Source organism: Nonomuraea sp. NPDC001699 (genome assembly GCF_053596455.1).
The window spans coordinates 1-56950 of record NZ_JBSFGF010000016.1 but is presented as its reverse complement, the minus strand read 5'-3'; the positions used below and the strand labels follow the sequence as shown (position 1 = coordinate 56950).

Here is a 56950-nt window from a genome sequence, read left to right as displayed (position 1 = left end):
CCCCCAGCGCGGGTAGTCGTAGCCGAGCCGCCGCCTGGCCAGCTTCTCCAGCAGCAGCGCCGAGACGTGCCCGCCGCCGTTGAAGCGCACGTCCACGATGAGGGCGTGCCGGTCGTACTCGGCCAGGAAGCCGCGGTGGAACTCGCCGAACCCCTCGGTGCCCATGTCGGGGACGTGCAGATAGCCGATGCGGCCGCCGGACCGCTCGTGGCACTCGGCGCGGTTGAGGTTGACCCAGTCGCGGTAGCGGGCCGGCTGCTCGTCGGCCAGCGCGCGCACGGTCGCGGTGAAGACCCGCTCCTCGCGCCGCAGGGTCAGCTCGACCTCCTCGCCCGCCTGGTTGACCAGCCGTTCGTTCGGGGTGGCCGCGCGGCCGATGGGCGCGCCGTTGATGGCCAGCACCGCGTCCCCCGGCCGTACGTCGAGCCCCATCCGGTTCAGCGGCGAGGTGGCCTCGGGGTCCCACCGGTCGCCGGTGACGATCGCGTGAATGTGGTAGACGCCGTCGCGGAAGTCCCAGTCGACGCCCAGCTTGCCCTGGCTGTAGTCGGGCCCCGGGCGGTACTCGCCGCCGCTCTCGTAGGCGTGGCTGGTGGCCAGCTCGCCGTGCAGCTCCCACAGCAGGTCGGAGAACTCGCCCCGGGTGGTGACCCGGTCCACCAGCGGCTCGTACCGCCGGAAGACGGCCGGCCAGTCGACGCCGGCCATGTCCTCGGTCCAGAAGTTCTCCCGCTGCAGCCGCCACGCCTCGCGGAACATCTGCCGCCACTCCGACTCCGGCGCCACCGACACCTTGATGCGCGACAGGTCGATCCAGCCGCTCTCGCGTCCCGGCGGGTCGTCGTCGTGCTCGGGCACCTCGCCGGCCTTGACCACGCGCAGTCGGCTCCCGGCCCGGTACAGCAACGTCTTGTGGTCGCGGCCCAGCTCGAACGCGGTGACCCCGTCGGCGAACGTCTCGTTCCTGCCCTTGGCGAAGTCGTACAGGTGCAGGGTGTTCTCGCCCTCCAGCGGGCTGGTCAGCAGCAGCGCCTTGCCCTTGAGACCGGCCACGCCCTCGTAGCGGCCCTCCGGCAGCGGGAAGGCGGTGACGCGGGCGGCCAGCCCGTCCAGGTCCACCCGGACGGCCTCCTCCGGCTCGTCCTCGTCCTCGTCCTTGCCGTTGAGCGGGCGCTGTCCGGGCACGAACGGGTCCGGCGCGTCGGCCCGCAACGCGATCGCGTACGGCCGGGTGCCCAGCGGGAAGCCCAGGTCGAACTGCAACTGGTCGTAGACGGGCGAGAAGACCCGCTGGCCGATGAAGTACAGGTAGCGGCCCTGCGGGTCGAAGGCCGGCATCGAGTCCTTGAGCACCGGCTCGGAGGCGGCCACCGTCCGGCCGGTCTCCGGATGGTGCAGCTTGATCGCGGTGGTCTGGGCGTTGAGCGGCCCGGCGTAGGCCAGCCACTGCCCGTCGTGCGACCAGGCCGGGTCCTCGGGCGGCCCGTGCGGGTTGCGTTCCACCAGGGTGGCCGCGCCCGTGGCCAGGTCCAGCAGGTGCAGCTCGTGGCGGTGGTTGACGACGGCCACGCGGTCGTGCGCGGGGTCGGGGACCAGCTCGTTGATCCGGCCCAGCCTGGCCACCTCGACGCCGCAGCCGCCCTCGCTGCCCTCCAGGATGACCAGCGTCTCCTCGTCGGCCTCGCCGCTGGCCGCGGCGATCAGCCGTACGCCGTCGTTGAGCCAGGTCAGGAAGCGGTAGCGGACGCCGTCCGGCTCGCCGTGCTGGCTGACCGGGCCCTCCCAGTCGGCCATCGCGTACGCCTTGCCGCGCGAGGTGATCGCCAGCGCGCTGCCGTCCGGGCTGAGGGTCGCGCTGTCGAGGAAGTCCTCGGCGTCGACGAACCGGCGGTTGCGCTGCGTCCTGGAGCTGGCCAGCCGCACCTCCAGCCGCCTGGGCTCCTCGTCCGGCTCCAGCAGGTACAGGTCGGCGCCGGCGTGGTAGACCAGCCGGTGGCCGTCGCTCGACAGGTTGCGCGCGTAGTAGTCGTCGTGGTGGGTGTGCTTGCGCAGGTCCCGGCCGTCGGGCAGGCAGGAGTAGACGTTGCCGACGCCCTCGTGGTCGGACAGGAAGCAGACCCGCCGCCCGCTCCAGCAGGGCGAGGCCAGGTTGCCCGGCAGCCGGATCAGCCGCCTGAACTCGCCGTCGCCGTCGGTGTCGATCCACAGGTCGCCGACCGTGCCGCCGCGGTAGCGCTTCCACCGCGCGGGGTCGGCCGTGTTGCGGCCGAGCACGATCATCTCGTCGGGGCCGTAGGCGATCGAGTTCGCCGGTCCGTACGGCAGCCGCTGCGGCACCCCGCCCGGCGTCACCCGGTGCAGCCACTTGCGCCCGGCGAACGGCTGGGACTGGTCGCTGGCGTAGAGGATGCGGCCCTCGTGGTCCCAGCCGGTGACCGTGCAGCGCGCGCCGTGGAAGGTGACCCTGCGGGCGGCGCCGCCGACGACCGGCATCACGTACACCTCCTCCGGACCCTCCTCACGGCCGACGAACGCGATCTGGTCGCCGCGCGGCGAGATGCGCGGATAGCCGGCCTCGGCCGCGCCCGCGGTCAGGCGGAAGGCGCGGCCGCCCTGGGCCGAGACCATCCACAGGTCGTCCTCGGCGGCGAAGACCACCACGTCCTGAAAGACAGTGGGAAAGCGGAGATAGGCCGACATGTGCGCAGCTCCTCCTCCACCGGACAGCCGGGGGCCGCCGGCCCCCGGCTGCGCGATTCACCTCACGGGGTCATCCCTCGTCGGTCCTTCTCGTTTCCTTCTTGGTCTCCTTGGCCTGCCGGTTGGTCTTGATGGCCTGCTTCTTGGCCTTGCCGGACTTGGTGGCAGGTTTCTTCTTCGTGTCAGCCATCGTCTTCCCCCTGTGACGGTTGCGCCCGATTGGCACACTATGGCGGTTAAATACCCATCTATCCCCGAAATCCGACATTCTGCCTATCGTGCGCGAATCGGGCGATCTCCGGACGGTCGCGACCACCACACACCCTCGCCGTGCGACAGGCCCGGCAGCCGCCGCTCGGCCTCGTGCACGGACGCCGCCGGGATCTCGCCTTCGAGCACCCACGTCTCGGCCCGCCTGCTCGTGCCGTCCAGGGCGGCGCCCAGCCCGGCCAGGGCCGCCGACACGGTGGCGAACGCGTCGGCGGGCACCTCCAGCTCGAAGCGGTGGCACGGCTCGTAGACCCTGGTCCCGGCCCTGCGCAGGGCCTCGGTCAGCACGGCCCGCGCCTGCCCGCGGAAGTCGCCCGCCGCCGTGACCGGAGAGGCGTACCCGGTCGCGGTGAGCGTGACCAGCACGTCCGTCACCGGCCATCCCCGCGGCCCCGCGCCCAGCGTGTGCCGTACGCCCTCCTCGATCGCCCGGTGGAAGGCCGGCGGCAGCGAGCCGAGGTCGACCTCCAGCCGGTAGAGCACGCCCGAGCCCGGCGCGGCGGGCTCCACGCGCAGGCCCACGGTCGCCATGAACGCGCCTCCGGCCTGACGCATCTCCTCCCGGGCCGCGCCGGTACCCGACGGGCGCTCGAAGTAGACCGGCCGGCTCGGCTCGAACTCGGCCTCCACGCCGAAGTCCCTGGCCAGGGTCTCGCCGATGACCTCCTTCTGGACCTCGCCGTACAGCAGGACCGCCGTCCCGCCGCCGGGCAGCGTACGGGTGCCGATCAGGGGGTCCTGCTCGGCCAGCGCGACCAGCGCGGCGTGCAGGCGCGGCTCCTGGCCGGGGATCCGGGGGCGTACGACGGTCTCCAGGCTGGGCGGGGCGAAGTGGGCCTGCCCTGCCGGGCCGGGCTCGCCCAGCCGGTCGCCGACCCGGATCTCCGGCACCCCCCGGACCGTGGCGATGTCCCCCGCCACCGCCACCCGCGCCCCTGACCCCACCACGGCCACCCCGCTCGGACGCCCCTCGTAGGCGTGGACGCCCCCACCCGGCTCGCGGCGCAGGAACGTCACCCGCTGCCGCGCCCGCAACTCCCCGCCGCGCAGCCGCAGATAGGCCACCTTCTCCCCGGCCCGCCCCCGCTCCACCGCGAACACCGTAGCCCTCGTGAAACCCCTGCCGGCCGCGTCCGCCGCGCCCGCCGCGCCCGCCGCGCCTGTCATGCGCTTCGTGGAAGTCCTGGTTGTCGCGCCTGTCGTGGCCGTCGCGTCCGTCATGGTCGGCTTGGCCGTCGTGGTGCGGCTGTCGGCTTCGTCCGAGCCGGTCGGCGGCTGGGGAGCCGCGGGCAGCAGCCGGATCGCCCCCAGCAGCTCGGCCACCCCCTGGCCGGTGATCGCCGACCCGAACGACACGGGATGCGCCTCACCCGACGCGCACTGCGCCGCGAGCGCCTCCCGCACCCGCCCCGGCCCGGGAGCCACCCCGTCGACCAGCAACTCCAGCAGCCCGTCATCCCCCTCGGCCAACACCTCGACCGCCTCGACCTCCCGAGCCTCCACGTCACGAGCCTCCACGTCACGGGCCTCTGCGCGACGGTCCTCTGCGCGGCGGGCGTCGGCGCGGACGGCCTCCGCCTCGACGGGCCCACCGGCCCGCACCACCTCCTCCGAGCCCCCGCCCGCCGCCCCCGAAAGGCCGCGAGCCCCCCGGAAGGCCGGGGGAGCGAAGGCGAAGGGACGCGTGGCGGCGCCCGGCCCGCCGATGCCGGAAACCGTGCTCAACGGAACCGCCCGCGGCGACAACCACCGCCGGATCTCCGCGAGCACCCCCGCCTCCCGGGCCCCCACCCGGTCGATCTTGTTCACGAAGATCAGCGTGGGCAGCCGCAACCGCCGCAACGTCTTCATCAGGACCCGCGTGTGCGGCTGCACGCCCTCCACGGCCGACAACACCAGGACGGCGCCGTCGAGCACGTCGAGCGCGCGTTCGACCTCGGCCACGAAGTCGGCGTGGCCGGGGGTGTCCACCAGGTTGACCCGCAGGTCGCCCACGGTGAACGAGGCGACCGCCGAGCGGATGGTGATGCCGCGGCGGCGTTCGATCTCGCCGCTGTCGGTCTGCGTGCTGCCGTCGTCGACGCTGCCGAGGCGCGCGATGGCGCCGCTCTCGAACAGCAGCCGCTCAGTGAGGCTGGTCTTGCCCGCGTCCACGTGCGCGAGGATGCCGATGTTCAGGATGTGCATGAGTGGTGGAGCCCTCGAGAACTCTCGTGCCAATGGGGCGCTGGAAGATCTCTGGGCGGCGCCGCATCCCATGCTCCTGAACGTCGTCCGGCAAGTGCCCGGTCATCCTGTCACCGATGCGGAGGGACCGGCCACCGATTTAAACCGGGTCACAACAGGCGAAGCTGCTCCGGCTCGGCGACGGCGGCGGGGATCGGGCGGGGCGGTACGCGGCGGGCCATGGCCGGGGTGGCCCTGCCGACGCCGTGGCGTTCGGCCAGCTCCCTGACCTGGGCCACGACGCGGTCCTGGTAGGAGGTGGGGGCGTAGGCGCCGCGGCCGTACAGCTCCAGGTAGCGCGGAACCAGACGCGGGTGCTCGCGCCCGAGCCAGCTCAGCCACCACTCGCGCGCGCCGGACCGCAGGTGCAGGACGATCGGGACGACGTGGGTCGCACCGGCCTCGGCGATCTCCTTGACCGTGCGTTCGAGCTGGGCGGGGGAGTCGGTCAGGTACGGCAGGATCGGCGCCATCAGCACCCCGCACGCCACGCCGTTGTCGTTGAGCGTGGCGCACGCCTCCAGCCGCCGGCGCGGGTTGGGCGTGCCGGGCTCGACCCCGCGCCACACGGCCTCGTCGACGAAGCCGACCGACACGCTCGTGCTCACGTCGGTGACCTCGGCGGCCTCGGTGAGCAGGTCGAGGTCGCGCAGGATCAGCGTGCCCTTGGTGAGCACCGAGAACGGGTTCGCCGCGTCGCGCAGGGCGGCCAGGATGCCCCGCATCAGCCGGTAGCGGCCCTCGGCGCGCTGGTAGCAGTCGACGTTGGTGCCCATGGCCACGTGGTGGCCGCCCCAGCGGGCCGCGGCCAGCTCCTTGCGGGCCAGCTCGGCCGCGTTGACCTTGACGACGATCTTCGAGTCGAAGTCGGCCCCGGCGTCGAGGTCGAGGTACTCGTGCGTCTTGCGGGCGAAGCAGTAGACGCAGCGATGCCCGCAGCCCCGGTAGGGGTTGATCGTGTACTCGAACGGCACCCGGCTGGCCCCCGGCACCCGGTTGATGATGGACCGGGCCTGGACCTCGTAGAAGGTCATCCCCCTGAACTCGGGCGTGTCGAACGTACGGGTGACCGCGCCGCGGGCGAACAACGGCACGGCCGGATCGGCCTGACCGGGCCCGGCCAGGCGCAGGTTGTCCCAGCGCATCCCATGATTAGAACAAAAGTTCGAGCGTGATCGCAAACCGAAAAGAGGCGGTAATTAGGGGGTCACGCCAAGGCTAATGATCTTCATGGTTGGGGAGGAACACGCCACAGTGCTTGCGTTCCGGAGGTGCGTCTATGGCCTGGTCGCAGGACGAGGAGCGAATGCTGGCCCAGATCGAGCAGCACCTCGTCGACGACGATCCGCGTCTCGTCGCCCGGCTCGAGTCGTTCAACGAGCGGGCCCGTCGCGGTGAGGCGAGGGCGAAGGGGCAGCCGGGCAGCAGGCGGCCGCGCCGGTCGACGGTCATCATCGTGATCAGCTGGGTGCTCATCGCGACGCTGGTGGCCACCCTGTTGATCATGGTGCTCCAGCACGAGGCCGCCACCGCCGTGGCGCTGGCCGCCTCGCGCTGACCGTTCCCGGACGGCGTCCGGCTCCGGTGACGCTCAGGCCGTGCGGACGGTCGGCTCGTGGCGTACCGGGAAGTTGACCGAGGCGGCGATGAAGCACGCCTTGTGGGCGTCCGCGTGCAGGCGGGCGGCGGTCTCGGCCATCTCCGGCGCGGCCACGGTCACCTCCGGGCGGAGCACGACCTCGGTGAACCGGCCGCCGGCGCCGTTCTCGGCCATGGTGCCCGCCGCGCGGTCGGCGTACGCGGTGACCACGACGCCCGCGTCGGCGCACAGGTGCAGGTACCAGAGCATGTGGCACTGGGAGAGCGAGGCGACCAGCAGCTGCTCGGGGTTCCAGCGGGCGCGGTCGCCGCGGAAGGCGGGGTCGGAGCTGCCCGCGATGACCGGCGGGCCCTCGGCCGACACGTCGTGGTCGCGGCCGTAGGTGCGGTAGTCGTCGGTGCCGGCGCCCTTGTTGCCGGTCCAGGTCACGGTGACGTCGTACGTGTGATGACGGGTCATGTGGGTTCGTCCGTTCTGTGGGTGACGGCACGGGTGTCGAGGACGTGCGCGCGGGCGATGGCCGCCGCGTCCTGCGGCCGGGCCTCGATGATCGCGGCGAGGAGCTGCTCGTGCTGGCCGGAGACGTGCGCCGGACGGGACGGCGGCGCCAGCGAGCGCAGCGTGGACACCTGGATCTGGTCCCAGACGCGCTCCAGGGTGTGCAGCGCGATGGCGTTGGCCGCCAGCTCGGCGATCCGCCGGTGGAAGCGGCGGTTGAGCCCGACGGCCTCGGTGAGGCGGCCCTGCGCGGTGGCGGCCGCCGTGGCGTCGGCGACCTCGCGCAGCGAGACCAGGTCGGCGGGGGCGATGCGGCCCTCGCCCTGCCGGGTGGCGGCCAGCTCGGCGGTCAGCGCCTCCAGGGCCGCCCGCACCTGGAAGGCGTCCTCCAGCGCGGACGCCTCCAGGGCCACGACGACCACCCCGCGCCCCGCCGGGCGCACCAGCCCGTCGGCGGTCAGCGCCCGCAGCGCCTCGCGCACCGGGGTACGGCTCATCTCCAGGGTCGCCGCGACCTCCATCTCGGTCAGCCGGGCCCCCGGCGGGTAGGTCCCGTCGAGGATCAGCTCCCGCAACCGGCGCCAGGCCACATCGCTCTGCACGGGACGTGACTCTAGCGGTTTGCATACATTGCATGCAATGGTGGGGCCCGCGCATGCGAGTCAGCGAGACAGGAGGACTCAGAGGCCCTTGAGGAAGGTCGCCGCCACCGGGGCCGCGACCTTGCCGCCCGTGCCGCCGCCCTCCACGACCACGGCGAAGGCCACGTCACCCTTGAAACCCATGAACCAGGCGTGGGTCTCCAGCTTGTCGCCGGTGCCGAACTCGGCCGTGCCGGTCTTGCCGTGGGTGCCGGCGGGCAGCCCGCTGGCCCTGGCGGTGCCCTTGGAGACCACGGCCGCCATCATGCTGTGCAGCTGCTCCTTGACCCCCTTGGGCAGCGGCTTCTCGCCGGCCTTCTGCTTGAGCGAGGGCACCAGCGTGGGCGGCCGCCAGGTGCCGTCGGCGATGGCGGCGGCCACCGAGGCCATCGACAGGGGGCTCGCGGTGATCCTGGCCTGGCCGAAGGACTCGGCGGCCAGCTCGGCGTCGGACTGGGCCCTCGGGAAGCTGGCCTTCGTGGCGGGCACGCCGATGTTGAGCGGCTGGTTGAAGCCGACCCCTTCGGCCGTCTTGAGCAGCTTGTCGGCGCCGAGCCGCTGTTCGGCCAGCGGCGCGAAGGTGGTGTTGCAGGAGTGGGCGAAGGAGTCGAGGAACGACAGCGAGCCGAACTCCTCCTTCTCGGAGTTGCGGATCTTCAGCCCGCCCACGGTGGCGTACATCGGGCAGGTGACCGTGTCGCCGGGCGACATGCCGGCCGCCAGCAGGCCGATGGCGGTGACCGCCTTGAACGTCGAGCCCGGCGGGTAACGGCCGTCGAGGGCCCGGTTGAAGCCGCCCTGGTTGTTGACCACGGCCAGGATCTCGCCCGTGGAGGGCCGGATGGCGACCATGGAGGTGGGCTTGGGGACGTCTTTGACCGCGGCCACGGCGGCGGCCTGCGCCTGCGGGTCGAGCGAGGTCTCGACGGGCTTGCCGTCGGTGCCCTCGATGGTGGCGAGCGTCTTGCCGCCGAGCTGGATCTGGGTGGTGGGGGTGCCGGCCAGCCGCTTCTGGAACGTCTCCTGCAGGCCGCCGCGCCCGACGGCCTGTCCGGGCTTGTAGGAGGAGCCGAGCTTGGCGACGTCCTTCTTGGTGGCCTTGTCGAGGAAGCCGACGAGCTGCTGCACCGAGCCGCCGGACGTGCCCGCGTCGATGCGGCCGCCGCCGGCGTCGGTGATCCCGGCCCGCTGCGGCCAGTTCGTCTTGATGCCGAACGTCGCCCCGGAGGTCATCTTCGGGTGCAGCGCGGTGGGCCGCCAGTCGACCTTCCACGCGCGGTCGGCCACGACGAGGTCGATCTGCCCGTCGTAGGACCAGGAGCCGATGTTCTTCAGCGCCAGCGTCGCGCTGTAGGGGACGTGCGCCCGGCCGTCGCCCTCGACGACCTGCCCCAGCTTGACCGTGGCCGACTCGACGCCGAGCGCGCTGCGCTGCTGGTCGTAGGCGGTGAGCTGCTGCGGTGTCGCCAGTTCGGCGGTCATGGCGGTCTTGTCGCCCGCCTGCCAGGCGGCGGCGAAGCGCTGCGCCGTCTCGCCCGGTGTGCCCTTGGTGCGCAGCAGGTAGTAGGCGCCGCCGCCGGCGGCCCCCGCCACCAGCACTGCGGACACCGACACGATCGCGATGGTACGGCCCCGCGCCACTGGTCAGCCCCCCGGTCCTCGACGACAGGTGTCAGAAGCCTAGCGGTGATCCGTCATGACGTCCCGTCGGAGGCCTTGTGGCTGGAGGCGTAGGCGGGCACGTACTCCTGGCCGGACAGCTTCTGGACGGCTTCCATGATCTCGTCGGTGACCCGGCGCCGGTCGCGTGCCTTGGTGTGGTCGCCCTCGAAGCGCATCGGCTCTCCGATGGAGATGCCGATCTTGGCGGGCCTGGGGACCTTCGACCCGACCGGCAGCACCTTCTCGGTGCCCTTGAGCGCCACCGGCAGCACGGGCGCGCCCGTCTTGAGCGCCAGCCAGGCCACGCCGACCTTGCCGCGGTAGAGGCGGCCGTCGGGGGAGCGGGTGCCCTCGGGGTGGATGCCGAACAGCTCGCCGCGCTCCAGCAGCTCGGCGGCGGCGTCGAGCATCGCCTGGGCGGCGTGGGCGCTCTCGCGGTCGATCGGCAGGCTGCCGCCGATCCGCATGAAGAAGCCGGAGACGGGGTTGCCGTCGAAGTACTCGTTCTTGGCGGTGAACGTGACGTGCCGGGGCAGCAGCGCGGGCAGCAGGAAGGAGTCGAGCACGGAGAGGTGGTTGGCCGCCAGGATGGCCGGGCCGACCCTCGGCACGTTCGCGGCGCCGGTGATGTGCGGCCGGCACATCGCGTGGGCGAGCGGCGCGGCGGCGAACTTGACCACTTCGTACAGCAACGGGCTCTCCTGGATCATGGGCAGTCGGCCATGCCACCCTAAGGCAGCGGGACGCCCGGAAAGCTTTAAGGCCGATGTGGTGGTCGCCTCCTCGGCGAGATGCACAACACGGTTCCAGCCGAACGGTATTCCGTGAAGGCGGTAATTTGCGGCCCGGGGGACACAGCCACATCGGCATTTCCGAGTTAAGCACAGCCTCCGGCGTTGGAGGTAATCGTGCCCGCCACATGGGGCACGCGTGACCTGCGCGCCGGGGCTCAGCGGCGCGGCGGGCCGCCCGCGAGCTGTGCGAAGGCGTGTTCGGCGGCGCTCACCGCGTCGGCCTCGGCCTCGGGCAGGGGGCGGCCCCCGGCGAGCTGTGCCCAGGTGCGGCGGGCGAGCACCCGCTGCACGGCCAGCACCTGAGCGGCCAGCAGCGCGGCGGTCAGCTCGTCCATGGTCTCGGCCAGGGCCTCGGTCAGCTCGGCCTCGTCCTGGGTCATGTGGTGGGACAGCCGCAGGGCCAGGCTGGGGGTGTCGAACACCATGCGGTGGAAGGCCAGCACCTCGGAGTGGTCGTTGAGCCCGGTGACCGGATCGTGCGCGGCCAGGCCGTCGAGGTAGTGGCGGCGCAGCGCGGCGACCGGGTGCTCGTCCGCCCCCCGTCCGCGCACCACGCGGGCGGCCTCGCCCTTGTGGTCGGCGAACCGGTGCAGGACGAGGTCCTCCTTGGTCGGGAAGTACTTGAACAGTGTCGGCTTGGACACCCCGGCCGCCGCCGCGATCTCGGTCACCGGCACCTCGTCGAAGCCGCGTTCCAGGAAGAGCGCGATCGCCGCCGTCGAGATGGCCTCGTGGGTCTGCCGTCGTTGCAGCTCCCGCAGTCCTGTCATGTCGCCAGCCTAGCAAAGTGTTAACCTGGTTAATGACTTAACCGAGTTAACGCTTTTGGGGGTGTGCATGGGAACGCTCGACGACGAACGGCGTCACGTCGAACGCTGCAGGGCGGGGCTGCGCAGGATGCTGGAGGGCGCGCGCGAGAACGTGATCGTCGGGGAGACCGTGGCCGGCGACCGCTACAGCGCCGAACGGCTCGGCCGCCACCTCAAGAGCCTGGCCAAGGAGCTGGGCGAGGAGCCCGACGGGCCGCCGTTCTTCGGCCGGCTGGACTTCGGCCAGGAGTCGGCCGAGCATCGCGGGCGGTCGTACCACATCGGCCGGCGGCACATCACCGGCGAGCACGGCGGGCCGCCCGTGGTGATCGACTGGCGCGCGCCCGTGGCGCGCGCGTTCTACCGCGCCGGCGCCCGCGACCCCCAGGGCGTCGAGGTGCGCCGCCGTTTCGGCTGGTCGGGCAGCACGCTGACCGGCTTCGAGGACGAACGCCTGGGCGCGGGGGAGGAGGGCGGCGGCGCGCTCCTGGCCGCCGAGATCGAACGTCCCCGCGTCGGCCCGATGCGCGACATCGTCGCCACCATCCAGCCCGAGCAGGACGATCTCGTCCGCGCCGACCTGGACACCACCATCTGCGTGCAGGGCGCCCCCGGCACCGGCAAGACCGCCGTCGGCCTGCACCGGGCCGCCTACCTGCTGTACGCGCACCGCCGCCGCCTCGAACGCTCCGGCGTCCTGGTGCTCGGCCCGAACCGGGCCTTCCTCGGCTACATCGCGGCCGTGCTGCCCGCGCTCGGCGAGGTGGACGTCGAGCAGACCACCCTCGAAGGGCTGCTCGGCGCCCACCCCGTACGGGCCGTCGACACGGCGCGGGCCGCGGCGGTCAAGCACGACGTCCGCATGGCCGAGGTGCTGCGCCGCGCCCTGTACGGCCGCATCCGCAGGCCCGCCGAGCCGGTCGTGGTGGCCGACGGCTCCTACCGCTGGCGCGTCGGCGAGGACGAGCTGCGCCGCATCGTGGAGGACACCCGGCGGGCCGCGCTCCCGTACGGGGTCGGCCGCGACCGGGTCAGGGCCAGGATGGTTGCGGCGATGCGCCGGCAGGCCGAGGCCCGCGGCCTGACCTGCAACGCCGCCTGGGAACGCAGGACCGGCCGCGCGGTGGCCCCGGCGCTCGACGCGACCTGGCCCGCCGTCCGCCCCGAGGACGTGCTGCACGAGGTGCTCAGCGCCCCGCCCGAGGGCCTGCTGACCGACGACGAACGCGCCGCCCTCGCCTGGTCCCGCCCGCCGCGCGGCGTCAAGAGCGCCAGATGGACCGAGGCCGACCTGGTGCTCCTGGACGAGCTGGCCGGCCTGCTCGAACGTCCCCGCGGCTACGGCCACGTCATCGTGGACGAGGCGCAGGACCTGTCGCCCATGCAGTGCCGCGCCGTCGCCAGGCGCAGCGAGCACGGCTCCCTGACCGTGCTCGGCGACCTGGCCCAGGGCACCACGCCGTGGGCGGCGGCGTCGTGGCCGGAGCACCTGGAGCTGCTCGGCAGGCCCGACGGCCGGATCGTCGAGCTGACCACCGGCTTCCGGGTGCCCGGCGTGGTCGTGGAGCTGGCCAACACGCTGCTGGCCGCGCTCGACGCCGACGTGCCGCTCACCCGCTCCTACCGCTCCGACGGCAGGCTGCGCGTCATCGCGACCGCGGGGCTGGAGAAGGGGGTCGTGGAGGCCGTACGGGAGGCGCGCGGGTTCGAGGGGTCGATCGGGGTGATCGCGGCCGACGCCCACGTCGAGGCGATCACCTGCGCGCTCTGGGACGAAGGGCTGGACCTCGGCGAGCGGCTGAGCGTCCTGCCCGCCTCGATGTGCAAGGGGCTGGAGTACGACCACGTGGTCCTGGCCGAGCCGGCCGCCGTCGTCGCCGCCGAGCCGCGCGGCCTCAACCGCCTGTACGTCGCCCTCACCCGCGCGGTCTCCCGGCTCGACGTGGTCCACGCCGAAGCCCTTCCCCCGCAGCTTTCCCGCCCGTCATAAGCCTTCTGAAATGGGCAGATGTCTGGACTCGGCGGCTCGACAGGCCCACGGCTCTGGTGTGTGATGTGATTCACTTCACGAGGGAGCCGGAGATGACCGCTTCGCAAGACCCGCCGCCAGGCGACGACGAGCACACGCGTGAGGGGCGCCGGCCGCAACCGCCGCCCTACGGCCGGCCGCCGCAGCCGCGGCAGGGCGCCCAGGTCCTGTCGATCATCGGGTTCGTCAGCGCCGCGGTGGCCGTCCTGTTCATACCGATCCTGTTCGGCCTGGCCGGCATCGTGCTGGGCATCGTCGGCCACACCCGTGGCGAGCCCCTCGGCAAGTGGGCCGCCATCGCCGCCGCGGCCTGCATGATCGTCGGCATGGTCCTCGGCGCGCTGGCCACGCGCGCGCTGGGCTCCTGACCCGCTGTGCCCGCGTGAATCCGCCGTCGCGCGGGCACAGGGACGCCTCCGGAATGAAGCGCGCCTCCCCGGTGCTGTCAGGGACGCAGTCGCTCATGAAAGAAGGCGTTACCCATGTCTCCGCAGGCGGACGCGGCCCATCTGATCGTGCGAGCCCTGGAGGCGGAAGGCGTCGAGTACGTCTTCGGCATCCCCGGCGAGGAGAACATCCACTTCGTCGACGCGCTCAACGACTCCTCCATCCGCTACATCCTCGTCCGGCACGAGCAGGGCGCGGCGTTCATGGCCGAGATCTACGGCAGGCTGACCGGCAAGGCGGGGGTGGCCTCGGCTACGCTCGGCCCCGGCGCGATCAACCTGCAGCTCGGCGTGGCCGACGCCACCACCAACAGCACCCCCGTCGTGGCGATCACCGCCCAGGTCGGGCTCGACCGCATCTACAAGGAGTCGCACCAGGTGGTCGACCTGGTGTCGCTGTTCCGGCCGATCACCAAATGGGCGGACATGGCGCCGACGGCCCTGGCGCTGCCCGAGATGATCCGCAAGGCGTTCAAGACCGCCCAGACCGAGCGGCCCGGCGCGGTCTACCTGGCCATCCCCGAGGACGTCGAATCGGCCCCCGTGCCGGCCGACCTCGGCCCGCTGCCCGTCAACGTCGTACGCCCCCAGGACCCCTCGGCCGCCCAGATCGCCCGCGCGGCCGACGTACTGGCCGGCGCGCGCAGGCCGATCGTGCTCGCCGGGCACGGCGCCGGCCGGGCCGGGGCCTCCGCCGCGCTGGTGCGCTTCTCCGAGCGGCTCGGGCTGCCGGTGGCCACCACGTTCAACGGCAAGGGCGTCTTCCCCGACGACCACCCGCACGCGCTGGGCGCGGTCGGCTTCATGCGGCACGACTACGTCAACTTCGGCTTCGACGAGGCCGACGTGCTGATCAGCGTCGGGTACGAGCTGCAGGAGTTCGACCCCGTCAAGATCAACCCGAACCGGGACAAGAAGATCATCCACCTGCACCGGTTCCCCGCCGAGGTCGACGACCACTACCCGGTGGACGTGGGCGTCCACGGCGACATCTCCCGCTCCCTGGACGCGCTCGCCGACGCCGTCCCCCGCCGCTTCGAGGTCAACGGCACCGGTGAGAAGATCCGCCGGCTGATGCGCGAGGAACTGGAGCAGGGGCGCTCGGAGGACGGCTTCCCGCTCTCGCCGCGACGCGTGGTCGCCGACATCCGCGAGGCCATGGGCCGCGAGGACATCGTCCTGGCCGACACCGGGGCGGTGAAGATGTGGATGGCCCGCATGTACCCGACGTACGAGCCGAACACGATGCTGGTCTCCAACGGGCTGTCCTCGATGGGATTCGCCGTGCCGGGGGCGCTGGCCGCCAAGCTGGCCTTCCCACGGCGCAAGGTGCTGGCCGCCACCGGCGACGGGGCGTTCCTGATGAACTCCCAGGAGCTGGAGACGGCCGTACGGGAGCGCATCCCGATCACGGTTCTGGTGTGGGTGGACGACGCGTACGGGCTGATCGAGTGGAAGATGGACCTGGAGCTCGGCCGCCACTCGGGCATCCGCTTCGGCAACCCCGACTTCGTCGCCTACGCCGAGAGCTTCGGCGCGCGCGGTTACCGGGTCACCAGTGCCGGGGAACTGCTTCCCACGCTGCGCAAGGCGCTGGCCGACGAGACGGTGTCGGTGATCGCGGTGCCCGTCGACTACGCGGCCAACCTGGAGCTGACCGGCAAACTCGGCGAACTGACCGGCCCCTTCTGAGCCGCCCGGGTTCCGGGCGTGGTCCGGTGGGAGGGTCAGGTTCTCGTCCAGTGGGGCTGGGCGACGTCGAACACCCGCTGTTCGCGTCCGCGCAGCGCCACTTCGGCGAACTGCCACAGGATCGCCCCGGTCGGCGCGTGGATCACGATGCCCGGCCCGAGCGGCATCTGCAGCATCTCGCCCTGCCAGCGGGGCACCCCGGGCGCCAGGAAGCGCTCCAGCGGGACCGCGTGCACCGAGGCCACCTCGTGGGCGTCCCCCACCGGCTCCTGCCGGCCGCCGAACGCCACCACCGGGGTGATCACGAACCCGGAGTCGGCGACGAAGTCGTCGAGCAGCCCGGCCACCTGCACGCCGGTCACCCCGACCTCCTCGGCCAGCTCCCGCAGCGCAGCCTCCACCGGCAGCTCGCCCTCGTCGAGCCGCCCGCCCGGCAGCGCCCACTGCCCGGGGTTGCGCCCGCGCGCCGCCCTGCGGATCAGGACCGTGTACGGGACGCGCCCGGCGTCCTCCAGCACGCACACCGTCACGGCCGCCCGGCGCACCCCCGAGGCCGGCGGCACCTCCCGGCGGTCGAAGGCGGCGAGATGAGCGGTGACCTGCTCGCGCAGCACGTCGATCGGGGGCAACATCCCCTCAGGATCCCACGCCCCCCACCTCCGGACCCGCCCCGTCCCCCGCTCCGGGACGCCCCCCGCGTTCCTATCCCCCCATGCCCCCACGGCCCGCACAACGCCCGTCACCCCCATGACCTTCGCATCGCCCGCTCCGCCTGCGCGCCCCCGCGCCTCCCGACGAGTCAGGCATGCACCAGTCGAACGCCGATATGCGAGCTAGCGATGGGTTTCGTGGTGGGACTGGAGGGGCTGATGCATTGCGGCAGCGAACCTCTTGTGTTGGCACGTTCGCGTTGGTATAACGTTTTAGCGTAAGTGCGCAAACGTTATACCAAGGAAGGTGACCTCGTGCAGGTGACCGAACGGCGCTTCGAGGACCACGAGATCGGCGAGCGGCGGCAGAGCATGGGCCGTACCATCACCGAGTCGGACATCGTGCTGCACGCCGGCCAGACCGGTGACTGGTTCCCCCACCACATCGACGCCGAGTGGTGCGCGACCCAGCCGTTCGGCGCCCGGATCGCGCACGGGACGCTGATCATCTCGATCGCCGTCGGAATGATGGCCGGTGACATCAACCCGGCGTCGATGAGTTACGGCTACGACCGCATCCGGTTCGTCAAACCGGTCTTCATCGGGGACACGATCACGGTCACCGCGGAGATCACGGAGATGCGGCCGAACCCCCGGCGAGAAGACGCCGGTTTCCTCGACGAGAAGCTGACCGTGACCAACCAGCGCGGCGAGGTCGTGCTTACACTGGTCCACCTGTATCTGGTGGCGCGCCGGTGAAGCGGCGTCCCGGACTGTCCGCGGTCGCCGAGCGGGCGGGCGTGTCGGTGTCGCTGGTGTCACGCATTCTCACCGGGGACGCGAACCTCCGTGTCCGTGAGGAGACCAGGCAGCGGGTGCTCAGGGCGGCGGCCGAGCTGAAGTACGTGCCGCAGGTGTCCGGCCGCGCCCTCCGGCTGGCCAGGTCGGGCGCGATCGGGCTGGTCGTGCAGGACGTGAGCAATCCGATCCACGCGGAGATCATCCGCGGGGCGCAGGTGGCCACCGCCGCGCATGGTCAGGTGCTGCTGCTGGCCGACTCGACCGAGCTGTCCTCGCGGCCCGAGGCGTTCGACCGGCTGATCGGCGAGGGCCGGGTCGACGGGCTCCTCTGGCAGAGCAGTGGATTCGTCTCCGAGGAGGAGCTGTCGAGCCGGGCCGCGAAGCTCCTGCCGACGATCCTGGTCAACAACCGGCCGCGGGCAGGGGTCCAGGGGATCAGGCTGGCCGACGAGGAGGCGGCCGCGCTCGCCGTACGGCATCTGATCGAGCTGGGGCATCGTGACATCGGATTCGTCGGCGGTTCCGGTGCCACCGACATCTCGATACGCCGCTTCGACGGCTTCACCAGGACCATGCGCGCGCACGACCTTCCAGTCAGGCCCGAGTGGACGGTCTTCAAGGAGTGGGACGCGGCCGCCGGGCACGCCGCGATGTCCGAGCTGCTCGCCGTACCGGAGCGGCCAACGGCGGTGTTCGTGGCCAACGTCGTCGTCTGCGTCGGCGCACTGGCCGCCGCCAGGGAGAACGGGCTCGCCGTGCCCGGCGACCTGTCGCTCGTCGCGCTGCACGACACCTGGTTCGTCGAGCACGGCGCGCCGCCGCTGACCACGGTACGGCTGCCGCTGCGCGACCTCGGCAGGAAGGCGGCGGAGCTCATCATCGCCGGCGACCTCGGCGGACCCGACGACGGCTTCCTCCTCACAGAACCGCCCCCCGAGCTGGTCGTACGCGCCTCGACCGGACGACCGTAACCTCGATTGGACAGCTGGATGCCACATCTACGCGGGATGACCTGGAACCACACCCGTGGAGTCGACTCGATCGAGGCGGCCACCGCGGCCTTCCTCAAGGATCGCGACGATCTGACGGTCGAGTGGGAGGCGAGGTCGCTCCAGGAGTTCGAGGACACCTCGATCACGGAGCTGGCCGCCCGGTACGACCTGGTGGCGATCGACCATCCGCACGTCGGGGTGGCGGCGGCCACGGGAGCGCTGGTCGATCTCCACACCCTGCTGCCCGCCGGCGTGATCGACGAGCAGCGGGCCAACAGCGTGGGTCCGAGTCTGCGCAGCTACGAGCTGGACGGCGCGCTGTGGGCGCTGCCGATGGACGCGGCGGCGCAGGTCGCCGCCCACCGCCCTGATCTGTTGCCGATCGAGCCGCCCCGCGACCTCGACGCGGCGATCTCGTTGATGGGTGAGGTCAGGGCACAGGTGCCGGCGAATCCGACGCATCTGTGGTCGACGTTGCTCTCGCTGTGCCAGCACGTCGCCGGCGACGTCTCCTCCGGTGCGAGCGGCAGGCCGGCCTGGTGGCCCGACAGCGGGATCGATGCCGGTGTCGCCGCCGGCGCGCTCGCCCTGCTGCGCACGCTCCTGGCCGTCGCCGATCCGGTCTCGCTCGCCCGGGATCCGATCCAGACGCTCGACGCGATGGCCGGCGGCGAGCCGATCGCGTACGTGCCGTTCATCTTCGGCTACTCCAACTATGCCCGCACCGGTTACCGGCCGCACCTGATCAGGTTCACGGACTCGCCGGTACGGCACGGCACCATGCTCGGCGGCGTAGGGCTGGCCGTCTCCGCCCGCTGCGCGGCCCCGGCGGCGGCCGCGGAACTGGTCGGCTGGGTCGTGTCCAGGCAGTGCCAGACCGGAGTGTTCACCACAGCGGGCGGGCAGCCGGGCCACCGGGCCGCCTGGACCGACGACGAGCTCAACCGTCTGACGCACGGCTTCTTCGCCGACACGCTCACCACGCTCGACCGGGCCTTCGTCCGCGGCCGAACCCCCGGATACCCGCTCTTTCAGCAGCGCGCCGGCGAGACGCTGCACCGGCTGATCACCTCAGGAGCCGGGGACAAGGAGATCCTCTCCGCGATCGAGGATCTGTGGAGGGCGTCGTGAACACGCTCGCCGCGCTGACCAGGAACGCGCACGAACGGTACGCCGGCCACCGGGCGGTGCATGACGGCTCGGCCTGGCTGACCTTCGCCGCCCTCGGCGCGCGGGCCACGGCGGTCGCGGCCAGGCTGCGTCGACGGGGCCTGAACCCGGGCGACCGGGTCGTCATCGCGCTGCGCAACCGCGCGGAGATCCTGCAGATCGAGCATGCGCTGTTCCTGTCCGGACTGGTCAGGGTGGCGGTGAGCAACCGGCTGCACGGCAGGGAGATCGCCGGGATCGCGCGGGACTGTGCGGCGGCCCTGGTGCTCTGCGAGCCGGAGCACGTTGTCGCGCTGGACCGGCCGCACATCTCCGCCGCGGAGCTCGGCGAGCTGACTGCGCCGGGACCGGAGCTGCCCGAGGTGCCCGAGCCCGATCCCGGCGATGTCGCCGCGCTCATGTACACGTCGGGAACGACCGGCGAGCCCAAGGGGGCGATCGTCACCCACCGGCAGTGGCTGGCGATGGTCGGGGCGATCAGGGCGCGGCTGCCGGTGCGCGGGCCTGGCGACGTCGTGGTGCATGTGGCGCCGATGAGCCATTTCGGCGGTTCGATCGGTTCCGCGTACACCTTCTCGGGCGCTGCCGCGGTTCCGCTGCCGACGTACGGGACCGACGCGGTGCTCGGCGCGGTCGAGGAGTTCGGCGCCACGGTGCTGCCGCTCGTACCGACCATGCTCAAGGAGCTGACCACCGCGGTCGAGCTGGGCAGATACCGGCTCGGCAGCCTGAGCGCCGTGCCGTACGGCGGGGCGGCGATCTCGGCGCCCTCGGCGGTACGGGCGGCCGGAGCGTTCGGCGAGGTCCTCTACCAGTGCTACGGCCTGAGCGAGGCGCTCGCCCCGCTGACCGTGCTGCCACCTGAGGCCCACATGAGGGCCGGTGACCCGCGGCTGACCTCGGCGGGCCGGCCGGTGCCCGGCGTCGAGATCAAGATCATCGACGCGGTGGGCGGGATCGGCGAGGTCGCGGTCCGGGGCGCGTCCGTCATGCCCGGGTACTGGAACCGGCCGGAACAGTCGGCCGAGGTGCTCGACCAGGAGAGGTGGTTCCGCACCGGCGACATCGGCCGGCTCGACGAGGACGGCTACCTCCACCTGGTCGACCGGCGCCGCGACGTGATCGTCTCCGGCGGGTTCAACGTCTATCCGGGCGAGGTCGAGCGGGCCATCTCCGAGCTTCCCGACGTGAGAGAGGTTGTCGTGTTCGGCATCCCGCACGAGCGCTGGGGCGAGGCCGTGGCCGCCGCCGTGGTTGTCGCGCCGGGCAGCCGGCTCACCGGCGACGACGTCGTCCAGGCCTGCCGCGATCGGCTGGCCGGTTACAAGAAACCCCTGAAGGTCGACCTGGTCGCCGAACTGCCCATGTCGAGCACAGGAAAGATCAACAGGCGCGAGGTACGCGACCGCTACTGGTCGGTGAGGAGCAGGAATGTCGGCGACTGACGTGAGGACGAAGGAGGGGCTGCGCTACCGCTGGTACGTGCTGACCACGAACTTCCTCGTTCTCGGGCTCAACTACGCGGACCGGGCGGCGATCGGCGTGGCCGCGCCGCTGATCATCGCGGAGTTCGGCTTCTCGAAGGCGACCTGGGGCTGGATCTCGGCGATCTTCTTCGTCGGGTACGCGCCGTTCTGTTTCGTCGGCGGTTTCACCGCGGACAAGTTCGGCCCGCGCAAGGTCATGGCCTGGGCGATCGGCTGGTGGTCGCTGTTCACGGCGCTGACCGCGGCCGGGTTCAGCACGGCCAGTTTCATGGTCATCCGCTTTCTGTTCGGCTTCGGTGAGGGGCCGCAGGCCTCCGTCACCGCGAAGACCATGTCGAACTGGTTCCCGCAGCGCCGGCTCGGCACCGCGCTCGGCCTGTCCCAGGCATCGACCCCGCTCGGCGGCGCCGTCGGCACCCCGCTCGTCGTGGCGCTCATGGAGGCGTTCGGCGGAAGCTGGCGGGCGCCGTTCATCATCTTGGGCGCGCTCGGTGTCTGCTTCCTGATCGGCTGGTGGACGGTCGTCCGCGACCGTCCCGCGGAACACCCCAGGGTCTCTGCGGCCGAGGTCGAGGAGATGGCCGTGGACGAGCGCGAACTCGCCGCCGCCCAGGACTTCGCCGCCGGCCGGAACGGGGGAACGGGCGGCGAGAACGCCTCCCTGCTCAGCTATCTCCGCAAGCCGCTCGTGCTCACCACCGCGCTGAGCTACTTTGGCTACTCGTGGGTGCTGTACACCTTCCTCACCTGGTTCCCGATCTTCCTGACGGAGGCGCACGGCGTCGACCTCAAGGGCCTGGCCGTGGCCGGCGCGCTGCCTTGGGTGGCCGGCTTCGTCGGACTGGCGCTGGGCGGGATCTTCACCGACGCGCTCGGCCGTAGGGTCGGCCTGTTCGCCGCGCGCAAGTGGACCGTGGTCATCGGGCTGATCGTGGTGGCGCTCGCGTTCACCCCGGTGGGCATCGTCACCTCCACCGGCGCGGCGGTCGCCCTGATGGGCCTGGTGGTGTTCGTCCTCTACATCGTCGGCGCGCAGTTCTTTGCACTGATCGGGCCGGTCATCCCCAAGGCGCGGTACGGATCCGTCTCCGGCTTCGTGCACTTCATCGCCAATCTTTCCGGCATCTTCGCGCCGATCCTCGTGGGCTACCTCGTGGAGGACACCCAGTCGTGGATCCTCGCCTTCGGCGTATCAGCGCTGATCGCCGCCGTCCCCGCCGTCCTTCTCGCGGTCTTCGGCCGTTCCCAGACCTCCGTCAACCCGGCATAACTCAGCACTAGGGGGCAACCATGCCAGGAGCACTCGAAGGAATCCGCATCCTCGACTTCACCCAGATGATGCTCGGCCCGTACGGCACGCAACTGCTGGCCGATCTCGGCGCCGACGTCATCAAAATCGAACGGCTCGACGGGGAGTGGGAACGCGGCCTGGAGATGATGGGCGACCTGGTCGTCGGGGAGTCGGCCGCTTTCCTCGCGATGAACCGCAACAAACGGTCCGTCGCGGTGGACCTCAAGGCGTCCGCCGTGCGGGACGCGCTCTTGAAACTGGCGGCCACCTGCGACGTCGTCGTCGAGAACTTCCGTCCCGGGATCCTCGACAAGCTGGGGCTCGGCTACGACGACCTCAAGGCGGTCAAGCCCGACATCATCTACTGCTCGGGGTCCGGCTGGGGGCAGGACACGGTCTTCGCCAAGGAGAAACGACCAGGCCAGGACCTGCTGATCCAGGCCATGTCGGGGCTCGCCGCGGCCGGCGGGCGGGCGGATGACCCGCCCACCCCCGCGGGCACCTCCATCGTGGACGCCTCCACCGCGCTCTGCCTGGCCAACGGCATCCTCGCCGCGCTGCTCGCCAAAGCCAGGCACGGCCTCGGCCAGCGGGTCGAGGTGGACCTCTACTCCACCGCGATCGCCCTGCAGTGCCAGGAGATCTCCGCCATGGTCAACCAGGGCCAGAACTGGGAACGCTCGCGGGCCGGGATCGGGCAGGCGTGGCTGTCCGCGCCGTTCGGCGTCTACCGGGCCGCGGATGGCTGGATCGCCATCGCCATGGCTCCGGTCGCCGAGGTCGCCGCGACGCTGGGCGTCAGCGCACTGGACGAGCTCGACGCCTGGACCGACCGGGACGAGATCAAGGACCGGCTGGAGGCGGTCACGGCGGGCCGGACCGCCGGCGAGCTGGTCGAGGCGCTGCTCGGCGCGGGGCTGTGGTGCGCCCGGGTACGCAGCACCCGCGAGGCCGTGGACGAGCTCAGGGAGCAGGGCCACGACCTGATCGTGGAGGTCGAGCACCCGCGCGCGGGTAAGCTCGAACTGATCGGCTGCCCGATCCGGTTGTCGGAGACGCCGTGGCAGCTCCGCCAGGCGCCGCCGCTGGTGGGTGAGCACACCGACGAGGTGCTGGGCGAGGTCCTGTCCGCCGCCGAGATCGCGGCGCTCCGCGAGGCGGCGGCGGCCAGGTGAGAATCCACGAGAACCTGGTCGAGACCGCGGAGGGCGGCGTCGCCACCCTCCGCGTCGACCGTGAGGACGCGCTCGGCGCACTGTCCAAGTCGATGGTCGCCGCCCTCGGCGACTACCTGCGCGACCTGCGCGGCCGCCGGGACGTACGCGTGCTCGTGCTGACCGGCACCGGGCGCGGCTTCATCGCGGGCGCCGACATCGGCGAGTACCACGGCGCCACGCAGGCCGAGTTCGACGCCTACCAGCGCATGTCCCGGGCGGTGTTCGACGAGCTGGAACAGCTGCCCCAGCCGACGATCGCCGCGGTCAACGGGTACGCGCTGGGCGGCGGCTTCGAGGTGGCCCTGTGCTGTGATCTGATCGTCGCCTCCGAGTCCGCCCGGTTCGGCCTGCCCGAGGTCAAGCTCGGCCTGCTGCCCGGTGGCGGCGGAACGCAGCGGCTGTCCAGGGCCATCGGCATCCGCGCGACCAAGGAACTCGTGATGACGGGCCGGATCATGCGCGCCGACGAAGCCGACCGGCACCGGCTGCTGCACCAGGTCACCTCCGCGGACGAGCTCCTGCCCGCCGCGACGGAACTCGCCGGACGGCTGGCCTCTGCCGCGCCGATCGCCGTCCGGGAGGCCAAACGGCTCATCGACGACGGCGTCCAGCAGGCGCTCGGCGCGGCGCTGACCACCGAGCAAGCTGTGCTCTCCCGTCTCTTTGCCACCGCTGACGCCACGGAGGGCATCGAGGCGTTCGTCGCCAAGCGGGAACCGCGCTTCACGGGAGATCTGAAAGGCTGACCGGTTCGCCGTTTCTCCGGGGCCGGCCGCGCACGCGTCATGGCGCGCCCAGGTGGCCGCCCTGGTCGAGGCCGGGACAGCCGAGGACGTCGCCCGCAAGCAGACAAAGGTAGCCGTTCCGCGCAAGCCGGAGGTGCAGACGGCGTGGATCGCGAGCTGCGGGGACTCCCGCGCCGGCCAGGACGGGGCGTGTCCGTGGTTTCACGAGGTCAGCACCTATTGCTTCCCATCCGCCTTCAAGGACGGGCCGGTCCAGGGACTCCTTCCGCATCCCATCACGACGTGAACCGGCCGGGCATCCGGCTGGCCACGCACCGCCGGCTGCGCATCCCGCGGCTGGGCGAGGTGCGCCTGCACGATTCGGCCAAGCGGCCGGCCCGCCTGCTCGCCCGTGGTGAGGCGGTGGTGCAGTCGGTGACGGTCTCCCGGGGCGGGGACCGCTGGTACGCCGGCGTGCTGTGCACGGTCGGCGCGGACCTGCCCCAAAGCCCACGGCGTGCCGTACCTGGCCTCCCTGGTCGACCGGCCGCTCTTCCCCGAGATCTACGCCGCCCGCACCGTTCTCGACCCCTGACCGACCCGACAGCCACGCCACCCAGAAGGACCCGCGCCACCAGCGTGGCCTGGAGCTGATGAACGAGATCGACCCTGCCGACGGCGGGCGCATGCTCGACGAGTTCGCCACCATCGCCCCCGATCTCGGACGGTTCCTGGTCGAGTTCGCCTTCGCCGGCATCTACGACAGATCCGTGCTGTCGCTGTGTGAACAGCAGTTCGTCCGGCTCGCCGCCCTGGCCGCAATGGGCATCGGCGACGCGCCGATGAGAGCGAACATCAACTCCGCCCTGAACGTCGGCCTCCCGGTCTCCGACATCGCCGAGACGTTCGTCCAGTGCCTGCCCTACGCGGGCTTCCCCCGGGTCATCACCGCGACGGAACAGCTCAAGGCCATCGTGGAGGAGCGGCCGGACCAGGACTGACCCGACCGGCACCCCGGCGCACGGAACGACACCGCACGAGGACGGCCGCCGCGGGCGCAGCGACCTGCGGCTTGTCCCCTGCATGTGCCGGCGCGATGTCGCGGATCTCCGTTCCGCGATTCTGACCTGCGCCTTATCCGGTCCTGACGTCCGGCCTACGTCGAGTTCGGCCGGCGTTCGCGGCATGGGGCGACGGGTAGGAGGCGGCGCCTGCCGGAAGGAACCTTCCGGCGCGGCGTCCCGCACGTCGACTCCATGACCAAGGAGTTCCCATGAAGCTGGAGCGAGCCTCCGCGGCGGAGGCCGCCGCGATCCTGCCGTGGTTCGAGGACTATCTCACCCGTTCACACCCGCAACTGGGTCGGGACAACGCGGTGTGTCCCTTCGTGCGCTCGGCCCTGGACGCGGGGACCGTCACGATCGAGGTGGCCGGGCTGGCGGAGGACGAGGGACTGGCCGAGCTGTGCGACGCGATGCGAGCCCAGGCCAGCCGGTTCGCCCGGCGGCGGTGGCCCGCGGGCAAGGAGGGCCTGGCCACGCTGGTCACCTTGGTACGGGGCCTGCCCGAGCACCGTACGCCGCTGCTGGACGAAGCACATCGGCGGGTCAAGGGGGACGTGGTGGCGGACGGGCTCATGATCGGCCAGTTCCATCCGGACTGCCCGGAACCGGCCGCCCGCAACCCCGGCTTCCCGGTGTCCCGCGCGCCGCGCCCGCTGTTCGCGATCCGCCACATGGCCCTGCACGACATCCTGTTCCTGCACACCGATCCGGCGAACTTCGCCGGGTCCAGAGCGGGAGCCCCGGCCACCCACCGCGCGACGTCGTCCGCGGACACCTCCCGCGCCCGGATCTCCCGCACGTCCACGTCCGGCTGCCAGGGTTCGCCGACAAGCTGGCGCAGCCCGTGCTCGCCGGCGTGGAAGCGGGTGCGGAGGATCTCGTGCCGCCCGGTCAGCTCGGCCGCGGCGCGGCGCAGCGCGCCTTCGTCCAGCCGCCCGGCCGCCCGCCAGGCGACGGTTTCCTGGTAGGAGCCGGGCAGCAGGCGGTCGGCCAGGTGGATCTGCCGCTGGGTGGCCGAGGCCGGGGCCTCGTCCGCGCCCGTCTTGCGCAGGTCGGCGGCGTTCTCGGCGAGCGCCTCGACGTCGAGCTTGCCGTTGACGGTCAGGGGCAGGCCGGGCACGGTGGCGTAGGCGTGCGGGATCATGTACGGCGGCAGCCGTTCGGCCAGGTGGCCGCTCAGCTCGTCGGGCGTCGGCGGCGCGCCCGAGAGCACCAGGTAGGCCACGATCCTGCCCTCGGAGCCGCCCTCCAGCAGCACGGCCGCGTCGCCGACGCCGGGGTGCTCGCGGAGCCGGGCGGCGATCTCACCCGGTTCGATCCGGTAGCCGTGCCACTGGAACTGGTCGTCCATGCGGCGCACGTAGAGCAGGCCGCCGTCGGGGCCGCGGCGGGCCAGGTCGCCGGTCCGCAGGAGCACGTCCGCGCCGAACGCGTCCCGCACGAACCGTTCCCGGTCGAGCTCCGGCCGGCGCAGGTACCCCGCGGCGACGCCCGCTCCGCCGAGCCACATCTCGCCGGTCGCGCCCTCCGGGACGAGCCGCCGTCCGGTACGCGGGTCCACCAGGTGCACGCTGGTGTGCGGGAGGGGGTGGCCGATCGGGCTGACGTCCCGTTCGCAGTCCTCGGCGGTCACCTCGTGGGCCGTGGCGTGGATGGTGGCCTCGGTGATCCCGTACAGGTTGACCAGCCGGACGCCCTGATGGCGGCGGCGCCACTCGCGCAACCGGGGTGGGTCCAGCCGCTCGCCGCCGAACAGCACGTACCTCAGGTCCGGCACCGGCACGGGGTCGGCGTCGTCCACGGCGACGAGCCGGGCGAAGGCCGACGGCGTCTGGTTGAGGACGGTGACGCGCTCGCGCAGCAGCGTCTCGCGCAGCGCCCAGGGGTTCTGGACGTCCCTGTCCGGCAGGACGACCAGCCGGCCGCCGGTGGCCAGGCAGCAGAAGATCTCCCAGACGGACAGGTCGAAGGCGCAGGAGTGGAACTGCGCCCACACGTCGCGCGGTGAGAAGTCGAAGGGGAAGTGCGGGCCCGAGATCCGGGACACCACGTTGGCATGGGTGACCAGGACGCCCTTAGGCTGCCCCGTCGTGCCCGAGGTGTACAGGCAGTAGGCGGGCGACGATCCCGGCAGCTCCGGAAGCGGGCCGTTCCCGCCGCCGGACGGCCCGGCCGCCGCACGGAGGGCGTCGAGCGTGACGGCGCTGTTCCCCCCGGACGGGGTCTCCTCGACCAGGAGCCGGCTACGGCTGTCCTGGAGGATGAACGAGGCCCGGGATCCGGGGTGGCGGGGATCGATCGGGACGTACCAGGCGCCCGCCAGGAGCGTGCCGAGGATGGCCTCCACGGTGGCGGGGGCGGGCGGCAGTCTGAGGGCGACGGGATCCCCCGGCCGGACCCCCATCGCGGCCAGACCGCCCGCGATCCGGGTGGCCCGTCGCCACAGCTCGCCGTACGTGACGCGCTCGCTGTCCCCGACGAGCGCCACCGCGTCCGGCCGCGCCTCGGCCTGTGCCCGGACGAGGCCGTGGACGGTCGCGCCGGACGCCGCCCGCGCCGCCGGAGCCGGATCCGGGCGCGTCACGAGGTCGAGGTCGCCCAGCCGCCGGTCCGGCGATCCGGCCACCGTGTCCAGCAGCGCGCCCAGGCGGCCGGTCAGCTGTCCGACGCGTTCCGTGGCCGGGCGGGGGCCGGACACGCCCAGCCAGGCCCGTGGCCGTCCGTCCTCCAGGGCCAGGCGCACGTGCAGCGGGCCCGGCGCCTTCCGGCCGGGGCCGGCCGTCCGTACCTTGAGGGTGCCCGGCGGCGGGGAGAGCGCGGGGCACTCCGACACCTCCCGGCACAGCCGGGAGAACGGGACGTCCACCCCGACCCGCACCTCGACCGTCCGGGGCGGGCCGTCGCCGGGGCGGTGCAGGGCGAGCCGCACGCCGCCGTCCGCGCCGTACAGGGACAGCAGGGCGGCCAGGCCCGCCACGAGGAGGACCGCCGGCTCCCGCGCCGCGTCCGGCGGAACGGGGATCGGCCGTTCCACGGTCGTCTCATGCAGTCCCGGGGAGGCGTCGCCGCCCACTTCTGCCAGGAACGCCTCGATCCCTTCCTGTGGTCGTCGTGTCACTGGAGCTCCCGTTCGACTGGTCAGGTGGTCGCGTGAGCGTCTGCTCACGTGATGGTGCCGGTTTGCTCGACCGATCGCCTGCTCGCGGGAATCCGCGGGCCGGGCGCCGCCCCTACCCGGCCCTCCATGGGGGCACACGGCGACCGCCGCGCACGTCAGAGCCTTGTCACGGCACGGTCAGCCGCACGTCAGGCCGGGTTGGCAGAAGGGGGCCGACGCACGTCCCATCGACGACGGGAGAACCATGTACACCGACTTCGAGCCGACCCCCCTGGCCGGCCAGGCCGTACGACGGCTGCGGCAGATGCGCGACGAGAACCCCGTACGCAACCGGTTCCTCGAACGCATGGACGCCGGGACGCTCACGATGGACCACGTCAGGCAGCTCGTGGGCGTGACGCACAAGTGCCACCCCGCCGAGATCACGGCGTTCGCCACGCTGATCGCCCGCGACCCCCACCCGCTCGCGGTCGAGTTCTTCGACGACATGCTCGGCCTGATCCACCGTGCCCGGCCCAAACTGCGCAGGGTGATGGCCGCTCTGAATCTCGACGAGCAACGCCTGCGCCGCTGGCCGACCGACCCCGCCGCCTACCAGGTGGCCGGGACGTGGGGCTGGCTCGGCTTCCTCGGCAGCCAGGCCGACGCCGCGCTCGCCCTGTACTGGGACATGGTCCGCTACTTCCCCGACAGCGACGAGATGCTCGCCCGCCTGCCCAAGACGGGGCTCGACGTGCCGGAGGAGTTCGTCGCCTACTACGGCGGCGGGCAGTCCGACGAGCTCGAACGGCAGGCGCTGGCGGTCGCCGAGCACGGCCTGCGGCGCGGGGAGAGCATGGACGACGCCGTGTTCGCCGCCCGCCTGATGGAGGAGAGCATCGGCCAGTACTGGGCCGCCGCGGCCGCCGACCCGCGCGGGTCCCGGCCCTGACCCCGGCGATCCCTTCTCGAAGGCGCGGCTCCCCGCCCAAGCGACCTGGGTCTTCGTGCGCGACGCCCGGCGGCGCGCACGGCCCGTGCCGGCGCACGGCGTCACCGTCTTGTGCGGCGAGGGCGAATGAGGTGGACTCGCTTGTTCATGACAAAGCGCGGGTGTGTGCCGGCGCCGGCTCCATCAGGACCAGCGCCAGCGGGCGGTTGACGGCCAGGGTGTTGACCTCGTCCTCGACCTGCGAGCCGGACAGCTCCGCCGGATGCACGCCCGCTGCGAACGTAAGGGCGATAGAGGCTCGTCTCGGTACGCCGCCGGCGGCCGATCAGGTTCGAGGCGATGCCGTACAGCCACGGCCGGGCATCGGGACGACTCCGGTCGTAGCCGCTTCGGTGCTGGAAGGCGGCCAGAAAGGTGTTGGCCACGACGTCCTCGGCCTCGCTGGGCCCAGGCGTCTGGTCACGTAGCGGTGCAGGAGCGGCGCATGCCGGTCGAACAACGTGGCGAAGATCTCGGGTTCGTCCAGCGATCTCTCGATGAGGAGCCCTCTTTCCCCGTCCGCTGCTTCTCGGACCGGTCGAGACCGCGGGCGAGCCAGTTCACCTCCGTCTGGGCGCACGGCCACGTGCCCCGCCATGGCTCGGGCAGCGGCCACAATCCGCGAACCGACCTCGCTGCCGTACTTCAGGCGAGCGAGGCATGAATGACGTGCACGCACTCCTAGCTAGCGGACCGTGAGCTTGGCGCGGTCGGTGTCGGGCAGCCAGTCCCGCTGCGGCGTGTAGTCCAGCCAGCGGCGGGTGCGGCCCGTCTCGGCGAAGCCGCGCAGCAAAGCGTCCAGCAGCGGGTGGCGGTGCGCGGTGCGCCAGGCCAGCGACCACGCGTACAACGGGGTCGGCTCCATCAGCGGGATGGAGCGCAGGCCCGTGCGGTCGGGAAGCGGCGCGTCGGCCGGGAACAGCGTGAAGCACGAGGCGTCGGCGCGGATGTGCTGGACGAGGTGGTCCAAGCCGAGGTTGGGGCCGTCCTGCCGCCGCGTGATCTTGAACTCGTCGGCGAAGCGGCGCAGGAAGTCCAGGCGGGTCAGCTCAGCCGGGCACCACAGGGTGCTGTCGCGCAGGTCGGCCGGCCGCACCGCGGCGGCCTGGGCCAGCGGGTGGGACGTGCTCAGGACCGCGTCGACCGGTTCCAGCCGCGCCAGCCGCGCGGTGAGGCCGGCGTCGAGGCCGCCCGCAAGCGCGTGCACCCGGCCGAAGCCCAGGTCGGTGTCGCCGCGCAGCAGCGCCGCCGCGACCGAGGGCCAGTCGCGCCCCGGGCCTGGTTCCAGCCGGACCATGTCGAGCACCCGCACCGCTTCGGCGACGGTGCGCATCGGCGCGTACAGATGACCCCAGGTGTCGATGCGGGCGACCGGCCCGCCGCCCGCCACCACCGCGACCGCGCCTTCGCCCGCCGCCAGCGCCTCGTGCGCGGCCGGCAGGAACCGCTCGCCCGCCTCGGTCAGCCGGGTACCGCCCTCGCGTTCGAACAGCCGGGCCGCCAGCACCGTCTCCAACCGTGCGACACGCTTGGACAACGCTTGCTGGCTGGTGCCCAGTCGGTCGGCGGCACGCCCGAAGTGCAGCGTCTCAGCGGTCACGGCGAACGCGCGGACCAGGGCCAGGTCAAGATCCATGACTATGACCATAGGCGACAACCGGGCGTTGTCGGCCAGGCGGTCGCGTTGTTGGGCCGGCCACCACCCGATCCGGTGAAGTAGTCGCAGACGCCACCGAGGAGGCAGAAACCATGAAAGCGCTCATCCCCACCGGAGACTCCGCCGAACCGGTCGTGCTCGCCGATGTTCCCGAGCCGACGCCACGCGCGAACGAGGTGCTGGTGAAGGTCGAGGCGTTCTCGATCAACCGGGGCGAGACGTTCAAGCTGGAGAATCCCGCGGCCGGGGACCGGCCCGGCAAGGACGTCGCGGGGCTGGTGGTGCAGCCGGCCGCCGACGGCAGCGGGCCGACCGGCATCGTCCGCGTGGTCGGCCATCCCATGGCGGGCGGCTGGGCGGAGTACGCCGCGGTGCCCACCGACGCGCTCGCGGTGCTGCCGGACACCGTCTGCGCGGTGCGGGGCGCGGCGTTGCCGCTGGCCGGTCTCACCGCTCTGCGGCTGCTGCGCACGGCCGGGACCCTGGTGGGACGGCGTGTGCTGCTGACCGGCGCGTCAGGAGGGGTGGGGCACTATGTGACCGAGCTCGCCGCCGCGTCCGGGGCGGAGATCACCGCCGTGACCCGGGACGCCGAACGCGGGGCGCGGCTCACCGAACTCGGCGCGGCCGAGATCGTCCACGACGTGGCCGAGGCGCGCGGACCCTACGACCTCGTGCTGGAGTCGACCGGCGGCCCGGCCCTTCCCCTCGCCCTGGCCCGGCTCGCCAGGCGCGGCACCCTCATCTGGTTCGGGCAAGCCAGCCGGACCCCGGCCACGCTCGACTTCTTCGCCTTCTTCGACGGCCCCGAGTCCGGCGTCATCCGCCACTTCCACTACCTTGACGCCGACACCCGCCTCGGCGACGACCTCGCGGCACTCGTCCGGCTGACCGCCGAAGGCCGCCTGCATCCCGAGATCGGTCGCGTCGGCGACTGGGCCGACACCGCGACCGTCCTGACCGACCTGCGTGAGCGCCGCATCCGCGGCAAGGCCGTCCTCACCCTCGCCTGAACCACCCCGATCAAGGAGCACAGATCATGAATGCCACCACCGACCCCCGCACCGTCGTCATCCGCTACGTCGAAGCCGTCCGCGACGGCGACGCCGACGTCATCTTCGACAGCTTCGCCGAGGACGCCACCTGGTACTACCCGAGCGACCTGCCGATCTCAAAGGTGTGGCAGGGTCGCGACGCGATCGTCAACGACTTCCTGGGCGGCATGGGGCCGATCCTGGTCCCGGGCACCATGGAGATCGAGCTGGTCAGCACGATCGCCGAGGGCGACCGCGTGGTCGCCGAGTGGACCTCCAAAGCCACCACCGTCCACGGCGGCGCCTACGACAACCGCTGCCTGGGCATCTTCACCGTCCGAAACGGCCGTATCGCCTCCGTCATCGAGTACGCCGACACCCGGCACGTGGCCGCCGCCCTGTTCCCCGAGAGGTAGAAACCGATGAGCTCCACGATGGTGACCACCCTGCTGCACCGGACACCGCCCTTCATCCCCGACGGCGCGGAGGTGATGACGGCGACGATCGAGCTGCCGCCCGGCGATCCGGGAACCCCGCCGCACCGCCACTCAGGACCGGTCTTCGGCTACCTCCTCGCCGGGGAACTGCTCTTCGAGCTGGAGGGCGAACCGGCTCGGGTGATCCGTGCCGGAGAGGCGTTCTGGGAACCTGGCGGTGACGTCATCCACTACCAGGCCGCCAACAACCTGCCCGACTCCTGGACCCGGTTCGTGGTGGTGATGATCGGCGCCCCCGGCGAACCGATGCTCACCCTCGTCGATGAGCACGAACTCATCGCCCGGCGCGACCGCCGCGCACCGGCGGAGCGCTGAGATGCGCGTCTTCCTGGCCGGCGCGACCGGCGTCATCGGCCGTGGCCTCCTCCCGCTCCTCCTTCGGGCCGGTCACCAGGTCATCGGCACCTCCACCACGGCACAGGGCGCGGCGCGGCTCGACGACCTCGGCGCCACCGGGGTGAGGCTCGACGTCTTCAACCGTCCCGCCGTCCTCGCGGCGGTCAGGGACTCGGCACCCGACGCCGTCATCCACCAGCTCACCGCGCTCGGCGGCGGCAGCTCCGCCGACAACGCCCGGATCAGGCGCGAGGGCACCCGCAACCTCGTCGACGCCGCCCGCGACGTCGGCGTCGCGCGGATCATCGCCCAGTCCATCGCCTGGGCCTACGAGCCGGGCGAAGCTCCCGCCGACGAGTCCGTCGCGCTGGACCTGGCCGCCGGACAGCCGCGCGCCACCACGATCGCGGGCGTGAGCGCTCTGGAGTCGGCCGTGGCCGAACTGCCCGAGCACGTCGTGCTGCGGTACGGGACGCTCTACGGCCCCGGCACCTGGTTCGCGCCCGGCGGGCTCATGGCGTCCCGGCTGCGGGCCGGTCAGCTCGCCGCCGACGACGCGGTCAGCTCCTTCGTCCACATCGAGGACGCCACCCAGGCCGCCGTGCTCGCGCTGGCCTGGCCCAGCGGGACCGTCAACATCGTCGACGACGAGCCGGCCCCGGCCCGCGCCTGGGTGCCGGAACTGGCCGCGGCCCTGAGCGAGCCCGCCCCCGCACCAGGCAATGGCCGGCAGGGCTGGGAACGCGGCGCGACCAACGCCAAAGCCCTCACCCTCGGCTGGCACCCGGCCCACCACACATGGCGAACCGGTTTCCACCACCCGTAGCACCGCCCGCGGGGCGTGTCCCCGCCCCCAACCCCAACCGGGACAACCCCGTTCCCGCACCCACCAGAAAGCGGGACATTACGTCCGACCTCCCCGCGCCGTCCTGGTCGAAGGCGTGGCGGCGAATCGGAAACCGTTCGGGGAGCGGGCACTGTGCCCTCATTACGGCCCGGAACTCCCATGGCTACGGCGAGCCGCCACTCAGTTGATCACTGGGTACGGCGGCGGGAGCGAGGACCTCGGTGGCCTTGGCGATGGCTTCGGCGCCGGGTATGACGTAGCGCATGGCGGTGCGGGGTTCTTGTGCCGGGTCCTGCCCCCGATGAGCTGCAGCGGCACCTCGGCGGCGGCTCATGGCCCGGATGTTCACCGGAGTCGGCCCCGGATCCGCCACCAGATCGCCGTCGGCCCCATCCGCGACCTCCCGGCCCCTCTACTCGTCCAGCAGATGGTCTATCCTGTGGTGCTGCCCTTCCTGCTGCGCCCCGTTCTGCGGGACGCCCCCGATGCCCTGCCCAGTCCCGAACACGCCTGCGAAGTCTTCACCCAGGTGTTCCTCCACGCCGCCGCAACGGACAACCCCACTCCCTGAGTGCTACGGGCCGCGGCATGGTCGGGAACTGTCGACGTCCGGCGCCGGGGCTTGGGACGAGGCCCCGGCGCAGCTCAGCTTTCGCTCTTCCCGCCCAAGGTGCCTGACACGCCCTCATAGAGCTGACCAGCACAATTGCCTGACAACCCTAGATGACTCCAGAGGCGGTCGGCGAGGGGCCGGGAGGGCTCAGCCGCTCGCGGGCAAGCTCGCGGCGCTCACCCGGCACCGGGGCGGTCGCGTCGCGGCAGCTGTTCGACGACCAGGTCGTAGGAATCCTCGACCACGTCGGTGACGAGGCGCCCGGTGGCGCCGGGTCCCGGCCCGATCGAGAGTACGAGGTCGTGGGCAAGGCGTTCCTGATCGTCCACGTCGTGCTGGGGGGTGAAGGGGCGTGCGTTGCTGACGCCGGACGGCACAGATGGCCAGCTCGGTCTTCCCGGTCCCCGGCATCCCCGCGATCACCAGGACGAGAGGACCGGGCCGGTTCTCCTCGGGAACAGGAGCGGTCAGGCGGTCCAGTTCCTTGGTGCGTCCGATGAAGACCCGGGTGCCGGTCGGCGGCTGCAGCGCCCACCCCGGCTGCTGGTCCTCACCGGGTGACGCCGCCGGGTTCGGGGGAGCGTCGTGCGGCAGTGCGATCAGCGTGCCGGCGCTCACCACGCTGGTCACCAGGACGAGCCCGCCGAACAGCCACCAGTTCCAGGTCGTGGTGAGCAGGTTGGTGAGCGCGCCCGCCGTCACGCCCGCCATCGGGCCCAACGCCGCGACGACCAGGCGTCCCCGCCGCCGAGCGGGCAGTCCGCCTGCCATCGCGATCACCTGACGCCGCTTCACGGGCGGTACGGCCCTTCGCAGGGCCGCCCGCAGGTCCGGTAGGTCCGTGCTGTCGTTGTAGAGCATGAAAGGACCGATGTCGAGCGGTTGAGGTGATCCGGCCACCGGTCGAGGCGTGGACGCTGGTGGCGTCAGGACAGCCGGGCCACTCCTTCCAGGAGGCGGGTCACGTCGGAGTGGTCGTTGTAGTGGACCAGGCCGGCGCGGACGGCGCCGCCCGAGTCGCGCAGGCCCAGGGCACCGGTCAGTTCCCAGGCGTAGTTGTGGCCGTTCCAGACGTTCACCCCCAGACCGGCCAGGTGCTCGGCGACCTGGCGCGGGGTGTGGCCGGCGACGGTGAAGTAGGCGGTCGCGGTGCGCCGGGCCGGCTTGCCGTGCAGGGTGACGTGGGGCATCGCCTCCAGGCCGGCGATCATGGTGGCGAACAGCTCCAGCTCGTGCTCCTCGGCGGCGGCCATCGAGGCGAGGAGGCGTTCGCGGCGGGTGCCGGAGCCGGGGACCATGGCGGCCAGGTGGTCGACCGCCGCGGTGACCCCGGCCAGGTCGGCGAAGGCGGACGTACCCGTCTCGAACCGCTCCGGCACGGTGTCGGGGGAGGGGCGTAACTTGGCCGGCCGGACCGTCTCCAGCAGGACCGGGTCGGCCACGACGGCCCCCACGTGCGGTCCCGACCACTTGTAGGCGCTGGTGGCGTAGAAGTCGGCGCCGAGGGCCCGCATGTCCACCGGGCCGTGCGGGGTGGCGTGCACGCCGTCCACGTACAGCAGGGCGCCCGCGCGGTGCGCCAGCTCGGCGATGGCGGGCAGGTCGGGACGGGTGCCGAGGATGTTGCTGGCCGCCGTCACGGCGACGACCTTGGTCCGCTCCCCGATGAGGCCGGCGTACTGGTCGACCGGGAGTTCGCCGGTCACCGGGTCCACCTCGGCCCAGCGTACGGCGGCGCCGGTCTGGGTCCAGGGGCGTACGTTCGCGTCGTGGTCGAGCCTGGAGACCACCACCTCGTCCCCGGGGCCGGTCAGCGCCCTGGCCAGCCGGTACGTCAGCGTCGTCATGTTCGGACCGAGGATCACCCCGTCCGGATGGCCGCCGACCAGGTCCGCAACGGCGGCACGGCAGGCGGCGACGATCTCGTCCGCCCGGTGGCTGGCGGGGAAGGCCCCGCCCACGTTGCCGAGCCCGGCCCGGTAGGCGGCGGAGACGGCGTCGATCACCGAGTCCGGCGTCTGGGTGCCGGCCGCGCCGTCAAGGTAGGCGAAGCCATCGGAAAGCGCGGGATAAGAGGAACGTACGGACTCCAGGGGGAAAGGCATGATAAGTAGATGCTCACCCTCAGAGACCTCAACCGCGCCACCCTGGCCAGGCAGCACCTCCTCACCCGGCACAAGGGGCAGCCGGCCGACATCGTGCGCCGGCTGGCCGGGCTGCAGGCGCAGGAGCCGAGGCCGCCCTACCTGGGGGTGTGGACGCGGCTGAAGGGGTTCGTCCGTGACGACCTGCACGACGCGCTGCACGACGGCAGCCTGGCGCGGGCGACGATGATGCGGGCCACGCTGCACCTGGTGACGGCGGAGGACTTCGCCGCGTTCCGCCCGCTGCTGCGTCCCATGCTGGCCGCCGCGGCGCGCCGGTTCGAGGGCGTCGACTTCGAGGCCGTCTCGGCGGTCGCCGACCGGCTGCTCGCCGACGGGCCGCTCACGTTCAACGAGCTGCGGCCCCTGCTGCTGAAGGAGTTCCCCGGCGCGGACGAGCGCGTGCTCGGGTACGCCGTACGCATGATGACGCCGCTGGTCATGGTGCCGACGCAGGACCGGTGGAGCTTCCCGCGCGAGTCCGCCTTCGGCCTGCCCGGCGTCGAGCTGGACGCGGACCCCGGCGTGGAGGGCATGGTCGAGCGGTACCTGGCCGCGTTCGGGCCGGCCACGCCCGCCGACGTGCAGACCTGGTCAGGGCTGGGCGGCCTGCGGACCGTCATGAAGGGGATGGAGCTGGAGAGACTCGCCGACGAGACGGGACGCGAGCTGTTCGACCTGCCGGGCGCGCCGCGACCGGGGGGCGACGTGCCCGCGCCGGTGCGGTTCCTGCCCGACTTCGACAACCTCGTCCTGGGGCACGCCGATCGCAGGCGGGTGCTGGCGGACGAGTTCAGGCCGCTGGTCGCGACCAAGAACCTGCGCATCAAGGCGACGTATCTGGTCGACGGGTTCGCGGCGGGCACCTGGCAGATCAAGCGGTCCGGCAAGAAGGCCAAGCTCGTCATCAGCCCCTTCGCCGACCCGACGCCTCTGGACGTCCTGGAGGAGGAGGGGCTGGCGCTGCTCGCCTTCGCCGAGCCGGACGCCACCGGCCACACTCTCGAACACGCTCCGGCGAGCTGACCGTCCCTGAACCGCCTTCGACGGGTCAGGGGGATGGAACTGTCGGTGGCGTGTGCGACCTTGAGAACGGCGTGCCGACGGCGCGGCCCTTCCATCCGCTGGGCGACGGCGTGATGGGGGAGCCCGTCGAGGAGGGGGCGCGCCTGATGGCCTTCGCCGGAGTCGAGGAGGGGAGCGTCGCATGGCCACCGCCCAGGAGCTCTGGCGGAGAAGCCCCGCGCGACACCTGGGAGGGGGCGTCTTCTGGAGTGCCGTGGATCGGACGGGGTGGAAGAGGGGTGGCGGGGTTGGGGTGCTGGTCAGGGGGCGCTTGCCGGCGGCGGCCCATCAGTGGTCGCCGTTCCGTCGAAGCCGCGTTCGAGGAAGCGTTGGGTAGCCTGGTCAGAGACGGCCCTGCCAGGCCCCGCTTCTTCCGTTCCCTCATGTCCTGAAGGTTCCGACGCCTATCGGCCCGCTACGTTCCCCCGCCGGCCCTGCCCGCAGGCCGGCTCAGTCACTGAGCGTCCACCCAACGCGAGCGAGGAGAGAATTTTGTCCCAAGCAGCAGAGGTTCTCGAACTGGACGACACCATCGCCGACGGTGGCACGGCCGTCGGCGCCGACTCGGTCAAGACCTACCTGAAGGAGATCGGGCGCGTCCCGCTGCTCACCGCCGAGCAGGAGATCGAGCTGGCCAAGCGCATCGAGGCCGGCCTGTTCGCCACGGAACGGCTCGACAGCGAGCCCGGCCTGCCCCCCGAGCTGCGCGCCGACCTGGAGTGGATCGCCGACGACGGCCTTCGTGCCAAGCGCCGCATGCTGGAGGCCAACCTCCGGCTCGTCGTCTCCATCGCCAAGCGTTACACCGGCCGGGGCATGCTCTTCCTCGACCTGATCCAGGAGGGGAACCTCGGCCTGATCCGGACGATCGAGAAGTTCGACTACCGGCTCGGCTACAAGTTCTCCACCTACGCCACCTGGTGGATCAAGCAGGCCATCACCCGTGCCATGGCCGACCAGGCCCGGACGATCCGCATCCCCGTCCACATGGTCGAGCTGATCAACAAGGTGGCCCGCGTGCAGCGCCGCCTGCAGTCCGACCTGGGCCGCGAGCCCACCCCCGAGGAGATCGCCGCCGAGACCGATCTCGACGTCGAGCGGGTGGCCGAGGTGCAGAGCTACGGCCGGGAGCCGATCTCGCTGAGCACGCCGCTCGGCGAGGAGGGCGACAGCGAGTTCGGCGACCTGATCGAGGACACCGAGGCCGTCTCGCCGGCCGACGCGGTCTCGTTCACACTGCTCCAGCAGCAGTTGCACAGCCTGCTCGACCAGCTCTCCGAGCGCGAGGCGGGCGTGATCACCATGCGTTACGGCCTGGCCGACGGCAAGCCGCGTACCCTCGACGAGATCGGCCGCGTCTACGGCGTCACCCGTGAGCGCATCCGGCAGATCGAGGCCAAGACCATGTCCAAGCTCCGCCACCCCTCCCGGGCCATGGCGCTGCGCGACTACCTGAGCTGATCGCCCCGGCCCGGGAGCGTCACGTGACACGCCGAGCAGGGCTCGCCGTGTGGACGTGGAGCGTCACCGCCTTGTCGACCGAACCAGCCGCCGCGGTGCCGGCGACACCAGCGACAGGCACGACCTCCGTCCATCCTGGCGAGAACCACCCCGGCGAGGGGCCCGAAGCCGGGAGAGCGGGCCGGACGGGTCCGCAGAGGAAGAGACAGGGGGCGGGAAAGAGGGGGTAAACGGTGGCTCATCAGTGTGCCGAGCCCTGAGCGGGCCCGATGAGCCCGACCTACTCTGCCCAACGTGAAACGCTCCCGTACGAGCCTCGTCCACCAGGCCGCCTACGCGTTCCGGCACCCCCACAGGATCGCCCCGCACCTGCGCCGGCTGGCCCGCGACACCTGGTTCAGGCTCCGCACCCACGACCACGTCACCTACTACCGCGCCGTCATGAGGTCCGACACGGCCCGTGACCCCGAGGGCGCCGTGGGCTCGCACAAGCACCGGCGCTGGCTCGCCGTGGGACGCATGCAGTTCGACTACCTGGTGGAACACGGGCTCAAGCCCGACTGCCGGATGCTGGAGATCGGCTGCGGGAACCTGCGCGCCGGCCGTCTGTTCATCGGCTACCTGTTCACCGGCAACTACTACGGCATCGACATCTCGCCCGACATCCTGCTGGCCGCCCAGGACACGATCGACAAGCACGCCCTGCAGGAGAAGCTGCCGTACCTGGCGCCGGTGCGGGACCTGCGGTTCGCGTTCCTGCCGGACGAGTACTTCGACGTCGTGCACGCCCACAGCGTCTTCTCGCACTCGCCGATCGAGGTCATCGAGGAGTGCTTCGCCCACGTGGGCCGGATCATGAAACCGGACGGCTGGTTCGACTTCACCTTCGACAGGACCGAGGGGCAGGAGCACCACGTCCTGCGCGAGGACTTCTACTACCGCACCGAGACCCTGGTCGAGCTGGCCCGCCAATACGGACTCAAGGCGACGTTCATGGACGACTGGGAGCAGGGCCCGCATAAACAGTCGAAAATCCGCATCACCCGGCGATAACCTCCCGGAGAGTGAGAGACCTCCACCTGCTGCCCAAGGCACACCTGCACGTCCACCTGGAGAGCACCGTACGGCCCGGCACCGTGCGCGAGCTGGGCGGCCCGCCCGAGCCCGAGGGCAGCTTCACGAGCTTCCGTGAGTTCGCCGACCAACGGGCCAAGGTGCGTGACCTGCTGCGCACCCCCGAGCACTTCCGCCGCGTCGCCCTGGAGTTCTGCGAGGACGAGGCCGCCCAGGGCACCCGCTACGTCGAGGTCACCTTCACCGCTGCCTCTCACGGGGAGCGGCTGGGCGCGCCGGAGATGCCGCTGGAGGCGGTGCTCGACGGCCTGGCCGAGGGCAGACGGTACGGCATCGAGTCCAGGGTGCTGCTGGACCACTCCAGGCGGCGGCCCCTGGAACGGCTGTGGCGGACGTACGAGCTGGCCACCCGCTACGACGAGGTGATCGGACTCGGGCTCGCGGGCGACGAGGCGTACCCGCTCGCGCCGTTCGCCGAGGTGTTCGCCGCGGCCGGGGACGCGGGCCTGCACCTGGTGCACCACGCGGGCGAGGCGGCCGGGCCGGCGAGCATCCGCGAGGCGCTGGACCTCGGCCGCACCGAGCGGCTCGGCCACGGCATCCGAGTGCTGGACGACCCGGAGCTGGTGGCCGAGGTGCGCGAGCGCGGCGTCCCGCTGGAGGTCTGTCCCACGTCGAACGTGCTGCTCGGGCTCGTGCCGTCGCTGGCCGAGCACCCGTTGCCGCGTTTGCGCGCGGCGGGGCTCGCGGTCACGGTCAACACCGACGGCGAGACGGCCCTGGCCGGCGAGTACCAGCGGCTGCGCGAGGTCTTCGGGTACGGCGACGACGTCCTGGCCGAGCTGGCCCGCGCCTCGATCAGGGCCTCCTTCGCCCCCGACGCGCTCAAGACGGACCTGCTGGCCGCTGTCGACGCCTGGCTCCACTGAGCCGCCGCCCCGGCCCGCCCGCCCCGACCCGTGCCCGCCAGGTGCGGCGATCTCCGTCACATCGTGGAATAGTTGGCGAATCCACGACCGTTGCGAACGGAGGTGGCGCGAACGCCACGACAGTGGCAGGCCGCGGCATGGATGGGCCGGGGCCGACCGCCCGACCGAAGGAGCAGCGTTTGCGCACCGACTCGGCAGACTTAAGACCCAGGACCGCGTCGGCGGTCTACCCCGCGGGCATGCTGGCCTCGCCGCCCCGCACACTGATCGACATCCTCGACGAGACCACCCGCCGCCACCCCGAGGCGCCCGCGCTGGACGACGGCGCCGTGTGCCTGGACTACCGGTCGCTGCGCGCCGAGGTCGACCGGGTCGCCGCCGACCTCGCCGCGGCCGGTGTCGGGCGCGGTTCCCGGGTCGGCGTGCGCATCGCCTCCGGCACCGCCGAGCTGTACGTCTCCATCCTCGCCGTGCTGGCGGCCGGCGCCGCGTACGTCCCCGTGGACGCCGACGATCCGGACGAACGCGCCGAACTCGTCTTCGCCGAGGCCGCCGTGGACGCCGTGCTCGACGGCGGCCCGGCCACGCGGGCCGGGCAGGCGGCCGCCACCGAGCGGCCCACCCCGGACGACGACGCTTGGATCATCTTCACCTCCGGCTCCACCGGCAGGCCCAAGGGCGTGGCGGTGACGCACCGCTCGGCCGCCGCGTTCGCCGACGCCGAAGCCGGCCTCTTCCTCCAGGACCGCCCGCTCGGCCCCGGTGACCGGGTGCTGGCCGGGCTGTCGGTGGCCTTCGACGCCTCCTGCGAGGAGATGTGGCTGGCCTGGCGGCACGGCGCCTGCCTGGTGCCCGCCCCCAGGGCGCTGGTGCGCACCGGCATGGACCTGGCCCCCTGGCTCGCCGAGCAGGGCGTCACCGCCGTCTCCACCGTGCCGACGCTGGCCGCGCTCTGGCCCGCCGCGCACCTCGACGGCATCCGCCTGCTCATCTTCGGCGGCGAGGCGTGCCCGCCCGAGCTCGCCGAACGGCTGGCCGTGCCCGGTCGCGAGGTGTGGAACACGTACGGGCCCACCGAGGCGACCGTGGTGGCCTCGGCGGCCCGGCTGACGGGGGAGGGGCCCGTACGCATCGGGCTGCCCCTGGACGGCTGGGACCTGGCCGTGGTGGACGGCGCGGGCGAGCCGGTCGCCATGGGCGAGACCGGCGAGCTGATCATCGGCGGCGTCGGCCTGGCCCGCTACCTCGACCCGGCCAAGGACGCCGAGAAGTACGCGCCCCTGCCGTCCCTCGGCTGGGAGCGCGCCTACCGCAGCGGCGACCTCGTCCGCGCCGAGCCCGAGGGCCTCGTCTTCGCCGGCCGCGCCGACGACCAGGTGAAACTGGGCGGACGCCGGATCGAGCTCGGCGAGGTGGACGCCGCCCTGAACGCGCTGCCCGGCGTCACCGGCGCGGCCGCGGCCGTCCGGACCGCGGGCGGCGGCCACCAGGTGCTCGTCGGCTACGTCGTGACCGGGCCCGGCTTCGACGCCGGACAGGCTCGCGAACTGCTGGCCGGCTCGCTGCCCGCCGCGCTCGTGCCCCGCCTGGCCCCCGTGGACGCCCTGCCCACCAGGACCTCCGGCAAGATCGACCGGGACGCGCTCCCGTGGCCGCTGGACGGCCCGGCACAGACGGACGCGGGCCTGAGCCCGGCCGAGGCGCTGCTGGCCGAGCAGTGGACCGAGGTCCTCGGCGTGCGTCCGCAAGGGCCGGGATCGGACTTCTTCGCCGACGGCGGCACCAGCCTGGCCGCCGCCCGCCTGGTCTCCACCCTGCGGGCCACGCACCCCGACGTGGCGGTCGGCGACGTCTACGCGCACCCGACCCTGGCCGGACTGGCGGAGCTGCTGGCCTCCAGAGGCGGGACGCGGGCCCCCGCGCACGCCGAGGCGGCCGCCCCCATGCCCGTGCGCGCCTCGCTGGCGCAGACCGCGCTGATGATCCCGCTGCTCACCGTGGGCGCGCTGCGCTGGGTCGTGCCGCTGGCCGCCCTGGGCAACCTGCTCGCCCCGCCGTGGGCGCCGGCGTTGTCGTGGTGGTGGGTGACGCTGGGCGCGCTGGCGTTCGTCACCCCCATGGGACGCATGGGTCTGTCGGCGGCGGTGGCCCGGCTGCTGCTGCGCGGCGTCCGCCCCGGCGCCCACCCGCGCGGCGGCGGCGTGCACCTGCGGCTGTGGTTCGCCGAGCGGTTCGCCGAACGGCTCGGCGTCCCCGACCTGGCCGGTGCGCCGTGGATGGCCTGGTACGCCCGGCTTCTCGGCGCCACCGTCGGCCCGGACGCCGACCTGCACTCGCCTCCGCCCATCACCGGCCTGCTCAAGCTGGGCAGAGGCGCCTCCGTCGAGCAGGAGGTCGACCTCGCCGGCCACTGGTACGACGGCGACCAACTGCACGTCGGCGAGATCCGCATCGGCGCGGGCGCCACGGTCGGCTCCCGCTCGACCCTGCTGCCCGGCGCGCGCGTCGGCAAGAACTCGCAGGTCGCCCCCGGTTCCGCGGTCGCCGGGACGGTTCCCTCCGGCGAGCGCTGGGCCGGCGTTCCGGCCTTCCGCCAGGGCAAGCCGCGCCGCTCCCGCCCGGCCGGGCGCGCCGCCCGCTCCCGCCCGTGGGTCGCGCTGTACGGGGTGAGCGCGATCGTGCTCAGCCTGCTCCCGGTGGCCGCCGCCGGCGCCGCGCTCGCGGTCCTGGCCGCCTTCGCCGGGGACGAGCCCACGCTCGGCGGCGCGCTGGCCGCCGCCCTGCCCGCCGTGCCCCTGGCCACGCTCGCCGGGATGGCCGCCTTCGCCCTGGTCACGCTGGCCGGCGTACGGCTGCTCGGCCTCGGGCTGCACCCGGGCCACCACCCGGTGCACAGCCGCCCGGCCTGGCAGGCGTGGGTCACCGGCAGGCTGATGGCCTCGGCCCGGGTGTGGCTGTTCCCGCTGTACGCCAGCGTCCTGACGCCCGTGTGGCTGCGGGCGCTCGGCATGAAGGTGGGCCGCGGCGCCGAGCTGTCCACGGTGCTCGCGCTGCCCACGATGACCTCCGTCGGCGACGACGCGTTCCTGGCCGACGACACCATGGTGGCCCCGTACGAGCTGGACGGCGGCTGGATGCGCCTGGCCTCGGCGCGGATCGGCAAGCGCGCCTTCCTCGGCAACTCGGGGATGACCGCCCCCGGCCGCAAGGTGCCCAAGGACGGCCTGGTCGGCGTGCTGTCGGCGACGCCCAAGAAGGCCAAGTCGGGCTCCTCGTACGTGGGCATGCCGCCCATGAAGCTGCGCAGGACCGCCGAGGAGGCCGACCGCAGCAGGACCTACGACCCGCCCGCGCGGTTCAGGGCGGCGCGGGCGCTGGTCGAGTTGTGCCGGGTGGTGCCCGCGATGGGCGTGGTCGCGCTGGCCGTCCTGGCCGTGGCGGCCTTCGAGTGGCTCGCCGCCGGGTACGGGTTCGCCGTCGCCGCCGCGCTGGGCGGCCTGGTCGTGCTGGCCGCCGGGGTGCTCGCCGCGGCCGTGGCGACGGCCGCCAAATGGGCGCTGGTCGGTCGCATCTCGGCCGGGAACAGGCCGCTGTGGAGCTCGTTCGTGTGGCGCAACGAGCTGGCGGACAACTTCGTCGAGGTGCTGGCGGCGCCCTGGTTCGCCCAGCCGTGGCTGGGGACCGCCCCGCTGAACGTGTGGCTGCGCTCCCTCGGGGCACGCATCGGGCGTGGGGTCACGTGCGAGACGTACTGGCTGCCGGAGGCGGATCTGGTGACACTGGGCGACGGCGCGTGCGTCAACCGGGGGTGCGTGCTGCAGACGCACCTGTTCCACGACCGGGTCATGAGCATCGACACCGTGACGCTGGAGGCCGGCGCGACGCTCGGCCCCCATGGCGTCGTCCTGCCGGCCGCGCGGGTGGGCGCGGGCACGACGGTCGGGCCGGCGTCCCTGGTCATGCGCGGCGAGGCGCTGCCCGGCGGCGGCCGGTGGTTCGGCAACCCCGTCTCGGCGTGGCGATGACGCCGTACTTCCCGGGGCACGGCGACCACCGGTACGCGGTCGAGCACTACGATCTGGCGCTGCACTACCGGGTCGCGGCCAACCGGCTCGACGGCACGGCCCGCCTGACGGTCTCGGCCGTCGAGCCGCTCGGCGACCTGGGCCTCGACCTCGGCCACTTCCGCGTCTCGGGCGTCGCCGTCGACGGCCGGGCCGCCCGCCACACCCACGGCCAGGGCAAGCTGCGCCTCAGCCTGCCCAGGCCGCTGGCCGCCGGGGACCGGGCCGTCGTCGAGGTGCGGTACGCGGGCACGCCCGTGCCGGTCCGCAGCCCGTGGGGCGGGCTCGGCTGGGAGGAGCTGACCGACGGCGCGATCGTGGCCGGCCAGCCGATCGGCGCGCCCTCCTGGTTCCCGTGCAACGACCGGCCGGACGACAAGGCGCCCTACCGGATCGCGGTGACGACGTCGCCGGCGTACCAGGTGATCGCGAACGGCGTGCTCACCTCCAGGCAGCGGACGGCCGGGACCACCACGTGGGTCTACGAGCAGGCCGAGCCGATGGCGACGTACCTGGCCAGTGTGCAGATCGGGCGCTACCAGCTCTCGGAGGCGGCCGGGACGCGGCTGGCCCATCCCGCGCGGCTGGCCGCCCGCGTCCGGCACGACTTCGGCCGGCAGGGCGAGATGATGGCGCTGTTCGGCGAGCTGTTCGGGCCCTACCCGTTCAGCGGCTACACCGTCGTCGTGGCCGACGACGACCTGGACATCCCGGTCGAGGCGCAGGGCATGTCGATCTTCGGCAGGAACCACGTCGACGGCGCCCGCGGTTGCGAGCGGCTGGTCGCGCACGAGCTGGCGCACCAGTGGTTCGGCAACAGCCTCACCGTGGCCCGCTGGTCCGACATCTGGCTCCAGGAGGGCTTCGCCACCTACGCGGAGTGGTTGTGGTCGGAGCGGTCGGGCGGCCCGCCCGCCGACGAGCACGCGCTGCGCTGGCACCGCAGGCTCGCCGCGCTGCCGCAGGACTTCGCGCTGGCCGACCCGGGCCCGGCCGCGCTGTTCGACGACCGCGTCTACAAGCGCGGCGCGCTGACCCTGCACGCCCTGCGCCGGGCCGCCGGTGACCAGGCGTTCTTCGCCCTCCTGCGCTCCTGGGCCGACAGCCGCCGGCACGGCAGCGTCACCACCGAGGAGTTCGCCGCCCACGCCGAGCGGCACGTCCCGGCGGCCGCGCTGCTGACGGCGTGGCTGCGCGACCGCCCCCTGCCCCCGATGGCGGGCGGCGCCGTCAGCCGCCCGTCAGGCTGGCGCTGAGACCGGGCGGACGGCCGCCCGGGGTGGCGGCTCGGGGACGGGCGCGTCCGCTCATAGCCTGGTCACATGGTGACCCGGCTCGCTACCTGCAACCTGTGCGAGGCCATGTGCGGCCTCCGCGTCGACCTCGACGGCGACCGGATCACCGGCATCCGCGGCGACGAGGACGACCCGCTGTCGGCAGGCCACCTGTGCCCGAAGGCGGTGGCTCTGCAGGACGTGCGCGAGGACCCCGACCGGCTGCGCCGTCCCGTGGTCCGCACCTCCGGCGGCTGGCGCGAGATCCCCTGGCCGGACGCGTTCGACCTGGTCGCCGCCCGGCTGGCCGGGACCCGTCTCGTGCACGGCGCCGACGCCGTGGCCGTCTACCTGGGCAACCCGGTGGTCCACAGCCTGGGCGCGCTGACGCACGCGCCGCCGTTCGCCCGCCTGCTGGGCACCCGCAACCGCTACTCCGCCGCCTCCCTCGACCAGCTCCCGCACCAGTACGTCGCCCGCCACCTGTACGGCAGCCAATGGCTGCTCCCCGTGCCCGACATCGACCGCACCGCCTACTTCCTGACCTTCGGCGCCAACCCGGCCGTCTCCAACGGCAGCGTGATGAGCGCGCCCGGCATCGTCCGGCGCATCCGCGACCTGCGCGCCCGCGGCGGCCGGATGGTGCTGTTCGACCCGCGCCGCACGGAGACCGCCCGGCTGGCCGACGAGCACCACTTCGTCCGTCCCGGCACCGACGCCGCGCTCATCCTGGCCATGGTCGCCCTGATCATCGACGGGGGCGCGGCCCGTCCCGCGCCCTACGTGGACGGGCTCGACCGGCTGGCGCCGGCGCTGGCGGCGTTCACGCCGGAGCGGGCCGCGGCGGTGACCGGCGTACCGGCCGAGGTGATCACCCGGATCGCGGCCGAGTTCGCCGCCGCCCCCAGCGCCGCCGCCTACGGCCGGATCGGCGTGTCCACCCAGCGATTCGGCACGCTGTGCCAGTGGGGGATCCAGCTGCTGAACCTGGTCACCGGCAACCTCGACCGGCCCGGCGGCACGCTGATGTGCAGGCCGGCCGTCGACCCGGTGCGCAACCGTCTGATCGACCCCGGCCACGAGGGCAGGTGGCGCAGTCGGGTGCGCGGCCTGCCGGAGTTCGGCGGTGAGCTGCCCGCCGCGGCGCTCGCCGAGGAGATCGGCACGCCCGGCGAAGGGCAGGTGCGGACGCTGGTGACCATCGCCGGGAACCCGGTGCGCTCGGCCCCCGGCGGGCACGAGCTGTCGCGCGCCCTGGCCGGGCTGGACTTCATGGTCAGCCTCGACTTCTACGTCAACGAGACCACCCGGCACGCCGACGTCATCCTCCCGCCCACCGACCTGCTCGAACGCGACCACTACGACCTCGTCTTCAACCTGGTCGCGGTCCGCGACCACGCCCGCTACACCCCGGCCGTGCTGCCCAGGACGCCCGGTGCCCGGCACGACTGGGAGATCCTGCGCGAGCTGGCCCGCCGCTACCGCCGCCTGGTCCGCGCCGGCTCACCGGCCGACCGGTTCATGCTGCGGCTCTCTCCGGAGCGGATCGTGGACCTCGGGCTGCGGGCGGGGCCGTACCGGCTGAGCGTGGCGCGGCTGCGCCGCCACCCGCACGGGCTGGACCTGGGCCCGCTCAGGCCCAGCCTGCCGGGCCGGCTGCGCACGCCGGGCCGCCGCGTCCAGGCAGCGCCGCCCGTCCTGCTCGACGGCCTCGCCCGCGCCCGCGCCGAACTCCTGGCCCCCGCCTCCGCCGGGCTGCTGCTGATCGGCCGCCGTCACCTGCGTGACGACAACTCCTGGCTGCACAACTCCGCCAGGCTGGCCAAGGGCCGACCTCGTCACCACCTGCTCATGCACCCCGACGACCTGCGCGCCCGCGGCCTCACCGACGGCGCGCCGGTCCGGGTGCGCTCCCGCAGCGGCGAGGTGACGGTCGAGGTCGGCGCGAGCGAGGACGTCATGCCCGGCGTCGTCAGCCTGCCCCACGGCTACGGCCACGACCGGCCGGGCGTGCTGCTGTCGGTCGCCTCCACGCTCGGCGGCGCCAGCGCCAACGACCTCACCGACCCCGCCCGCCTGGACGAGCTCACCGGCACGGCGGCGCTCAACGGCGTCCCCGTCACCGTCGAGTCGCTCAGCTGACCGGGACGATCTCCGCGCGGGTCAGCACGCCGTCCTGGACGGTCAGCAGGCCGAGGGTGCCGTGTGGCTGGCGGCGGCGGTCGGTGGGGGAGCCCGGGTTGAAGATGCGCAGGCCGTCGCCCGACTCGTCGAGCGGGATGTGCGAATGGCCGAAGACCACCAGGGCGGCCTCGGGGAAGCGGCGGCGCAGGCGGGCCAGGCGGCCCTTGGCGGGTCCGCTGTCGTGGATCATCCCGATCCGCAGGCCCTCCAGGGTCAGCTCCAGCGTCTCCGGCGCCACCACGTCGGGGCCGTCGTTGTTGCCCTTCACCACGTGCACCGGGGCGTAGGCGGCCAGCTCGTCGAGCACCGCGCGGACGCAGACGTCGCCCGCGTGCAGGATGACGTCGGCCGTACGCAGGTGCTCGGCCACCCGGGGCGGGCAGGAGCGCCACCGGGCGGGCGCGTGGGTGTCGGACAGTGCCACCAGGTTCATCCGGAAGTCATGCCCGTTCCGCGTGCGCATCCTCCAGCCAGGGCCGCCAGGCCGCGGCCTGGCCCGTGGGGTCGCCGAACAGCAGGTGCATGGCGAGCATGCTGCCGCCCATGCCCTGGACGAACCGGTAGAGGGCGTCGGACGTGCGGACGCCGACGGACTGGGCGTTGCGGAAGTAGACCACGCCCTCGACCGGCGGCAGGCCGGGCGGTGTGATCCGGACGGCGTCGCCGGGCTCGGGGGTGCCGCCGAGGGCGGCGTGGAGGGACCGCCAGGCGCGCGGCCAGTCGCTCACCGGCGGGCCCGACTCGGTGAACGGGGTCGCGGCCCGGCCGGCGAAGTGGCCGAGGTACTCCGTCAGCGTCGCGAAGAACAGGGCCAGGCCCGTGGACATCGCCTCGTACTCCTGCTCCCAGTCGTCGCCGGGCAGGAAGCCGCTGGTGACCATGCGGACCAGGGTGCTGCCCTGGCCGCGGGCCTCCAGCAGGAACTCGTAGGCCACGAACCGGCCGTCGGGGCCGGGGACGCCGGAATGGGCGAAGCGCTTGAGCGGCTCCTCGGCGGTCACCCTGGACTCGGGCAGCTCGACCCCGGCGAACGCGGTGCGGATGGCGCCGCCCTCGACCTCGTTGCGGCCCATGAACCACGAGTCGATGCCGGGCCCGGTGGTGATGGCCTCCCACACCTGCTCGGGCGTCGCCTCGACCAGGGAGTCGAGGGGGATCTCGAACTCGTGCCCCACCTCAGGAGCCCTTCTTCACGGACGGGTGCACGGCGACGATCAGCCGATGATCCCGCCCGCCTTCCGCGGATTCGTCATGATATTTGCTGACCAGCGACGTCACGCACTGCGCCAGCTCCTCGGCGAACGCGGCCCGGTCGGCGGCCGAGGCGAAGCGCACCTCGCCGTCGATGGCGAACGTGGCCACCTTCTTCTGCGCCTTGGCCGCGCCGGTGATCAGCGTGCCGACGTCGCGGACGAGCTGCGCCGCCAGGGCCAGCAGCCAGCGCGCCGACAGCCGGTCGGGAGACCGGGCGGGATCGGGCTGCACCGAGGCCAGCGCGGTGGGGGAGATCACGAAGGAGGCGGCCGTGGCCTGCATCACGCGCTCGGTGACGTTGCCCTTCCTGCGCTCCTCGACCAGCTCGACCAGCCCGTGGCGTTCGAGGGTGCGCAGGTGGTAGTTGACCTTCTGGCGGGCCAGGCCCACCTTGGCGGCCAGGGAGGTGGCAGAGCCCGGCTCGACGAGCTCGGCCAGCAACTTCGATCGCATCGGGTCGAGCGACGCCTCCGCGGCCGCCGCGTCTTCGATCACTGCCACTTCGTGCATGCCTGAACGATCGCACCGAAAAAAATCGTTGTCAAGCCAGCCGGGCGGCCTTGCCCTCCAGATAGCGCTGCTCAGGCAGGCTGAGCGTACGCCGGGCCGCCTCGCGGAAGGCCAGCGCCGCCCCCTCGGTGTCGCCCTCCAACTCCAGCAGGTGGGCGCGTACCGAGGCCAGCCGGTGGTGCCCCGAGAGCCGGTCGTCGGCGGCCAGGCCGTCGAGCAGGTCGAGCCCGGCCCGCGGGCCGTGCACCATGGCGGCGGCCACGGCCTGGTTGAGCCGGACCACCGGGTTGTCCTCCAGGCCGGCCAGCACGCCGTAGAGAGCCAGGATCTGCGGCCAGTCGGTCTCGGCGGACGTGGGCGCCTCGTCGTGCACGGCCGCGATCGCCGCCTGCAACTGGTACGGGCCGAGGACGCTGGTGGCCAGCGCCTTGCTGACCAGCTCGACGCCCTCCTCGACGAGCCGCCGGTCCCACAGCGAGCGGTCCTGCTCGGCGAGCGGGACCAGCGACCCGCCCGGCCCGGTACGCGCCGCCCGCCGCGCCTCGGTCAGCAGCATGAGCGCCAGCAGCCCGGCGACCTCGCCGTCGTCGGGCAGCAGCCGGCGGACGAGCCGGGCCAGCCTGATCGCCTCGGCGGTCAGCTCGGGCCGCTGCAGGTCGGGCCCGGAGGTGGCGGTGTAACCCTCGTTGAAGATCAGGTAGAGCACGTGCAGCACCACGCGCAGCCGCTCGGCCCGCTCCTGCTCCGGCGGCGGCCCGAACGCCACCCCCGTGGACCTGATGCGCTGCTTGGCCCGGCTGATGCGCTGGGCCATCGTCGCCTCCGGCACCAGGAACGCCGCCGCGATCTGGGCCGTGGTCAGGCCGCCCACGGCCCGCAGCGTGAGCGCGAGCTGCGAGGGCTCCGACAGCGACGGATGGCAGCACAGGAACAGCAGCGTCAGCGTGTCGTCGCCGGCCGGCGTGCGCTCCTCGCCCGGCGCCGGCTCGACGAACTCGTCGGCCGGGACGGCGACCGCCGCGCTCTCCTCCCGCCGCCGGCGCGCGCTCTCACTGCGGAAATGGTCGATGACCCGCCGGGAGGCGACCGTGATCAGCCAGGCCCGCGGGTTGTCCGGCACGCCTTGGTCGGGCCACTGCACGGCGGCGTCCAGCAGGGCTTCCTGGACGGCGTCCTCGCAGGCGTCGAACTGCTCGTAACGGCGCACGAGCACGCCGAGCACCTGCGGCGCCAGCTCGCGCAGCAGCCCTTCGATCACTCCGCCACCTCGTCGATGATCGGCCGCACCTCCATGGCGCACAGCCGAGCGTCCGGCCAGCGCGCGGCGATCTCGGTGGCCCGCTCGACGCTCGCGCAGTCGACGATCAGATAACCCGCCAGGTACTCCTTGGCCTCCAGGAACGGGCCGTCGGTGACGGCGGGCACGCCGTTGCGCACCGTCACGGTCTTGGAGGAGGCCGGGTCGCCCAGCGCCTGGCCGCCGGCCAGCTCGCCGTTGGCCTCCAGCTCCGCCATGAGCGCGTCGACCTCGGCCATGACCTGGTCGAAGCCGTCGGCGACGGCCTGCTGGGCGGCCGGGTTGCTGTAGATGAGCAGCATGTATTTCACCTGCCTCATCCTAGGGTTCCGGGGATTCCGGCCGGGTCAGGCTAGGCGGGTTCGGCCGGCGGCAGGACGGTCCGCGACGGGCCGGCGTCGCGCGGGACGAAGGGTGCGGGCGGCTGTTCGTCCGGGACGAGGAGGGCCGGTTGCGCGAGGTGCGCGGCCCGGACGTCCATGTGCAGGCGTAACCGGCTGCCCTGCGGGCTCTGGTCGAGTTCGACCTGGTCGCACAGGTGCTGGATCAGCCACAGGCCGAAGCCGAACCCCGCCGTGTGCGCGCGGCCGTGTTCGGCCGCGGCCAGGTGGGCGGCGCTGAGCAGGCCGGCGTCGTCCGCGACCTCCACGGTGACGCCGCCCGGCTCGTCGAGGCCCACCACGGTGCCGGTGCCGCCGCCGTGGTCGAGGACGTTGGTGACCGCCTCGTTGACCGCCAGCACGAAGTTGTCCAGGGGCTCACCGGACAGCCCGCCGCGGCCGGCGTGCTCGCGTACGAGGCGGCGGATGCCGTCGAGGTCGGTGCTGATGGGACAGCGTAGCTCCGGTTCCATGGCCATGGTCTGATCAGTCCTGCCTGGGTGTGGCGTGGCGGGTCACCCGGCTCTCGATGCTTACCGGGCGGAGGCCCGGCAAACTCGCGGGATCGGTGTCCCGTGGCCCGGCCTCGATGAGGACGGTCACTGGAGGCGGGCGCCGATGATGCACGTGTCGTCGTCGGTGTCGGAGTTGCTGTGCGTGAGGAGGTGGTCGAGGCGTTGCTCCAGGGTGGCCACGGGCTGGCGGGCGACGTCCAGGAGCCGCTGCTGGGACTCGTGCAGGTTGACGTCCCGCCGTTCGATCAGGCCGTCGGTGTACATGAGCAGGATGTCGTCGGAGGCGAGCTGGAGGTGCGTCTCCTCGTAGTCGGCCTCGGCGACCGCCCCGAGCAGCAGGCCCTTGGTCATGTCGAGCTCCCTGGCCTGACCGTCGCGGACCAGGATGGGCGGCAGGTGCCCGGCCCTGGCGTAGCGCAGCACGCGCGTGCGGGGGTCGAACAGCGCGCAGATGGCGGTGGCGGTGACGTTCGCGGTCAGGTGGTGGGCGACCAGGTTGAGCCAGGTCAGGAGCTGGCCCGGCCCGGCGCCCGTGGCGGCCAGGCCGCGCAGCGCGTTGCGCAGCACGACCATGCCGGTGGCCGCCTCGATGCCGTGCCCGGCCACGTCGCCGACCGACAGCAGGATCTGCTTGGTGGGCAGCACGACCGCGTCGTACCAGTCGCCGCCGACCAGGTGCTCCTTCTCGGCCGGACGGTAGCGCACGGCGATCTGCAGGTCGAACGCCTCCAGCGGCTCCCGGCTCGGCGGCATGATCGCCTGCTGGAGCTGCAGGGCCAGCCGGTTGCGCTCGGCGGCCTGCTGCTCGGTGTGGGCGAGCTGGTCGCGGGTGGCGGCCAGGGCCACCTCTGTCCAGTGCTGGGAGGAGATGTCCTGGTAGGCGCCGCGGATGGCCAGCAGCAGGCCGCTGTCGTCGAAGACGGGCTCGGCGACGACCCTGATGTGCCGTACGGTGCCGTCGGACCGCTGGAGCCGGTAGGCGGTGGAGGCCGGACGGCGATGGTGCAGCACGGCCCGGACGAACCGGCCGATGGCCACGGCGTCATCGGGGTGGGCGTGCGTGGCCAGGCGTTCGAGCGGGATGGGCGGCTCGTCGGCGGACATCCCGTACAGGTCGTGGAGCTGGGCGCTCCAGACGATCTCGCCGGTGAGCAGGTTCTCCTCGAAGCCGCCGATGCGCCCGAGGCGCTGGGCGTGCTGGAGCAGGTTGGCGAGCTGGGCGTCCTGGTCCTGCAGCCGCCAGATGAGCAGCACGCCGTCGCCGAGCCGGATGATCGCGATGCCGGCGACGGTGTGCAACGGGATCTGGTCCACCAGGGCCGTGATCGCCATCTTCTCGGCCCTGAACGTCTCGCCCGTGGCGTGCACGTGCTCGATCCTGGCCAGCAGCGCGCCCTCCTCGGCGGCCAGCGGGTACGCCTCCAGGAACAGGCTCCCGACGACCTCGCCGCGCGGCCGTCCGGCCGGGTCGAGGAAGCGGGGGTTGGCGTGCACGATGCGGAAGTCGGTCAGCCGGCCCTCGGTGCCCAGTTGCGGGCGCAGCACCAGGGCCGCGTCGGGCAGCGCGTCGGCCAGGTCGATCAGCTCGGGCAGGACCTGCGGCTCGTGGGCGGCCTGGTCGGCGGTCTCGAAGGTGTGGGCGCACAGGTCGGCCAGCACCTCGATCTGCTTGATGACCCGCGGGTCGGGCCGCGGCATGGCGTGCGGCCAGCCGATCTCCAGCACGCCCAGGATGCGGCCGCCCGTCCCGGCCGGCGCGGTCGCCCGCGCGCCGGACGTCTGGCGCTGCCCGATCGAGGGCAGGCCGACGGCGGTCAGGTCGTCCAGCCACACCGTGCCGCGGGCCAGCAGCGCGCGGCGGGCCGGCGTGGCCACGCCCGGCGGCACGTAACGCCAGCGCCGGGCCTCCTCGTCGGCCAGCCCCGCGTAGCCGGCCAGGGTGAGCGACGCGTCCGGCCCGGCCTCCCAGATGGCGACCGTCGTCGCGCCCAGCGCGGACAGGGCCTGCTCCAGCAGCGACTGCGCCACGGCCTGCGCGTCGGTGGCGGTCAGCGCCCCGTTCTCGGCGGTACGCAGCCGCACCGCCACCTCCGCGGACTCATCGGCGCAGGCCGAGCTCAGGAAGTCGCGCGCGGTCTCGCTGATGCGGTCGTGGGCGGCCTGGTTGATGATGTCGGCGGCCAGTTCCAGCTGCGTCACCCCCGCCTGGTCGGCCAGGGTGGCGAGCTGCCTGGCGGCGGCGGACAGGCTGCACTGCAGGCGCTCGACCAGCACGCCCTTGGCCACCTCGACCAGGGCGCGGCCCTCGGCGGCCCGCTGGGCCTCCAGGATCTGGCTGTGCAGGCGGTCGACCGTCGCGGCCAGGCGGCCGAGATTGGGCGGCTCGATACGCTCCGGCGGTACGGCGGCCGCCGGATCGTGCAGGTGGTGCACTGCGTTGCTCCTCGGGGGGGACGGGTCAGGCGCCGAGCCAGTGGCGGATGCGCTCGACCAGATGGTCGGCCTCGACCGGCTTGGTCACGTAGTCGCTCGCGCCGGCGGCCAGTGCCTTCTCCTGGTCTCCGGGCATCGCCTTGGCCGTGACCGCGATGATGGGCAGGTCGGCGTACTGCGGCATCGTCCGGATGCGGGCGGTGGCGGTGTAGCCGTCCATCTCCGGCATCATCACGTCCATCAGCACCAGGTCGATCCGCGGGTGGGCGACGAGCGTGTCGATGCCCTTGCGGCCGTCCTCGGCGTGCAGCACGTCGATGCCGTGCACCTCCAGCATGCTGGTCAGGGCGAACAGGTTGCGCGCGTCGTCGTCGACGATCAGCACGGTCCGGCCCGTCAGCGACGTGTCGATCTCGGCTCCGGCGAGCTGGTTGACGTTCCCGGCCCTGATCAGCGGCAGCACGTCGCCGGGCTGGTCGGCGGTCAGGTGCAGGGCGATGCGCTCGCGCAGCTCGTCGAGGCTGGACAGCAGCTCCAGCGGCTGCCCGCCCTCACGGGCCTGCAACGGCGCCGCCTGCTGGGAGCTGGCCCGCCAGTTGTTGTAGGCCAGGACCGGCACCGAGTTCAGGGCCTGGTCGCCGTCCATGGCCTCCAGCAGGCGGTAGGCGCTCTGGTCGGGCAGGTCGAGGTCGAGCACGATGCAGTGGCAGGGGTCGGCGGCGAGGGTGGCCGCGGCCTCCTGCGCCCCGGCGGCCGTGACGATCTCGATCGTCTCGTCACTGCCCGGCGCCAGCTCCGTCACCACGCTCTCGGCCACGTGCGACAGCAGTCCCTGCGGGCGTTCCTCGATCACCAGCAGGCGGCGCGGCTGCGGCTGGTGCGACCTGGCCGGGGCGGCCGCGTTCGGCTCGGGCATGGTGGCGGGAGCGGCCTCGACGAGGATCGAGGGGTCGGCCAGGAGCTTCTTCGGGGAGAGCCCGACGAAGTCCGGCCGGGCGATCGGCAGGTAGAGGGTGAAGACGCTGCCCTGGCCCGGGGTGCTCTGCGCCGCGATCGCGCCGCCGAGCAGGTGGGCGATCTCGCGGCTGATGGACAGGCCGAGGCCGGTGCCGCCGTACTTGCGGCTGGTGGTGCCGTCGGCCTGCTGGAACGCGCCGAAGATGGCTTCGAGCTGCTGGGCCGCGATGCCGATGCCGGTGTCCACGACGCGCAGCGCGATGGCCGCGCCGTGCTGGCGCACCGAGGCGGGCAGCTCGTCCTGGGCGGCCGGTTCGATGCGCAGCTCGACGCTGCCGGTCTCGGTGAACTTGACCGCGTTCGACAGCAGGTTGCGCAGCACCTGCCGCAGGCGCGAGTCGTCGGTCATGACCTCCACGGGGATGCCGGGGGCGTTCGTGATCGTGAAGTCGAGGCTCTTCTGCGAGGTCATCGGCCGGAACGTGGCCTCGACGTAGTCGAGGAGCTGGCGCAGCGGCACCCGTTCGGGGTTGATGTCCATCTTGCCCGCCTCGACCTTGGACAGGTCGAGGATGTCGTTGATGAGCTGGAGCAGGTCGGAGCCGGCCGAGTGGATGATCTCGGCGTACTCGACCTGCTTGGGGGTCAGGTTGCGCGTGTGGTTCTGGGCCAGGAGCTGGGCCAGGATGAGCAGTGAGTTGAGCGGGGTGCGCAGCTCGTGGCTCATGTTCGCCAGGAACTCGCTCTTGTACGTCGAGGCCAGCGTGAGCTGGTGGGCGCGGTCCTCCAGCTCCTGCCGGGCCTGCTCGATCTCCAGGTTCTTGGTCTCGATGTCCTGGTTCTGGCGGGCCAGCAGCGTGGCCTTCTCCTCCAGCTCGGCGTTGGAGCGCTGGAGCTCCTCCTGCTGCTGCTGGAGCTCCTCCGACCGGGCCTGCAGCTCGCCCGCGAGCCGCTGCGACTCGGCCAGCAGCTCGTCGGTGCGGGCGTTGGCCACGATCGTGTTGAGGTTGACCCCGATCGTCTCCATGAGCTGATCGAGGAAGGCCCGGTGGACCGGCGTGAACGCCTGCACCGAGGCCAGCTCGATCACGCCGAGCACCTGCTCCTCGACCACGATCGGCAGCACGACCACCGAGGCGGGCTCGATCGTGCCGAGACCGGTCGAGATCCGGACGGCCCCGGAGGGCACCTCCTCGACGGCGATGACCCTGCGGCTGCGGGCGGCCTGGCCGACCAGCGCCTCGCCGAGCCGGAACCTCGTGGGCCTGCCGGGGTCGGCCGGGTAGCCGTAGGCGCTGATGAGCTGGAGCTCGTTCTCCTCGGCGAGGAAGAAGGCGCCGTACTGGGCGCTGACCAGCGGGGCCAGCTCGTTCATCACCAGCTCGGCCACGGCCGCCAGGTCGCGGTGGCCCTGCATGAGGCCGGACATTCGGGCGAGGTTGGACTTGAGCCAGTCCTGCTGCTCGTTGGCGGTCGTGGTCTCGCGCAGCGACTTGACCATCGAGTTGATGTTGTCCTTCAGGTCGGCCAGCTCGCCCTCGGCGTCGACCGTGATCGACCGGGTCAGGTCGCC

48 protein-coding genes and 3 pseudogenes (1 of these 51 cut by a window edge) are annotated in these 56950 nt (G+C 72.7%); 28 read left to right on the top strand and 23 right to left on the bottom strand.

Annotation, left to right across the window (positions count from 1 at the left end):
• The 3 genes from ACWCSU_RS36065 to ACWCSU_RS36055 all read right to left on the bottom strand — a co-directional run.
• On the bottom strand, positions 1-2700 hold the 5' portion of the coding sequence (locus tag ACWCSU_RS36065; RefSeq protein WP_449941139.1) for a S41 family peptidase. The gene continues 411 nt to the left of window position 1, outside the view; 2700 of the gene's 3111 nt are visible here — the first part of the coding sequence; its start codon is at positions 2698-2700; the stop codon falls past the left edge of the window.
• 273 nt (positions 2701-2973) lie between these two features.
• Positions 2974-5157, bottom strand: a complete 2184-nt coding sequence (locus ACWCSU_RS36060; RefSeq protein WP_449941136.1) for a GTP-binding protein — start codon at positions 5155-5157, stop codon at positions 2974-2976.
• 149 nt (positions 5158-5306) lie between these two features.
• Positions 5307-6341, bottom strand: coding sequence for an Rv2578c family radical SAM protein (locus tag ACWCSU_RS36055; RefSeq protein ID WP_364095753.1), 1035 nt, complete (start codon positions 6339-6341; stop codon positions 5307-5309).
• A gap of 134 nt (positions 6342-6475) precedes the next feature.
• Here ACWCSU_RS36055 and ACWCSU_RS36050 point away from each other — a divergent pair, with 134 nt between their 5' ends.
• Complete coding sequence (locus ACWCSU_RS36050) at positions 6476-6754, top strand: DUF3040 domain-containing protein (RefSeq protein WP_357710281.1); 279 nt, start codon at positions 6476-6478, stop codon at positions 6752-6754.
• A 33-nt stretch (positions 6755-6787) separates the two neighbouring features.
• Here the strand turns inward: ACWCSU_RS36050 and ACWCSU_RS36045 are convergent, their stop codons facing one another.
• The 5 genes from ACWCSU_RS36045 to ACWCSU_RS36025 form a co-directional block, all read right to left on the bottom strand.
• Positions 6788-7255, bottom strand: a complete 468-nt coding sequence (locus ACWCSU_RS36045; protein ID WP_449941132.1) for an OsmC family protein — start codon at positions 7253-7255, stop codon at positions 6788-6790.
• Positions 7252-7896: a GntR family transcriptional regulator gene (locus tag ACWCSU_RS36040; protein WP_357710275.1), complete on the bottom strand. Its 645-nt coding sequence runs from the start codon at positions 7894-7896 to the stop codon at positions 7252-7254. The genes ACWCSU_RS36045 and ACWCSU_RS36040 overlap by 4 nt, the downstream gene beginning before the upstream one ends.
• A 78-nt stretch (positions 7897-7974) precedes the next feature.
• Positions 7975-9549, bottom strand: coding sequence for a penicillin-binding transpeptidase domain-containing protein (locus ACWCSU_RS36035; protein WP_449941128.1), 1575 nt, complete (start codon positions 9547-9549; stop codon positions 7975-7977).
• A gap of 80 nt (positions 9550-9629) precedes the next feature.
• On the bottom strand, positions 9630-10289 hold the full coding sequence (locus ACWCSU_RS36030; RefSeq protein ID WP_449941125.1) for a lysophospholipid acyltransferase family protein: 660 nt from the start codon (positions 10287-10289) through the stop codon (positions 9630-9632).
• 257 nt (positions 10290-10546) lie between these two features.
• On the bottom strand, positions 10547-11161 hold the full coding sequence (locus ACWCSU_RS36025) for a TetR family transcriptional regulator (protein WP_449941122.1): 615 nt from the start codon (positions 11159-11161) through the stop codon (positions 10547-10549).
• A gap of 67 nt (positions 11162-11228) precedes the next feature.
• Between ACWCSU_RS36025 and ACWCSU_RS36020 the strand changes: the two genes are divergently transcribed.
• The 3 genes from ACWCSU_RS36020 (at position 11229) to ACWCSU_RS36010 (ending at position 15367) form a co-directional block, all read left to right on the top strand.
• A complete protein-coding gene (locus tag ACWCSU_RS36020; RefSeq protein ID WP_449941119.1) occupies positions 11229-13190 on the top strand; it encodes a HelD family protein in 1962 nt (653 codons plus the stop codon).
• A gap of 92 nt (positions 13191-13282) precedes the next feature.
• Positions 13283-13597, top strand: coding sequence for a hypothetical protein (locus ACWCSU_RS36015; RefSeq protein ID WP_357710260.1), 315 nt, complete (start codon positions 13283-13285; stop codon positions 13595-13597).
• 114 nt (positions 13598-13711) lie between these two features.
• Positions 13712-15367: an acetolactate synthase large subunit gene (locus tag ACWCSU_RS36010; RefSeq protein WP_357710258.1), complete on the top strand. Its 1656-nt coding sequence runs from the start codon at positions 13712-13714 to the stop codon at positions 15365-15367.
• 35 nt (positions 15368-15402) lie between these two features.
• Here ACWCSU_RS36010 and ACWCSU_RS36005 read toward each other — a convergent pair whose 3' ends face one another.
• Entirely contained in the window at positions 15403-15999 is a 597-nt protein-coding gene (locus tag ACWCSU_RS36005; protein WP_449941114.1) for an NUDIX hydrolase, read from the bottom strand.
• A 333-nt stretch (positions 16000-16332) separates the two neighbouring features.
• On the opposite strand from ACWCSU_RS36005, the gene ACWCSU_RS36000 reads away from it, so the two are divergent.
• From ACWCSU_RS36000 to ACWCSU_RS35955, 10 genes are all read left to right on the top strand, one after another.
• Complete coding sequence (locus tag ACWCSU_RS36000; protein WP_449941111.1) at positions 16333-16776, top strand: MaoC family dehydratase; 444 nt, start codon at positions 16333-16335, stop codon at positions 16774-16776.
• Positions 16773-17789 (top strand): LacI family DNA-binding transcriptional regulator, encoded by a 1017-nt coding sequence (locus tag ACWCSU_RS35995; RefSeq protein ID WP_449941108.1) that lies wholly within the window; start codon positions 16773-16775, stop codon positions 17787-17789. Before ACWCSU_RS36000 ends, ACWCSU_RS35995 begins: the two co-directional genes overlap by 4 nt.
• Before the next feature lie 18 nt (positions 17790-17807).
• Positions 17808-18941, top strand: coding sequence for an extracellular solute-binding protein (locus ACWCSU_RS35990; protein WP_449941105.1), 1134 nt, complete (start codon positions 17808-17810; stop codon positions 18939-18941).
• A complete protein-coding gene (locus tag ACWCSU_RS35985; RefSeq protein WP_449941102.1) occupies positions 18938-20425 on the top strand; it encodes a class I adenylate-forming enzyme family protein in 1488 nt (495 codons plus the stop codon). Before ACWCSU_RS35990 ends, ACWCSU_RS35985 begins: the two co-directional genes overlap by 4 nt.
• Entirely contained in the window at positions 20412-21737 is a 1326-nt protein-coding gene (locus ACWCSU_RS35980) for an MFS transporter (RefSeq protein WP_449941100.1), read from the top strand. The genes ACWCSU_RS35985 and ACWCSU_RS35980 overlap by 14 nt, the downstream gene beginning before the upstream one ends.
• A 20-nt stretch (positions 21738-21757) precedes the next feature.
• Positions 21758-22933, top strand: coding sequence for a CaiB/BaiF CoA transferase family protein (locus ACWCSU_RS35975; protein WP_449941098.1), 1176 nt, complete (start codon positions 21758-21760; stop codon positions 22931-22933).
• A complete protein-coding gene (locus ACWCSU_RS35970; RefSeq protein ID WP_449941096.1) occupies positions 22930-23721 on the top strand; it encodes an enoyl-CoA hydratase/isomerase family protein in 792 nt (263 codons plus the stop codon). Before ACWCSU_RS35975 ends, ACWCSU_RS35970 begins: the two co-directional genes overlap by 4 nt.
• Positions 23722-24003: 282 nt before the next feature.
• Positions 24004-24354, top strand: coding sequence for a hypothetical protein (locus tag ACWCSU_RS35965; RefSeq protein ID WP_449941094.1), 351 nt, complete (start codon positions 24004-24006; stop codon positions 24352-24354).
• Positions 24354-24701, top strand: coding sequence for a carboxymuconolactone decarboxylase family protein (locus ACWCSU_RS35960; RefSeq protein ID WP_449941092.1), 348 nt, complete (start codon positions 24354-24356; stop codon positions 24699-24701). Before ACWCSU_RS35965 ends, ACWCSU_RS35960 begins: the two co-directional genes overlap by 1 nt.
• Positions 24702-24973: 272 nt before the next feature.
• Entirely contained in the window at positions 24974-25732 is a 759-nt protein-coding gene (locus tag ACWCSU_RS35955; RefSeq protein WP_449941320.1) for a DUF6875 domain-containing protein, read from the top strand.
• Positions 25733-25863: 131 nt separating this feature from the next.
• Here ACWCSU_RS35955 and ACWCSU_RS35950 read toward each other — a convergent pair.
• Positions 25864-27348: pseudogene (locus ACWCSU_RS35950) on the bottom strand (amino acid adenylation domain-containing protein); the annotation flags it as partial.
• Positions 27349-28126: 778 nt separating this feature from the next.
• On the opposite strand from ACWCSU_RS35950, the gene ACWCSU_RS35945 reads away from it, so the two are divergent.
• A complete protein-coding gene (locus ACWCSU_RS35945; protein WP_449941089.1) occupies positions 28127-28813 on the top strand; it encodes a hypothetical protein in 687 nt (228 codons plus the stop codon).
• Positions 28814-28958: 145 nt separating this feature from the next.
• Here ACWCSU_RS35945 and ACWCSU_RS35940 read toward each other — a convergent pair whose 3' ends face one another.
• The 3 genes and pseudogenes from ACWCSU_RS35940 to ACWCSU_RS35930 form a co-directional block, all read right to left on the bottom strand.
• Positions 28959-29081 carry a hypothetical protein gene (locus ACWCSU_RS35940; protein WP_449941329.1) on the bottom strand — a complete coding sequence of 41 codons (123 nt, stop codon included), beginning with the start codon at positions 29079-29081 and terminating at the stop codon, positions 28959-28961.
• 94 nt (positions 29082-29175) lie between these two features.
• Positions 29176-29238, bottom strand: a pseudogene (locus tag ACWCSU_RS35935) (RNA polymerase subunit sigma-70); the annotation flags it as partial.
• A 299-nt stretch (positions 29239-29537) separates the two neighbouring features.
• Positions 29538-30488, bottom strand: a complete 951-nt coding sequence (locus ACWCSU_RS35930; RefSeq protein WP_449941087.1) for a LysR family transcriptional regulator — start codon at positions 30486-30488, stop codon at positions 29538-29540.
• Between the two features lie 113 nt (positions 30489-30601).
• Here ACWCSU_RS35930 and ACWCSU_RS35925 point away from each other — a divergent pair, with 113 nt between their 5' ends.
• The 5 genes from ACWCSU_RS35925 to ACWCSU_RS35905 all read left to right on the top strand — a co-directional run bounded on the left by ACWCSU_RS35925 (position 30602) and on the right by ACWCSU_RS35905 (position 33794).
• The gene (locus ACWCSU_RS35925) at positions 30602-31522 is read left to right on the top strand and encodes a zinc-binding dehydrogenase (protein ID WP_449941085.1); all 921 of its coding nucleotides are present in this window, start codon (positions 30602-30604) and stop codon (positions 31520-31522) included.
• A 26-nt stretch (positions 31523-31548) separates the two neighbouring features.
• Positions 31549-31959 carry a nuclear transport factor 2 family protein gene (locus ACWCSU_RS35920; protein ID WP_449941082.1) on the top strand — a complete coding sequence of 137 codons (411 nt, stop codon included), beginning with the start codon at positions 31549-31551 and terminating at the stop codon, positions 31957-31959.
• Between the two features lie 6 nt (positions 31960-31965).
• A complete protein-coding gene (locus tag ACWCSU_RS35915; RefSeq protein WP_449941080.1) occupies positions 31966-32355 on the top strand; it encodes a cupin domain-containing protein in 390 nt (129 codons plus the stop codon).
• Entirely contained in the window at positions 32303-33202 is a 900-nt protein-coding gene (locus tag ACWCSU_RS35910) for an NAD-dependent epimerase/dehydratase family protein (protein ID WP_449941077.1), read from the top strand. The genes ACWCSU_RS35915 and ACWCSU_RS35910 overlap by 53 nt, the downstream gene beginning before the upstream one ends.
• A 448-nt stretch (positions 33203-33650) precedes the next feature.
• Positions 33651-33794, top strand: a complete 144-nt coding sequence (locus ACWCSU_RS35905) for a hypothetical protein (RefSeq protein ID WP_449941075.1) — start codon at positions 33651-33653, stop codon at positions 33792-33794.
• Between the two features lie 218 nt (positions 33795-34012).
• Here ACWCSU_RS35905 and ACWCSU_RS35900 read toward each other — a convergent pair whose 3' ends face one another.
• On the bottom strand, positions 34013-34213 hold the full coding sequence (locus ACWCSU_RS35900; RefSeq protein WP_449941072.1) for a hypothetical protein: 201 nt from the start codon (positions 34211-34213) through the stop codon (positions 34013-34015).
• Between the two features lie 119 nt (positions 34214-34332).
• Here ACWCSU_RS35900 and ACWCSU_RS35895 point away from each other — a divergent pair, with 119 nt between their 5' ends.
• The gene (locus ACWCSU_RS35895) at positions 34333-34620 is read left to right on the top strand and encodes a hypothetical protein (protein ID WP_449941070.1); all 288 of its coding nucleotides are present in this window, start codon (positions 34333-34335) and stop codon (positions 34618-34620) included.
• Between the two features lie 142 nt (positions 34621-34762).
• Here ACWCSU_RS35895 and ACWCSU_RS35890 read toward each other — a convergent pair whose 3' ends face one another.
• Positions 34763-35941, bottom strand: a complete 1179-nt coding sequence (locus ACWCSU_RS35890) for a cysteine desulfurase-like protein (RefSeq protein WP_449941068.1) — start codon at positions 35939-35941, stop codon at positions 34763-34765.
• A 9-nt stretch (positions 35942-35950) separates the two neighbouring features.
• Here ACWCSU_RS35890 and ACWCSU_RS35885 point away from each other — a divergent pair, with 9 nt between their 5' ends.
• From ACWCSU_RS35885 to ACWCSU_RS35855, 7 genes and pseudogenes are all read left to right on the top strand, one after another.
• Positions 35951-37006, top strand: a complete 1056-nt coding sequence (locus ACWCSU_RS35885; protein ID WP_449941065.1) for a winged helix DNA-binding domain-containing protein — start codon at positions 35951-35953, stop codon at positions 37004-37006.
• A gap of 597 nt (positions 37007-37603) precedes the next feature.
• Positions 37604-38506 (top strand): annotated as a pseudogene (locus tag ACWCSU_RS35880) (RNA polymerase sigma factor); the annotation flags it as partial.
• 294 nt (positions 38507-38800) lie between these two features.
• Entirely contained in the window at positions 38801-39559 is a 759-nt protein-coding gene (locus ACWCSU_RS35875; RefSeq protein WP_449941062.1) for a class I SAM-dependent methyltransferase, read from the top strand.
• Between the two features lie 11 nt (positions 39560-39570).
• Positions 39571-40509, top strand: coding sequence for an adenosine deaminase (gene add, locus ACWCSU_RS35870; protein ID WP_449941060.1), 939 nt, complete (start codon positions 39571-39573; stop codon positions 40507-40509).
• A gap of 239 nt (positions 40510-40748) precedes the next feature.
• Positions 40749-44534, top strand: a complete 3786-nt coding sequence (locus ACWCSU_RS35865) for a Pls/PosA family non-ribosomal peptide synthetase (protein WP_449941059.1) — start codon at positions 40749-40751, stop codon at positions 44532-44534.
• Positions 44531-45829: a M1 family metallopeptidase gene (locus ACWCSU_RS35860; RefSeq protein ID WP_449941318.1), complete on the top strand. Its 1299-nt coding sequence runs from the start codon at positions 44531-44533 to the stop codon at positions 45827-45829. Before ACWCSU_RS35865 ends, ACWCSU_RS35860 begins: the two co-directional genes overlap by 4 nt.
• 66 nt (positions 45830-45895) lie before the next feature.
• Positions 45896-47989, top strand: coding sequence for a molybdopterin-dependent oxidoreductase (locus ACWCSU_RS35855; protein WP_449941057.1), 2094 nt, complete (start codon positions 45896-45898; stop codon positions 47987-47989).
• Here ACWCSU_RS35855 and ACWCSU_RS35850 read toward each other — a convergent pair.
• The 8 genes from ACWCSU_RS35850 to ACWCSU_RS35815 form a co-directional block, all read right to left on the bottom strand.
• The gene (locus tag ACWCSU_RS35850; protein WP_449941055.1) at positions 47982-48464 is read right to left on the bottom strand and encodes a metallophosphoesterase family protein; all 483 of its coding nucleotides are present in this window, start codon (positions 48462-48464) and stop codon (positions 47982-47984) included. The two genes, ACWCSU_RS35855 and ACWCSU_RS35850, sit on opposite strands and share 8 nt — an antisense overlap.
• A gap of 7 nt (positions 48465-48471) precedes the next feature.
• The gene (locus tag ACWCSU_RS35845) at positions 48472-49206 is read right to left on the bottom strand and encodes an SRPBCC family protein (protein WP_449941053.1); all 735 of its coding nucleotides are present in this window, start codon (positions 49204-49206) and stop codon (positions 48472-48474) included.
• Between the two features lies 1 nt (position 49207).
• Positions 49208-49795 (bottom strand): ArsR/SmtB family transcription factor, encoded by a 588-nt coding sequence (locus ACWCSU_RS35840; protein ID WP_357710225.1) that lies wholly within the window; start codon positions 49793-49795, stop codon positions 49208-49210.
• Positions 49796-49826: 31 nt separating this feature from the next.
• Positions 49827-51053, bottom strand: a complete 1227-nt coding sequence (locus tag ACWCSU_RS35835) for an RNA polymerase sigma factor (RefSeq protein WP_449941050.1) — start codon at positions 51051-51053, stop codon at positions 49827-49829.
• A complete protein-coding gene (locus ACWCSU_RS35830) occupies positions 51050-51394 on the bottom strand; it encodes a YciI family protein (protein ID WP_357710289.1) in 345 nt (114 codons plus the stop codon). Before ACWCSU_RS35830 ends, ACWCSU_RS35835 begins: the two co-directional genes overlap by 4 nt.
• 50 nt (positions 51395-51444) lie before the next feature.
• The gene (locus ACWCSU_RS35825) at positions 51445-51945 is read right to left on the bottom strand and encodes an ATP-binding protein (RefSeq protein ID WP_449941048.1); all 501 of its coding nucleotides are present in this window, start codon (positions 51943-51945) and stop codon (positions 51445-51447) included.
• Between the two features lie 126 nt (positions 51946-52071).
• The gene (locus ACWCSU_RS35820; protein WP_449941047.1) at positions 52072-54420 is read right to left on the bottom strand and encodes a SpoIIE family protein phosphatase; all 2349 of its coding nucleotides are present in this window, start codon (positions 54418-54420) and stop codon (positions 52072-52074) included.
• A gap of 25 nt (positions 54421-54445) precedes the next feature.
• A partial coding sequence (locus ACWCSU_RS35815) for a response regulator (protein WP_449941045.1) occupies positions 54446-56950 on the bottom strand: 2505 nt, incomplete at its 5' end.

What these genes read in the sequence shown, in the direction of transcription:
- ACWCSU_RS35915 (WP_449941080.1), top strand. Translation starts at nt 31,966, where the DNA reads ATGAGCTCCACGATGGTGACCACCCTGCTGCACCGGACACCGCCCTTC.
- ACWCSU_RS35885 (WP_449941065.1), top strand. Translation starts at nt 35,951, where the DNA reads ATGCTCACCCTCAGAGACCTCAACCGCGCCACCCTGGCCAGGCAGCAC.
- ACWCSU_RS35860 (WP_449941318.1), top strand. Translation starts at nt 44,531, where the DNA reads ATGACGCCGTACTTCCCGGGGCACGGCGACCACCGGTACGCGGTCGAG.
- ACWCSU_RS35905 (WP_449941075.1), top strand. Translation starts at nt 33,651, where the DNA reads ATGGTCTATCCTGTGGTGCTGCCCTTCCTGCTGCGCCCCGTTCTGCGG.
- ACWCSU_RS36010 (WP_357710258.1), top strand. Translation starts at nt 13,712, where the DNA reads ATGTCTCCGCAGGCGGACGCGGCCCATCTGATCGTGCGAGCCCTGGAG.
- ACWCSU_RS35975 (WP_449941098.1), top strand. Translation starts at nt 21,758, where the DNA reads ATGCCAGGAGCACTCGAAGGAATCCGCATCCTCGACTTCACCCAGATG.
- ACWCSU_RS35990 (WP_449941105.1), top strand. Translation starts at nt 17,808, where the DNA reads ATGCCACATCTACGCGGGATGACCTGGAACCACACCCGTGGAGTCGAC.
- ACWCSU_RS36005 (WP_449941114.1), bottom strand. Translation starts at nt 15,999, where the DNA reads ATGTTGCCCCCGATCGACGTGCTGCGCGAGCAGGTCACCGCTCATCTC.
- ACWCSU_RS36015 (WP_357710260.1), top strand. Translation starts at nt 13,283, where the DNA reads ATGACCGCTTCGCAAGACCCGCCGCCAGGCGACGACGAGCACACGCGT.
- ACWCSU_RS36025 (WP_449941122.1), bottom strand. Translation starts at nt 11,161, where the DNA reads ATGACAGGACTGCGGGAGCTGCAACGACGGCAGACCCACGAGGCCATC.
- ACWCSU_RS35980 (WP_449941100.1), top strand. Translation starts at nt 20,412, where the DNA reads ATGTCGGCGACTGACGTGAGGACGAAGGAGGGGCTGCGCTACCGCTGG.
- ACWCSU_RS35930 (WP_449941087.1), bottom strand. Translation starts at nt 30,488, where the DNA reads ATGGATCTTGACCTGGCCCTGGTCCGCGCGTTCGCCGTGACCGCTGAG.
- ACWCSU_RS35945 (WP_449941089.1), top strand. Translation starts at nt 28,127, where the DNA reads ATGTACACCGACTTCGAGCCGACCCCCCTGGCCGGCCAGGCCGTACGA.
- ACWCSU_RS35850 (WP_449941055.1), bottom strand. Translation starts at nt 48,464, where the DNA reads ATGAACCTGGTGGCACTGTCCGACACCCACGCGCCCGCCCGGTGGCGC.
- ACWCSU_RS36055 (WP_364095753.1), bottom strand. Translation starts at nt 6,341, where the DNA reads ATGCGCTGGGACAACCTGCGCCTGGCCGGGCCCGGTCAGGCCGATCCG.
- ACWCSU_RS36045 (WP_449941132.1), bottom strand. Translation starts at nt 7,255, where the DNA reads ATGACCCGTCATCACACGTACGACGTCACCGTGACCTGGACCGGCAAC.
- ACWCSU_RS35920 (WP_449941082.1), top strand. Translation starts at nt 31,549, where the DNA reads ATGAATGCCACCACCGACCCCCGCACCGTCGTCATCCGCTACGTCGAA.
- ACWCSU_RS36060 (WP_449941136.1), bottom strand. Translation starts at nt 5,157, where the DNA reads ATGCACATCCTGAACATCGGCATCCTCGCGCACGTGGACGCGGGCAAG.
- ACWCSU_RS36020 (WP_449941119.1), top strand. Translation starts at nt 11,229, where the DNA reads ATGGGAACGCTCGACGACGAACGGCGTCACGTCGAACGCTGCAGGGCG.
- ACWCSU_RS35840 (WP_357710225.1), bottom strand. Translation starts at nt 49,795, where the DNA reads ATGCACGAAGTGGCAGTGATCGAAGACGCGGCGGCCGCGGAGGCGTCG.
- ACWCSU_RS35825 (WP_449941048.1), bottom strand. Translation starts at nt 51,945, where the DNA reads ATGGAACCGGAGCTACGCTGTCCCATCAGCACCGACCTCGACGGCATC.
- ACWCSU_RS36050 (WP_357710281.1), top strand. Translation starts at nt 6,476, where the DNA reads ATGGCCTGGTCGCAGGACGAGGAGCGAATGCTGGCCCAGATCGAGCAG.
- ACWCSU_RS35910 (WP_449941077.1), top strand. Translation starts at nt 32,303, where the DNA reads ATGAGCACGAACTCATCGCCCGGCGCGACCGCCGCGCACCGGCGGAGC.
- ACWCSU_RS35895 (WP_449941070.1), top strand. Translation starts at nt 34,333, where the DNA reads ATGAAGACCCGGGTGCCGGTCGGCGGCTGCAGCGCCCACCCCGGCTGC.
- ACWCSU_RS35960 (WP_449941092.1), top strand. Translation starts at nt 24,354, where the DNA reads ATGAACGAGATCGACCCTGCCGACGGCGGGCGCATGCTCGACGAGTTC.
- ACWCSU_RS35855 (WP_449941057.1), top strand. Translation starts at nt 45,896, where the DNA reads ATGGTGACCCGGCTCGCTACCTGCAACCTGTGCGAGGCCATGTGCGGC.
- ACWCSU_RS35865 (WP_449941059.1), top strand. Translation starts at nt 40,749, where the DNA reads ATGCTGGCCTCGCCGCCCCGCACACTGATCGACATCCTCGACGAGACC.
- ACWCSU_RS35955 (WP_449941320.1), top strand. Translation starts at nt 24,974, where the DNA reads ATGAAGCTGGAGCGAGCCTCCGCGGCGGAGGCCGCCGCGATCCTGCCG.
- ACWCSU_RS35925 (WP_449941085.1), top strand. Translation starts at nt 30,602, where the DNA reads ATGAAAGCGCTCATCCCCACCGGAGACTCCGCCGAACCGGTCGTGCTC.
- ACWCSU_RS35890 (WP_449941068.1), bottom strand. Translation starts at nt 35,941, where the DNA reads ATGCCTTTCCCCCTGGAGTCCGTACGTTCCTCTTATCCCGCGCTTTCC.
- ACWCSU_RS35830 (WP_357710289.1), bottom strand. Translation starts at nt 51,394, where the DNA reads ATGCTGCTCATCTACAGCAACCCGGCCGCCCAGCAGGCCGTCGCCGAC.